The sequence below is a fragment of the Streptomyces sp. NBC_00691 genome, from assembly GCF_036226665.1.
Lineage (GTDB): Bacteria > Actinomycetota > Actinomycetes > Streptomycetales > Streptomycetaceae > Streptomyces.
In genome coordinates, this window is the sequence record NZ_CP109007.1 from 2016951 (window position 1) to 2073976 (window position 57026).

Sequence of the window (57026 nt, forward strand, 5' to 3'; positions counted from 1 at the left end):
GTCGCCGAGGTGGGCGAGGCCGTCCGGGGAGGCCGGTGCTCCCTCGTCGCCTCGGTATGCGGGGACGAGGACGGGGATCTTGCGGCGGTTGAAGAAGGGGACGACGTTCAGCGGGTGCTCGCGGGTGGTGCCGAGGCCGTGCAGGGCGATCACCCAGGTGGTGCGGGGCGCGGCCACCAGCCAGGCCGGCAGGGGGCCGAGCTCGCCGGGGATCTCGACGTCCTCGTGGGCGAGCCCGAGGGCGCTGATCGGCGTGCCGATGTGCAGCTGGGGGGTGAGGCGGACGCGGGAGCCTGGGCCGAGGACCCCGCGCTCGACGCGTTCGAGGCGGCGGACGACGGTGTCCGCGGTGTGCGGGACGCGGTCGAGGACCGGGCCGGCGACCGCGTGCTGGCCGTGCCCCTCCATTCCGTACGTGCCGGGGCGCAGTGAGGCGAGGCTGCGGGTGAGGGTGATCCGTTCGGGGCCCGTGGCGTGCACGGTGAGTTTGGGATCCCCGGGCAGGGGACGTCCGGACGGCACCTTGAGGGCGACGTCGCTGGCGTACCGGCCGGCCGCGAACGCGACCGCGCCGACACCGAGCAGAGTGGTGACGGCCGCTGCCGTCGCTGTAGCCGGGCGCACGCTCCCAGTCTCGGCAGGGTGCGGGCGGAGTGCCACCGGTGGGACCCGTACGGACCCGGGCGGGGGTCTCGCCGGGAAGGGGCGGCGGGGGTCGCGGCTCGCGGGGCCTCCGGGCCCCCGGGGAGTGACATGGGTCTCGCCCGCGGGGTCCCCCGGTCGGATGGTTCCGTCCAGGGAGCGGAACCGGGTGACGGTGGAGGAACCGGGGCAGGTCGCATGTGCCCGGTGATGGCCCGGATTACCCGGGGTTGCGGGGTGACCGCATCGTGGACAGCCGGCCCTGCGGGACCGTAAGCGGAATCTGTTGACACCGGTTTGGGACACCACACCGCCCGACCCAGTTCATCTTCCGTTCACCCAGGTTGCTTACGTTCGTCCAGCCACTGACGTCAAACGATTGCCTGGGTAAATGGAACACATCACGCTGCTGCTCGCCATTGTGGTCGTGACAGCTCTCGTGTTCGATTTCACGAACGGTTTCCACGACACCGCGAACGCGATGGCCACCACCATCTCGACCGGTGCTCTCAAGCCGAAGACGGCGGTGGCCATGTCCGCCGCGCTGAACCTCGTCGGCGCGTTCCTGTCCGTGGAGGTCGCCAAGACGATCTCCGGCGGGATCATCAACGAAGAGGGCATTCGTACAGAGGTGATCTTCGCCGCGCTGGTCGGCGCCATCCTCTGGAACCTCCTGACCTGGCTGCTCGGACTTCCGTCCAGCTCCTCCCACGCCCTCTTCGGCGGTCTCATCGGTGCCGCGGTCATGTCGGCCGGCTGGTCGGCCGTGAACGGCCCGACCATCGTCACCAAGGTCCTCATCCCGGCCGTCGCCGCGCCGCTCGTCGCCGGCCTCGCCGCGATGGCCGCCACCAAGCTGACGTACAGGATCAAGGCCAACCCCGAGGCGAAGGCCACGGCCAAGGGCTACCGGGCCGGCCAGATCGCCTCCGCCGGTCTCGTCTCCCTCGCCCACGGCACCAACGACGCCCAGAAGACGATGGGCATCATCACCCTCGCCCTGGTCACCCAGGGTGTCGTCGCCCCCGGCTCGAACCCTCCGCTGTGGGTCATCGTCTCCGCCGGTGTCGCCATCGCCCTCGGTACGTACCTCGGTGGCTGGCGCATCATCCGCACCATGGGCAAGGGCCTCACCGACCTCCAGCCGCAGCAGGGCTTCGCCGCCCAGACCAGCGCCGCGACGGTCATCCTCGCCTCCTCCCACCTGGGCTTCTCGCTCTCCACCACCCAGTCCTGCTCGGGTGCCGTGATGGGTGCCGGTCTCGGCCGCAAGGGCGGCGTCGTCCGCTGGTCGACCGCCACCCGGATGTTCGTCGCCTGGGGTCTGACCCTGCCCGCCGCGGCCGTGGTCGGTGCCGGTGCCGAGTTCCTCACCAAGCAGGGCCCCTGGGGCATCGCCGCCGTCGCGGTCCTGCTGATCGCCGGCTCGGGCGTCATCTGGTCGCTCTCCCGCCGCAAGCCGGTCGACCACCACAACGTCACCGCCGACGACCTCGACGCCGAGCCCGCGGGCGTCGTGACCACGGCCATGGCGGCCGTCACCCCGCCGCCGGCCGCCGGTTCCTTCGCCGCCGTCACGGACGAAGACCTCAAGGCCACCATCCCCGCGCCGGCCCCCACCGACCCGACCGCTCCCCCGGCCCCCGCCGCCACGGTCTAAGGAACCAACGACATGAAGATCGACTGGGCAGCTCTCGGCTCCGTCTTCGGAGTCAGCCTCGTGGCGACCGTCGCCCTCGTGGGCCTCTTCTCCCTCGGCATCGTCGGCCTCACCAAGCAGGAGGAGGCCGCCGCCCGCGGCGGCTCCGCGGTCCTGGCCCGTACCTCCGCCTACGCCTGCTTCGCCCTGTGCGCGGCGGCCGTCGCGTACGGCATCTACCTGATCGTCGCCTGACGGTCCGAGCCCGGCCGGCGGGGCGGTCCGCACCTTCGGGTGCGGGCCGCCCCGCCGTCGTGTTTGTGGTGCTTCGCACAGTGACCCGATGCAGGTCAAGGGTGAGTTGACGGCTGTTCTCGGGCCGTGGTGGACTGCCGAGGCCATTACGGCGGCAGCAGAGGAAGTCCGGTGCGAATCCGGCGCGGTCCCGCCACTGTGACCGGATCCGAGGGGTCCGGGAGTCAGGAACTCTCGCCGCCGGTCACGTCGATCCAGGGCGCGGACCCTGAGTGAGGACATGCGCCATGCCCGGCCGCAGCAGTGCCAGCCGTCTTTCCCCGAACGGATTCGCGTACGGAGCGGCCGCGGGTCTCGCCCTCGACCTGCTCGTCGGCGATCCCCGCCGCGGACATCCCGTCGCCGCGTTCGGCCGGGCGGCCGCCGCGGTCGAGAACCGCCTCCACCACGACCACCGCGGCTGGGGCGCCCTGCACACCGCCGTCTGCGCCGGCTCCGCCGTCGCCGTCGGAGCGCTCGCCGCCCGGGCCGTACGGAACCGGCCGGCCGCCGCCGTCGCCCTGACCGCCGCCTCCGTGTGGGCCGTCGTCGGCGGTACGACCCTGGGGCGGGAGGCCCGCGCGATCGGCGGCGCGCTCGCCGCCGGGGACCTGGACGTGGCCCGGGAGCGGCTGCCGCATCTCTGCGGGCGCGACCCGCAGTCCCTGGACGGGCCCGCGATGGCCCGCGCGGTCGTCGAATCGGTCGCCGAGAACACCTCCGACGCCGTGGTCGGCGCCCTCTTCTGGGGCGCGGTCGCGGGCGTGCCCGGCCTCCTCGGCTTCCGGGCCGTCAACACCCTCGACGCGATGGTCGGCCACAGGTCGCCGCGCCACCGCCGCTTCGGCTGGGCCTCGGCCCGGCTCGACGACGTGGCCGGCTGGCCCGGGGCCCGGCTGACGGCCGTCCTCGCGACCGTCGCCGGCGGAGACCCGCGCGGTGCGCTGCGGGCCTGGCGGTCCGACGCGGCGCAGCACCCCAGCCCCAACGCGGGCCCCGTCGAGGCCTCCTTCGCGGGCGCCCTCGGCGTCCGCCTCGGGGGCACCCTGTCGTACGGCGGCCGCGTCGAGTACCGGCCGGTGCTCAACGGTGAGGGGCGGGCCGTCGAGGTGACCGACATCGACCGGGCCGTACGCCTGTCGCGCCGGGTCACCGGACTCACTCTGGCCGCCTGTGCGGGCGGCCGGATCATCATCGGCGCCCTGGCCGCGTCGACCCGGAAGCGGAGGAACGCATGAGGGGTGGGGGACTGCTCGTCGCCGGGACCACGTCCGACGCCGGCAAGAGCGTCGTGACGGCCGGCATCTGCCGCTGGCTGGTCCGCAAGGGGCTGAAGGTGGCGCCGTTCAAGGGGCAGAACATGTCCCTCAACTCCTTCGTCACGCGGGAGGGCGCCGAGATCGGGCGCGCCCAGGCCATGCAGGCGCAGGCCGCGCGGGTGGAGCCCACCGCGCTGATGAACCCGGTCCTGCTCAAGCCCGGCAGCGACCGGTCCAGCCAGGTCGTCCTGATGGGCAAGCCGGTCGGTGAGCTGAGCGCCCGCGGGTTCTTCGGCGGGCCCGGGGGGTCGTCCCCCGGGAAAGCGCTGCACGGGGGCCGGCAGCAGGAGCTCTTCGAGCCGGTCCTCGCCTGCCTGGAGGAGCTGCGGAGCACGTACGACGCGGTGATCTGCGAGGGCGCGGGCAGCCCGGCCGAGATCAACCTGCGGCGCACCGACATCGTCAACATGGGCATCGCGCGGGCCGCGCGGCTGCCCGTCGTGGTCGTCGGCGACATCGACCGGGGCGGGGTCTTCGCCCAGTTCTTCGGTACGACGGCGCTGCTCGCGCCCGAGGACCAGGAACTGATCGCGGGCTACCTCGTGAACAAGTTCCGCGGTGACGTCGCCCTGCTCGAACCGGGCCTGGACATGCTGCAGGGACTCACCGGGCGGCGGACCTTCGGCGTCCTGCCGTACGCCCACGGGCTCGGCATCGACGAGGAGGACGGCCTGCGGGTCTCGCTGCGGGGTGCGGTGCGCGAGTCCGTCGTCGCGCCGCCGGTCGGCGAGGACGTGCTGCGGGTCGCGGTCTGCGCGGTGCCGCTGATGTCCAACTTCACCGACGTGGACGCGCTGGCCGCCGAGCCGGGTGTCGTCGTGCGGTTCGTCGACCGGGCCGAGGAGCTCGTCGACGCGGATCTGGTCGTGGTGCCCGGCACGCGCGGGACGGTCAAGGCGCTCGCCTGGCTGCGGGAGCGCGGCCTCGCCGACGCGCTGGCGCGGCGGGCCGCCGAGGGCCGTCCGGTGCTCGGCGTCTGCGGCGGCTTCCAGGTCCTCGGCGAGCACATCGAGGACGAGGTGGAGTCCCGGGCGGGAGCCGTCGACGGGCTCGGACTGCTGCCTGTACGGGTGCGGTTCGCGCGCGAGAAGACGCTCGCCCGGCCGGTGGGCTCGGCGCTCGGGGAACGGGTCGAGGGGTACGAGATCCACCACGGCGTCGCAGAGGTGCGCGGCGGGGAACCGTTCCTCGACGGGTGCCGGGTGGGGTCCGTGTGGGGTACGCACTGGCACGGCTCCCTGGAGAGCGACGGGTTCCGGCGGGCCTTCCTGCGGGAGGTCGCGTCGGCGGCCGGGCGCCGGTTCGTGCCGGCGCCGGACACGTCGTTCGGGACGCTGCGGGAGGAACAGCTGGACCGGCTGGGGGATCTGATCGAGGAGCACGCGGACACCGACGCGTTGCTCCGGTTGATCGAGGAGGGAGCTCCTTCGGGGCTGCCGTTCGTGCCGCCCGGTGCGCCGTGAGCGCGGGGCGGCTCGCCGAGAGGTCCGCGGACGCCCCCCGTGGGGCGTTCCACGCCGTCGACGGCCCCGGGCCGTCGTTCGAACATTCGCGATCTGAAGGAGTGACCGGCCGATGAGTACCCGCTATCCGTTCACCGCCGTCGTCGGCATGGACGACCTGCGTCTCGCGCTGCTGCTCAACGCCGTCAGCCCGGCCGTCGGCGGTGTGCTCGTACGGGGCGAGAAGGGCACCGCCAAGTCCACCGCCGTGCGCGCGCTCGCCGAACTGCTGCCCACCGTGCCCGTGGTCGCCGGCTGCCGGTTCAGCTGTGACCCGGCCTCGCCGGACCTCGGCTGCCCCGACGGCCCGCACGGGACGGCGCCGGGCACCGAGCGGCCCGCGCGGATGGTCGAACTGCCCGTCGGCGCCTCCGAGGACCGGCTCGTCGGCTCGCTCGACATCGAGAGGGCGCTCAGCGAGGGCGTCAAGGCCTTCGAGCCCGGGCTCCTCGCCTCCGCCCACCGCGGGATCCTCTACGTCGACGAGGTCAACCTGCTCAGCGACCACCTCATCGACCATCTGCTGGACGCCGCCGCCATGGGGTCCTCCTACGTCGAGCGCGAGGGCGTCTCCGTGCGGCACGCCGCCCGCTTCCTGCTCGTCGGAACCATGAACCCCGAGGAGGGCGAGCTGCGGCCCCAGCTCCTCGACCGGTTCGGACTGACCGTCGAGGTCGCCGCCTCGCGCGACCCGCAGCAGCGCGTCGAGGTCGTCCGGCGGCGGCTCGCCTTCGAGGACGACCCCGCCGCCTTCGCCGACCGCTGGGCGGCGGACGAGACCGCGCTGCGCGAACGGATCGTCGCGGCGCGGGCGTCGCTGCCCCAGGTGACGCTCGGCGACGACGTGCTGCTCCAGATCGCCGCCACCTGTGCCGCCTTCGAGGTCGACGGCATGCGCGCCGACATCGTCATGGCCCGCACCGCGACCGCGCTCGCCGCCTGGGCCGGCCGCACCGAGGTCACCTCCGAGGACGTGCGGCAGGCCGCCCTCCTCGCCCTCCCGCACCGGCGGCGCCGCTCCCCCTTCGACGCTCCCGGCCTCGACGAGGACAAGCTCGACGAGACCCTGGAGGAGTTCAAGGGCCAGGACCAGGAGCCGGACGAGGACCCCGAGCCCGACGGCCCCGGTGACGGCGGTCCGGGGGACGGCGGCCCCGGCGGGGGCGTTCCGCCGCAGGGCGACGGGCCCGCCGCCGAGAACTCCCCCGTTCCCGAGGAGACCTCCCCGCCCGCACCGTCGTCCTCCCCCGAACCGGCCCCCCAGGGCGCCGCCTCCGGTGAGCGCGCCGCCGTCGCCGCCTCCGAGCCCTTCCGTACGAAGGTGCTCAGCGTCCCCGGTCTGGGCGAGGGCGCGGCCGGGCGCCGCTCCCGGGCCCGTACCGAGCACGGCCGTACCACCGGATCCGTACGTCCCCGGGGCGCGCTGACCAAGCTGCACCTGGCCGCCACCGTGCAGGCCGCCGCCCCGTACCAGAAGGCCCGCGGGCGGACCGGCCCCGGACTCGTGGTCCGCCGGGACGACCTGCGGCAGGCGACCCGGGAGGGGCGCGAGGGGAACCTGGTGCTGTTCGCCGTCGACGCGTCCGGTTCGATGGCGGCCCGGCGGCGGATGAGCGCCGTCAAGGGCGCGGTCCTCTCCCTGCTGCTCGACGCCTACCAGCGGCGGGACAAGGTCGGCCTCATCACGTTCCGGGGCCGTGACGCCGAGGTGGCGCTGCCGCCCACCTCGTCCGTCGACGCGGCCGCCGCCCGGCTGGAGAAGCTGCCCACCGGTGGCCGCACCCCGCTGTCCGCCGGTCTGCTCAAGGCCCATGACGTGCTGCGCGTCGAGCGGCTGCGGGACCCCTCGCGCCGCCCGCTGCTCGTCGTCGTCACCGACGGACGGGCGACCGGCGGCGGCGCCGACCCGGTGGCGCTCGCCGCCCGCGCGGCGCGGCTGCACGCCGCCGACGGCACGGCTTCCGTCGTCGTCGACTGCGAGACCGGACCGGTGCGGCTCGGGCTCGCCCGGGAGCTCGCCCGTGAACTCGGCGGCACCGCCGTCACCCTGGACGAGCTGCGCGCCGACTCGATCGCCGGCCTCGTCCGGGACGTACAGGGACACCGGAAGACCACTGCCAGGAGGGCCGCTTAATGCCGCAGGGACAGCCGACCGTCGTTCCCGACGACGGTCTCACCACCCGTCAGCGCCGCAACCGCGCGCTGGTGATGGTGCACACGGGCGTCGGCAAGGGGAAGTCGACCGCCGCGTTCGGCATGGCGCTGCGCGCCTGGAACCAGGGCTGGCCCATCGGGGTGTTCCAGTTCGTGAAGTCCGCCAAGTGGAAGGTCGGCGAGGAGAACGCCCTCAAGGCGCTCGGCGAGACGGGCAAGGGCGGCACCGTCACCTGGAACAAGATGGGTGAGGGCTGGTCCTGGATCCAGCGCGAGGTCGCCGAGGGCGAGCAGTCCCACGAGGACAAGGCACGCGAGGGCTGGGAGCAGGTCAAGCGGGACCTGGCGGAGGAGCGGTACACGTTCTACGTCCTGGACGAGTTCGCGTACCTGCTGCACTGGGGCTGGATCGACGTCAAGGAGGTCGTCGAGGTGCTGCGCGACCGTCCCGGGCACCAGCACGTCGTGATCACCGGCCGCAACGCGCCGCAGGAGCTCGTCGACTTCGCGGATCTCGTCACCGACATGTCCAAGGTCAAGCACCCGATGGACGCCGGTCAGAAGGGCCAGCGGGGCATCGAGTGGTAGCACGTCTCGTCATCGCCGCGCCCTCGTCGGGCGCGGGCAAGACCACGGTCGCGACCGGCCTGATGGCCGCGTTCGCCGGCCGTGGCCTGGCGGTCTCGCCGCACAAGGTCGGACCGGACTACATCGACCCCGGCTACCACGCGCTCGCCACGGGGCGCCCGGGCCGCAACCTCGACGCGTACATGTGCGGTACGGGGCTGATCGCGCCGCTCTTCGAGCACGGCGCCCGCGGGTGCGACCTGGCGGTCGTCGAGGGTGTCATGGGCCTGTATGACGGGGCCGCCGACCAGGGCGAACTCGCCTCCACCGCACAGGTGTCGAAGCTGCTCAAGGCGCCCGTGGTGCTGGTCGTCGACGCCTCGTCGCAGTCGCGGTCGGTGGCGGCGCTCGTGCACGGCTTCGCGTCCTGGGACCCGGAGGTGCGGATCGGAGGCGTGATCCTCAACAAGGTCGCGACGGATCGGCACGAGCATCTGCTGCGGGAGGCGCTCGGGGAGTCCGGGGTGCCGGTGCTGGGTGTCCTGCGGCGGGCTCCGGCGGTGGCCACGCCCTCGCGGCACCTCGGGCTCGTGCCGGTGGCCGAGCGGCAGGCGGCGGCGGTGGAGGCGGTGGCCGCGCAGGCGGAGCAGGTGCGCGCCGGGTGCGATCTGGAGGCGCTGCTCGCGTTGGCGCGGAGTGCGCCCGAGCTGTCCGCGGAGGCCTGGTCGCCCGAGGTGGTGAGGAGGGTCCGGGACGACCGCCCCCCTCGTGTGGCGGTGGCCGGCGGTGCCGCGTTCACCTTCTCCTACGCCGAGCACGCCGAGCTGCTGACCGCGGCCGGTGCCGAGGTCGTCACCTTCGACCCGCTCCGGGACGAGGCCCTCCCCGAGGGGACGACCGGGCTCGTCATAGGCGGCGGCTTCCCCGAGATGTACGGCGAGCAGCTGTCCGCCAACGAGCCGTTGCGGAAGGCCGTCGCCGTGCTCGCCGCCTCCGGGGCGCCCATCGCGGCCGAGTGCGCCGGGCTGCTGTATCTCGCGCGGTCGCTCGACGGCACCCCCATGTGCGGGGTGCTCGACGCGGACGCGCGGATGTCCGAGCGGCTCACCCTCGGGTACCGGGACGCCGTCGCCGTGAGCGACAGCGTGCTCGCGCCCGCGGGGGCGCGGATGCGGGGGCACGAGTTCCACCGGACCGTCATCGAGCCGGGCGCCGGGGCGGCGGCCGCGTGGGGGCTGCGGCAGCCCGAGCGGAGGGTCGAGGGCTTCGTGCAGGGCGGGGTGCACGCGAGCTATGTGCACACCCACTGGGCGGGTTCCCCGGAGGCCGCCGCGCGTTTCGTGGAGCACTGCGGGTGAGGTCAGCCGCCGGAGACGCCCACCACGAGCCAGATGAAGCCGACGCCCCCCACCGTGCACAGCAGGGTGGAGCGGGCGGGGTGGTCGTGGTGGGCCTCAGGCAGGATCTCGGCGGCGGCCAGGTAGAGCAGGGCGCCGCCGAAGAACCCCAGATAGCTGCCGAGGAGTTCCACCGGAAGGGTGAACAGCAGGGTGGAGGCGGCGCCGACCAGCGGTGCGAGGGCGTCGGCGACGAGCATGCCGACGGCCTTGCGGCGGGCGTTCCCGTAGAGGCTCGTGATCGTGTACGTGTTGAAGCCGTCGGCGAAGTCATGGGTGATGACGGCGACGGCGACGGTGGCGCCCATGCCTCCGCCGACCTGGAAGGCCGCACCGAGCGCGATGCCGTCCATGAGGCTGTGACCGACCATCGCGGCCGCCGCCGTCATGCCGACCTGGGGGACCCTCTCGTCGGCCGCGGCGCCGTGCGCGGCCTGGCGTACCGCGAGGAGCCGCTCCACGACGTGGGCCAGCAGGAAGCCGCCGACGAAGAGCAGCAGCGCCTCCGGGACTCCGAAGACCTCGTCGCCCGCGGCCTCCATGGCCTCGGGCAGCAGGTCGAGTCCGACGACGCCGAGCATGAGCCCGCCGGCGAGGCCGAGGACGAGGTGGCGGCGGTCGGTGACACGTCCCGCGACCCAGCCGCCGAAGAGGGTCATGAGGAACGCGCCGAGCGCGACGACTACAGCCATGGGCCTTTGGTATCGGATGGGACGGTGTCCGCGCACCTCGGTGTCGGGGCCCGGGCCGGGGTCCCCGTGGACGAGGTCCTCGCCCTGGTCGGGGCGGTGCTGCGGGAGGCCCGGCTGACGCGTGCGGACGTCCGTTCGCTCGCCACGCTCGACGCGCGGGCGGCGGAGCCGGGGATCACGGGGGCGGCGGAGGAGCTCGGCGTGCCGGTGCGGGCGTTCACGGCGGAGGAGCTCGCGGCCGTGCCCGTACCGCATCCGTCGGCGCCGCCGCTGGCGGCGACGGGCACGCCGTCGGTGGCGGAGGCGGCCGCGCTGCTCGCGGCGGGCGGGGGCGGGTCCGCCGGGCTGCTCGTACCGAAGCGGAAAACCCGGCGCGTAACGTGCGCCCTTGCCGCTTCCGTCCCGTTTCGCCCGAACGAAGACGCCCCAGGCGTACGGTTGTTGCCCCGAACTCACGGGTACATCGCTGGCGAGCCTGGCTCACCCCCCACCATCCCCACCCCCCACACGACGGCGGCCATGGACATGCATCTGCATACCGACGCCCACGACCTGCGCCACCACGGTGACGCCGAGGTACGGGACGAGAAACTCATCGATCTGGCGGTCAACGTCCGGACGAACACCCCACCGGACTGGCTGCGGGAGCGGATCGCCGACTCCCTGACCGGACTCGCCGCCTACCCCGACGGCCGGGCCGCACGCGCGGCCGTGGCCGAGCGGCACGATCTGCCCTCGAACCGGGTCCTGCTCACGGCGGGCGCGGCCGAGGCCTTCGTGCTGATCGCGCGGGCGCTCCCGGTGCGGCGGCCCGTCGTGGTGCACCCGCAGTTCACCGAGCCGGAGGCGGCGCTGCGCGATGTCGGCCACGAGGTGGGCCGGGTGCTGCTGCGCGAGGAGGACGGCTTCCGGCTGGAGCCGGCGGCGGTCCCCGAGGACGCGGATCTGGTGGTGATCGGGAACCCCACGAACCCCACGTCCGTGCTGCATCCCGCCGCCTCGATCGCCGCGCTCGCGAGACCCTGGCGGACCCTGGTGGTCGACGAGGCGTTCCTGGACGCGGTGCCGGGCGAGCGCGAGTCGCTGGCCGGGCGGACCGATGTGCCGGGGCTCGTCGTGCTGCGGAGCCTCACCAAGACGTGGGGGCTCGCCGGACTGCGGATCGGTTACGTGCTGGCCGAGCCGGCGACGATCACCGCGCTGGAGCGGACGCAGCCGCTGTGGCCGGTGTCCACGCCGGCCCTGGTGGCGGCCGAGGCGTGCATGTCGCGGGTGGCGCTCGCGGAGGCCGAGCACGCGGCGCACCGGATCGGGGTCGAGCGGGCCCACCTGCTCGCCGGGCTCGCGGAGTTCGACGAGGTGCGGACGGTGCCGGGGTCGGAGGGCCCCTTCGTGCTGCTGCGGATCGACGGGGCGGACGCGATCAGGGAGCGGCTGCGGTCACTGGGCTTCGCGGCCCGCCGGGGCGACACCTTCCCGGGTCTCGACCGGAACTGGCTCCGGATCGCGGTCCGGGACCGGGTCACGACGAACCGCTTCCTCCAGGCCCTCGACCAGGCCCTGCTGATGGGCGGCTGAGCTTCCGCCCGCGCACAGGGGTCCGGGGAGGGCGACGTCGTCACCGTCGCCCTCCCCGGACCCGCGCTTCCCGCCGGAGGCTCCCCCCGGAGCCTCCGGCTCCGCACCCCCCGGCGCATGCCCCTGCGCGCCCCCCCCTCGGACCGTCAGCCTCGGGAGCGGGCGCGCGAGCGGGTCAGCGCGAGCGCGCCGCCGCCCGCCACGAGGAGCGCGAGCGCCCCGCCCGCGAGGTACGGGGTGGTGGAACTGCCGCCGGTCTCGGCGAGGTTCTGGGTGGGCGTGGTGCCGCCGTTGTCGGTCTTGATGCCGCCGGCGTCGCTCGGCTTCACCGAGGGCTCCGGCGTGGGCTGCTCGCTGGGCTCCTGGGTGGGCTGCCCGGTCGGCTCGCCGGTGGGCTCCTCGGTCGGCTTCTCCGTCGGGGCGGTGCCCTTGGGTGTCTCGCAGGTGGCCTCGGCGAGCGTCACGGTGCCGTTGACCTCGGCGACGCCGAGCTTCAACGGGTCGACCTCCACCTTGAGTTCGAGGGCGGTCGCCGCCGCCGTACGGGAGGTGGTGGAGGTGCGGGAGAGGTCGAGGGTGACCTGGCCGACGCCCGGCACGCTGACCTGGGTCCGGCCGCCGGCGGAGAGGGTGGTCTTCTTGCCGAAGACGGTGACGTGACCCAGGACGTTGGACTCGGCGACCGGCTTCCTCCCCACCTCGCACAGCGCCTTGGAGGTCACCTTCTCGACCTCGATGAGTGAGAGCAGCGGGAGTCCGGGGACGTGGACCCGGGCCTTGACGAGGTTCACGTATCCCTCGGCCTTCTCCTCGTCCACGGTCGCCTTCGAGGTGGCGACGTCGGCGGCGAGGACGTCGATCGGCTTGCCCCCCTCGGCGCCCTGCACCTTCACGGAGAGCGCGGTCTCGTTCTCGGTCTCCGGCGCCTTGACCTCGTTGAGGGAGACCCGCAGCGGCACGTCGACCGTCTTGCCGAGGAGGGATACGTCGAGACCGGTCCGCAGGACGACGGCGGTGGCGCGCCCTTCGCCGCCCGTGGCCTGTGCCGCCGGAGCCGCGAGGAGCACGGGGCCGACGGTCAGGGCGGCGACGGTCGCGGCGGCGGCACGGCGTCCGGGCGTGCGGAAGGTGTTGCTGTTCAAGATGGTGGAACCCCCACAAGAGACATGGCGTCGCCGGCCGCTCACCACGGGGACGGTGGGTCGGCGCGGCCTCGGCGACTTGAGACACCGGAATCTTTACGCACGGAGAGTGAACCGACAGTCGCCTGACGTGAGTTCACTCCAAAGGGGGGTTTCCGTGTTCATATTCGATTTTTTTCGACACAACCGTTCCCGGGAGTCCCGCGTCTTTCGCACGCGGGGGCATACAGCGGGTACCCCCGCGAAGGGTGTGAACGAGTCACCGCGCGCCGGGGTAACGGATCGTCAACCCGGCGCATCAGGCGGGGACGGTCAGCTCGCGCGCCAGTAGCCGAGCGCGTGGACACGCTCCTTGGGCAGCGCGAGCTCCTTGCGCGCGTACGTGGCGAGGGTCCGGGTGGTCGCGGTGTCGCAGGCGATCCAGACGTACGGGTCGGAGTCCGCGAGGGCGGGCAGCTCGGCCTTCACCCGGGCGACGAGGTCGACCCCGTCGCCCTGCCGGGGCACCCGCCGCAGTTCGTGGTGCTCGGGGTCGAGCCGGACGGGCAGCTCCTCGTCGGAGGCGTGCTGGGTCTCGAACCAGACGGTGGCGGGGACGCCGGGGAGGGCGTCGAGCAGCGAGTTGACGGCGGGCAGCGACGCCGGGTCGCCGACCACGAGGAGCCGGCCGGGGCGCGGCTCCGGGGCGTCGAAGCCGGTGCCCTGGAGGGTGGCCTCGACGGTGTCGCCCGGCGCGCAGGCGCGGGCCCAGCTGCTGGCGACGCCGTCGTGCAGGGCGAACTCCAGACTGAAGGTGCCCGCCTCCTGGTCGGGGTCGACCAGGGTGTACGCGCGCTGGTGCGGCTTGCCCGCGCTCTCGAACCAGATCCGGACCCACATCGTGGGGTGGATCCCGGCGGCGGCGAGCAGACCGCCGTCCGTGAGGTGCACCCTGCGGTAGTCCTCGGTGACCTGCTCGGCCCCCGTCACGGTGAACGTGAAGTCCTTGCCCCGCATCAGCCTGAGAACGGCACCCTGCCAGCCGTGACCCACCGCAATCCCCTCCCCTGAACTCCTGTAGATTAATTTAGGTCAGCCTAACCTAAGAAATCTGCAGGAGACATGGTCGACGACCATGTCGGACACATGGACGGGATCGGGGTCTCCGTGAGCATCGAGGTCTACCGGGACGCATGGGGCGTCCCCCATCTGCGCGCCGCGGACCAGGACGAACTCGCCTTCGCACAGGGCCGGGTCACCGCCCGCGACCGGGCCTGGCAGCTGGAGGTCGAACGGCACCGTGCCCAGGGCACCACGGCCGCCTTCCTCGGTGCCGCCGAGCTCGGCTGGGACACCTTCGCCCGGCGCTCCCGGCTCGCCGACACCGCGCGCCGCTGCTTCGAGCGGCTCGAGACGGAGGACCCGCGGACGGCGGCATGGGTCCGCGCCTACGTGGACGGGGTCAACGACGGCCTCGCGGAAGGCGCCGGGCGGGCGCCCGAGTTCGCCGCTACCGGCCTCGCGCCCGGCCGCTGGGAGCCGTGGACCCCGCTCGCCGTCTGGCTGACGACCCACATCCTGTTCGCCGGCTTCCCCACCAAGCTGTGGCGCGAGGAGGTCGCCCGGCGGCTCGGCGAGGAGTGGACGGAACTCTTCGCGACCGACGGGCCGGGGACCTCGGGCTCCAACGGCTGGCTGGTCGCGGGCGGCCGGACCGCGAGCGGGGCGGCCCTGGTGGCCGGCGACCCGCACCGCTTCATCGAGGCGCCCGGCGTCTACCAGCAGATCCGGCTCGCCTGCCCCGCGTACGACGTGGTGGGCATCGCCGTGCCCGGCATCCCCGGACTCGCCCACTTCGGCCACACCGGACCGGTGGCCTGGGCGATCACCAACGCCATGTCGGACTACCAGGACCTCTACCGGGAGCGGCTGCGGCGGCTCCCGGACGGCGGGGTGGAGGCGTACGGCCCCGAGGGCTGGCGTCCGGCGGCCAGGCACACCGAGACGATCGAGGTCGCGGGCGGGGAACCGGTCGTGGTCGAGGTGATCGAGACCGACCGGGGCCCGGTGATCATCGGTGTGGACGACGAGCCCGCGAGCGGGGCGCCGGAGGACGGGGGCCCGGAGGACCGGGACGCCCAGGACCGGGCCCCGGCCTGGGAGGCCGTCGCACTGCGGTACCCGCCGCGGGTCACCGGGGAGCTGGGTTTCGAGGTGCTGCCCGCGCTGCTGCGCGCCCGGACCGTCGCCGACGTGGACACGGCCCTCGACGGCTGGGTCGAACCGGTCAACGTCGTCATGGCCGCCGACACGGCCGGCGGTCTGCTGCACCGGGTGGCCGGCCGGGTGCCCGTACGGCACCGGGCGAACACGCTGCGGATCGTGCCCGCCTGGGACCCGGCACACGCCTGGGAGGACGCACCGGCGCCGCTGCCCCGCGCCGAGGTGGACGGGCACGCCGTGATGGCCAACGCCCGGGGCCTCGCCGCACCGCTGGGCATCGAGTTCGCCCCGCCGCACCGGGCGGACCGGATCGACGCGCTCCTCGGCGCCTCGGCGGACTGGACCCCGGAGAGCATCACCGCCGTCCACCGGGACACCGACAACCGCTCGGCGGCCCGCCTCCTGGCGGCCGTGGCGCGGGTGGGCGGCAGCGGAAGCGGGCAGGGCGGCTCCCCCGTCGGGCCCCTCTCCCCCGCCGGCCCCGACGGGCTCTCCCCCGCCGCCTCCGCCGTCCGCGACCGGCTGCTCGCCTGGGACCGGCGGATGGACGCGGAGAGCACCGACGCCGGCCTCTACGCCGCCGTGCGCGGGGCCGTCGTCCGCCGGTTCGCCGCCCACGAGGCCTTCGCGGCGCTGCGTGAACCCGCCCCGTACCCCGACGTGTTCCGCCCCTGGCTGGCCCTCGGGCCGCGCGTCGCCTACGCCCTGGAGACCCTGCTCGCGGCCGGGCCGGTGCCCGCCGCGGACGTCGACCGGATCGTGCGCGAGGCGCTCGACGAGATCGGCACCGGCGAGCCGCCGGCCGCCTGGGGCGTGACGCACCGGCTCGCGCCCTGGCAGGCGCTGCCCGACCCCGACGACGCCCAGTGGCCGGGGCTCGGCGGGGACCACGACTGCGTGCTCTCCACGTCCAGCGTGCCCGGGTGGACCGACCGCAGCGCCCGGGCGTCCGCCGCCCGCTACGTCTGGGACCTCGCCGACCGCGAACGGAGCGGCTGGATCGTGCCGTTCGGCGCGTCCGGCGTGCCCGGCGACCCCCACCACCGCGACCAGCTTCCGCTGTGGCTGAGGGGCGAACTCGCCCCCGTCACCACCGACTGGCAGAACCTCACCAAGGAGCAGGGATGACCACCGCCACCGCCGCCTACGTCCGGAGCGTCGACGGCTTCGGGACCGTCACGGTCCGGCCCGTCGAGCCCGAGCGCGACGCCGCGCTCCTGCACGCCTGGGTCAACGAGGAGCGGTCCCGCTTCTGGGGCATGGTCGGCACCACCGTCGAGCAGGTCCGGGACATCTACGCGCACCTCGACTCGCTCACCACCCACCACGGCTTCCTGGTGATCCTGGACGACGAGCCCGTCGCCCTGCTCCAGACGTACGACCCCGAGGCCGACCGCGTCAGCGAGTGCTACGAGGTGCGGCCCGGGGACATCGGCGCCCACTTCCTCATCGCGCCGAACGCGGCCCCGCGGCCGGGCTTCACCGGCAATCTCCTGTCGGTGCTCATCGCCTTCACGCTGCGGGACCACACCCGGGTGGTCGTGGAACCGGACGCCTCGAACGAGAAGGCCGTCGCACGCATGGTGCGAGCCGGGTTCGAGCTGGGCCCGGAAGTCGTGCTGCCCGAGGTGGACCTGCCGGAGGTCTTCATCCCCGCGAAGAAGGCCCGGCTGGCCTTCCTGAGCCGCCGCTGATCGGCCCACGCCGGGCAGGCGGGATCCAGGGGTCCGAAGCCGATCCCCGGGATCCAGGGGGTCCGGAGCCGATCCGCCGGGCAGGCCCTACCCCACCACCCGCCCGTTGACGACGACCCGGCGCGGCGCCGCGAGGACGCGGACGTCCGCGCGCGGGTCCTCGCCGTAGACGACGAGGTCGGCAGGGGCGCCCTCCTCCAGGGAGGGACGGCCCAGCCAGGCCCTGGCTCCCCAGGCGGTGGCCGCGAGCGCGTCGATCGGCGGGATGCCGGCCTTCGTCAGCTCCTCCACCTCCTCGGCGACCAGGCCGTGGGCGAGGGAGCCGCCCGCGTCGGTGCCGACGAAGACCGGGACGCCCGCGTCGAAGGCGGCGCGCACGGTGTCATAACGGCGCTCGTGCAGCCTCCGCATATGGGCCGACCAGCGGGGGAACTTCTCCTCGCCGCCGTCGGCGAGATGCGGGAAGGTCGCGATGTTGACCAGGGTCGGGACGATCGCGACGCCCCGCTCGGCGAAGAGCGGGATGGTGTCCTCGGTCAGGCCGGTGGCGTGCTCGACGCAGTCGATGCCGGCCTCGACGAGGTCGCGGAGCGAGTCCTCGGCGAAGCAGTGCGCGGTGACCCGGGCGCCGAGCCGGTGGGCCTCGGCGATGGCCGCCTCGACCTCGGCGCGCGGCCAGCAGGCCGTGAGGTCGCCGGCCTCGCGGTCGATCCAGTCGCCGACGAGCTTGACCCAGCCGTCGCCGCGCCGGGCCTCGCGGCCGACGTACGCGACGAGGTCGGCGGGCTCGATCTCGTGGGCGTAGTTGCGGATGTAGCGACGGGTGCGGGCGATGTGCCGTCCCGCGCGGATGATCTTCGGCAGATCCTCCCGCTCGTCGATCCAGCGGGTGTCGGAGGGCGAACCCGCGTCCCGGATCAGGAGGGTGCCCGCGTCCCGGTCGGTGAGGGCCTGCTTCTCGCTGGTCGCCTCGTCGACGGGGCCGTGCCGGTCGAGGCCGACGTGGCAGTGGGCGTCGACGAGTCCGGGCAGCACCCAGCCCTCGACGGTGACCGCCTCGGCGGCGGGCCGGTCGAAGGTGACCCTGCCGTCGACGCACCACAGCTCGTCCCGTACGTCCTCGGGGCCGACGAGCACCCGACCCTTCACGTGCAGCACCGCGTGATCACTCATGTCTGCACTGTACGAGGACGGGACCCCGGCCGGGGAGGGCCCCTCGGTACCCTGATCCGGAGTTCCGCCCGCACGAATCCGAGTCGAAGAAGGCACCGCCGTGACCGTGACACATCCGCTCCTGGACCTGGCCCCGCTGACCGCCGCGCATTTCGCGTCGATCGAGCGGCGGGTGGCCGCGCTGCTCTCCACGGAGCAGGACGTGGTGATCACCCAGGGCGAGGCGCTGCTCCCCCTGGAGGGGTGCATCCGCAGCGGTGCGCGGGCCGGTTCGACCGCCCTGAACGTGGTCACCGGGCCGTACGGGCAGACCTTCGGCAACTGGCTGCGGGACTGCGGCGCGACCGTGATCGACCTGGCGGTGCCCTTCCACACGGCGGTGACGGCCGCTCAGGTGGAGCAGGCGCTCGCCGCCCACCCGGAGATCGACTTCGTGTCCCTGGTGCACGCGGAGGCCGCGACCGGCAACACCAATCCGGTGGCGGAGATCGGTGAGGTCGTCCGGGCGCACGGCGCGCTGTTCTACCTGGACGCGGTGGCGTCGATCGGCGCCGAGCCGGTGCTGCCGGACGCCTGGGGCGTGGACATGTGCATCATCGGTGCGCAGAAGGCGATGGGCGGGCCCGCGGGCGTGTCGGCGGTGTCGGTGAGCGCGCGGGCGTGGGAGCGGTTCGCCGCCAACCCGGCCGCGCCGCGCCGCTCGTACCTCTCCCTCCTGGACTGGAAGGAGCGCTGGATCGACGGCGGCCGCAAGACGCTGCTGCACGCTCCGGCGCAGCTGGAGATGCTGGCCCTGGAGGCCTGCGTGGAGCGGATCGAGGCGGAGGGCCTGGACGCCCTGATGGCCCGGCACGCCTCCGCCGCGGCGGCGACCCGGGCGGGCGCGCTGGCCCTGGGCGGCGGCCTCGAGCCGTACGTGTACGAGGCGAAGGACGCGGCGCCGGTCGCGACGACGCTGCGCGTGCCGTCCGGGGTGGACGCCTCGGAGCTGGTGGCGAAGGCGCTGGCCGCCGATCCGTCGCTGCCGCTGATCGCGGGCGGCGGGGCGCTGGCCAAGGAGATGATCCGGGTCAACCACTACGGGGTGGACGCGACTCCGGGCGCCGTGCAGTCCTCGCTGGCGGCCCTGGGCGCGGCGCTCGGCGAGTCGGGCCGCCCGGTGGACCTGGAGGGCGCGCGCCGGGCGGTCACGGAGGCCTGGGCGGTCTGATCGGTCCGCGTGCGCCGGACCGCGTACGGGACGGGGAAGGGGCGGGGTCCGGTGCCGGACCCCGCCCCTTCCTCGCGTCCGTGTGCGCTCCGTACGCTCGTGGCGGCGGTGCGGCTCCGGACTACAGCGCCGGGTAGTCGGTGTAGCCGCGGTGGTCGCCGCCGAAGAAGGTCGCCGTGTCCGGGGTGTTGTACGGGCCGCCGGCCAGCAGGCGGGCGGGCAGGTCGGGGTTGGCGAGGAACAGGGCGCCGTACGCGACGAGGTCGGCGGTGCCGTCCTCGATCAGGGTCAGTGCCTCGGCGCCGGTCGGTCCCTCGGTGGAGGGGTTGAGGATGAACGTGCCGGTGAAGGCCTTGCGCAGGGCGAGGGTCAGCTCGCGGATCTCGGGCGCGGGCTCGGTGACGTGCAGGTACGCGATGCCGACGGGGTCGATCGCGGCGACGAGGGCGGGGTAGAGCTCCTCGGGGTCGGTCTCGGCGATGTCGTTGTACGTGTTGGCCGGGGAGATCCGCAGGCCGGTGCGCTCCGGGCCGATCTCGGCGGCGACGGCCTTGACGACCTCGACGGCGAGGCGGATGCGGTTCTCGACGGTGCCGCCCCACTCGTCGGTGCGGTGGTTGGAGCCGGAGGCGAGGAACTGCTGGATCAGATAGCCGTTGGCGCCGTGGATCTCGACGCCGTCGAAGCCGGCGTCGACGGCGTTGCGGGCGGCCTCGGCGAACCCGGCGATCGTCTCCCCGATCTCGTCGGCGGTGAGTTCGCGCGGGGCGACGAAGTCGATGAGCCCGGTGCCGGCGAAGAGCTGCCCCTTGGGGGCGACGGCGGACGGGCCGACGGGGTGGAGGCCGTCACCGAGGACGACGGGGTGGCTGATCCGGCCCGCGTGCATGAGCTGGACGAAGATCTTTCCGCCGCGTTCGTGGACGGCGTCGGTGACCTCGCGCCAGGCGGCGACCTGTTCGGCGCTGTGCAGGCCGGGGGTGTTGGGGTAGCCCTGCCCGACGGCGCTCGGCTGGGTGCCCTCGGTGATGATGAGGCCGGCCGAGGCGCGCTGGGCGTAGTACTCGGCGACGAGCGCGGTGGGGGTGCGGGTGTCCCCCTCGGCGCGGCTGCGGGTCATCGGGGCCATCGCGATGCGGTTGGCGAGGCGGGTTCCCGCGAGGTCCACGGGGTCGAAGGCGGTGGTCATGGCTGTCCCCTTCACACATTTATGTGGTCGGCCAAGTATCTGGTCCGGATGCCACTGTAACCCATTGATTGGCCGGCCAAGGTAATCTGTGGGGAGAGCCTTCACGAGGAGCCCGCGATGTCAGGAACCGACCCCGTCTGTACCGGGACGACACCCTCCGCCGCCCACGGCGGTCCCGTCAGCGTCGCCCTGGCGCGGGTGGCCCGGATGCACCGGATCGCCGCCGGACGGCGGCTGCGGGAGCTCGGCCTCTACCCGGGCCAGGAGATGATGCTGATGCGGCTCTGGGACTGCGGACCGGCCCGCCAGTCCGAGCTGATCCAGTCCCTGGGCCTCGACGCCTCGACGGTGACCAAGATGCTCCAGCGCATGGAGCACTGCGGCCTCGTCCTGCGCCGCCCGGACCCCGCCGACCGGCGTGCGGTCCTGGTCGAGGCGACGGACGAGGGGCGGTCGCTGCGTGCCGGCGTCGAGGGCGTCTGGTCCGACCTGGAGCAGGCCTCCCTGAGCGGGCTCGGCCCGGACGACCGGGCCGAGCTGTCACGGCTCCTCGGCCTCGTGGCCGACAACCTGCGCGAGGAGGCGGGCGAGGCGGGCGAGTGCCCGGCCCCGCCGGGCGGCTGCTGAGCGGGACACCCCGGAGGAACGGCGCGCCCTCGCGGGGACGTGCCCGCGAGGTACGGCACCCTCGTGGGGACAGCGCCCGCGAGGCACGGCACCCTCGTGAGGACGGCGCCCGCCCGGCCCGGCGTGCCCCCGGCGCCTCGCGCGCGCGTGGCCCCGGGGACACGCCGTACGGACGTCAGCCCGCCAGGGCCTCCAGCGCGCGGTCCACGTCCGCCGCCGTGTTGTACAGGTGGAAGGACGCGCGCAGATTGCCCGCGCGGACGGAGAGCAGGACGTCGGCCTCGCGCAGCGCGTCCTCGCGGTCCCCGAGGCCGGGGACGGCGACGACCGCCGACTCGTCCATGACCGGCGCGTGACCGAGGGCGACGAGCCCGGCACGGAAGCGGGCCGCGAGCCCCTTGACGTGGGCCTCGATCCGCTCGATGCCGATCTCCTCCAGGAGCGCGAGCGAGCGAGCCGCCCCGTAGTACGAGAGGAACGCCGCGGGCTCGTCGAAACGGCGTGCGCTGCGGGCCAGTTCGCGGACCGGGCCGTAGCTGTTCACCCACATCTCCTCGCCGGTCACCCAGTTGGCGTGGATCGCGAGGAGCGAGTCCTGCGCCTCCTCGGTGACGGTGAGGAAGGAGGCCCCACGCGGGCAGAGCAGGTACTTGTAGCCGCCGGCGACCGTGTAGTCCCACTCCCCGGCCCGCAGCGGCAGCCAGCCGGCCGACTGGGTGGCGTCCAGGAGGGTGCGGGCGCCGTGCGCGGCGGCCGCCGCCCGGACCGCCGCGAAGTCCGCGGTCCGGCCGTCCGCCGACTGCACGGCCGAGAAGGCGACGAGCGCGGTGTCGGGGCCGACGGACTCGGCGAGCCGGTCCAGGGGCACGAACCGGGTCTTGAGGTCGCCGCGGATCGTGAAGGGGGTGATGACGGAGGAGAAGTCGCCCTCGGGGAAGAGGATCTCGGACCCGGCGGGCATCGACTGGGCGATCATGCCGCAGTGCACGGCGACCGAGCTGCCGACCGCGACGCGCTCGGGCGCGACGTCCACGAGCCGGGCGTAGGTGGCGCGGGCCTCGTTCACGACCTCGAAGTCCCCGGCGCCGCCCGGGCGTCCGGCGGCGGTCTCCTCCGCGAGGGCCACGACGGCCTCGATCGCGCGTCGGGGCAGCAGCCCGCAGGCGGAGGTGTTGAGGTAGGTGTTCCTGGGCGCGAACTCGGCGCCCCCGAGGGGCTTTTCCAGAGGATCCATGCCCCCACCCTGGATTCCCCGCGATCACCCGTCAATCGGGTTCGATCGTGGGGAATCCCCAAGCCGCGCTTATCGCCGCAGGTGGGAGGGGATGTGGATGATCATGCCCCGTACCGGATCTGGGCGGTCACGCGCCCGGGACCTCGCAGCCGCCGTCGGTGTCGCAGACCGCCGCGTCGCCGCCGACGGTCTGGAGGACCCGGCCCTGCCAGGCCTGTTCGAGGGCCTGGGTGAAGACCTCGGCGGGCTGGCCGCCGGAGATGCCGTAGCGGCGGTCGAGCACGAAGAACGGCACGCCGTTCGCGCCGAGTTCGGCGGCCTCGCGCTCGTCCTCGCGTACGGCGTCGGCGTAGGCGGAGTCGTCGGCGAGGACGGCACGCACCTCGGCTTCGTCCAGGCCGGCCTCGACACCCAGCGTCACCAGGGTCTCGGCGTCGAAGACGGAGCGCTCCTCGGCGAAGTTGGCGCGGTAGGCCAGGTCCAGGAGCTCGTTCTGCAGCCCGCGGTCCTTGGCGAGGTGGAGCAGCCGGTGGATGTCGAAGGTGTTGCCGTGGTCGCGGCCGTCGGTGCGGTAGCCGAGGCCCTCGGAGTGCGCGTTGGACGCGACGTGCGCCTCCATGGCGCGGGCCTCGTCGAGGGTGCGGCCGTACTTCTCGGCGAGCATCGCCAGGACGGGGCCGGTGTCGCCCTTGGCGCGGTTCGGGTCGAGCTCGAAGGAGCGGTGCACGACCTCGATGTCCTCGCGGTGGGCGAAGGCCTCCAGGCCCTTCTCGAAGCGGGCCTTGCCTATGTAGCACCAGGGGCAGGCGATGTCGCTCCAGATCTCGACGCGCATGTGACTTCTCTCCGGGGTTGGGCGGCGGGGTGTTCGCGGTGTTCTGCGGCGACAACGACCCCACCGGCGGATTTCATTCCGTTTCCGGTTCCAGTGTGAGCCGGAGCACGAGGTGGTCGCCGTCGCGCGGGTTCTCCGGGTCGGGGGTCCAGCCGCGGGCGGCGTAGAAGGCCCGGGCGCGTCCGTTCTTCTCGAAGACCTCCAGGCGCACCTCGGTCACCCCGGCGGCCCGCCATCCGTCGACGCAGGCCGTGTGGAGTTCGGTGCCGACGCCGCCGCGCCAGCGGGCGGGGAGGACGTGGAGCTGGGTGAGGTGCATGAGGCCGTCGCGCTCCCCGTAGGCGGCGATGCCCGCCAGCTCCCCGTCCCGTACGGCGCACAGGACCGCCCCGCGCCCGACGGCGGCGGCCCAGCCGGCCCGGGAGCGGGCGATCTCCTCGGGCCCGAGGAAGTCGGCGTCGGGGATGTGACCGCGGTAGTAGGTGGCGCGGGCCTCGGTGTGGAGGGCGACGACGGCGTCGAGATCGGCGGAGGTGGCGAGTCGGATCATGGTTCTTCAGGACGCGCGGGACGGCGGGACGGTTGCGGCGGGTGCTCGCGCGGTGACCGACGGGGTGGTCGCGGACGGCGTGGTCCCGGTCGTGGCGGCTGCCGCCGGGACCGTGCCGTCCGCGGCCGGTCCGGCCGCGGACGGCAGGCGGCTGAAGGAGGACCGGTAGGCGCTGGGGGTGAGGCCCGTGCGGCCCAGGAGGTGCCGGCGCAGGGAGTCCCCCGTACCCAGGCCGCTCGCGCGGGCCACCCCGTCCATGGCGAGCGAGGTGGTCTCCAGGAGCTCCTTCGCCCGCTCCACGCGCTGGTGCAGCAGCCACTGGAGCGGGCTGACGCCGGTCTCGGCGTGGAAGCGGCGGGAGAGGGTCCGGACGGAGACGCCGGCGTGCCGGGCGAGGTCGGTGAGCCCGAGCGGTTCGTCGAGGTGTTCCATCGCCCACGCGCGCGTGGCGGCGAAGGAGACCCCGCGCTCGGGCGGCAGCGGGGTCTGGGTGAACTGGGTCTGGCCGCCGGGCCGCACGGGCGCCACGAGGGCGAGCCGGGCGACCGTGTTGGCGACGGCGGCGCCGTAGTCGGCGCGGATGACGTGCAGGCAGAGGTCGATGCCCGCCGCGTATCCGGAGGAGGTCAGCACGCGCCCGTCCTGGACGAACAGCACGTCGTCCTGGAGGTCGCGCACACCTCGCGGGTGGCCCAGGCCGTCCTCCTGGTCCCCCTCGCCCTGGGCGCGGGCTTCTCGCTGCCGCCACTGATCGCCTCGATGATGGAGGCCGTGCCGCCGGACCGCGCGGGTACGGCGGCGGGCCTCCTGAACGCGGTCCGGCAGACGGCGGGCGCGCTCGCGATCGCGGTCTTCGGCTCCCTGGCGGCCACGTCGACGGAATCGGCGCTCCGGACGAGTCTCCTGATCAGCGCGTCCTTCCTCACGCTGACGACCCTGGCCTCCCTCCGCCTGCCGGGCAGCCGGGGCCGGGCGGAGGACCGGGCCGGCGGGTGACCGGGGCCGGCTCCCGGGCTCAGGCCCCCTTTCGGTACTGCCCCGGTGCCAGGCCGTACGCGCGCTTGAAGGCCTTGGCGAAGGCGAACTCCGATGAGTAGCCGGAACGTTGGGCGATGGCGCGGAGAGGCAGGTCTGCGGTGCGGAGGAGGCGCCCCGCCGTGGTCATGCGCCACCAGGTGAGGTACGCGAGGGGGGCGCGGCCGACCAGCGCGGTGAAGCGGCGGGCGAACGCGGCGCGGGAGAGGCCGGTCAGGGCGCCGAGTTCCTCGACCGTCCACGCGCGCGCGGGGTCGCAGTGGAGGGCGCGGAGGGCGCCGGCGACCACCGGGTCGCCGAGGGCGGCCGACCAGCCGGTGGAGCGGTCGGCGCGTTCGGTGAGCCACCAGGTGCGCAGCAGGTAGAGCAGGAGGGTGTCGAGCAGGGCGGGGACGATCGCGTCGGATCCCGGCTGGGGTTCGGCGAGTTCGGCGCCGAGCAGGTCGACGGCGGCGCGCAGCCGGGGATGGGCGCCGACCCGGGCGGGGATGTGCACGTACGGCGGCAGCTCGGTGAGGAGCGGGTGGGCGCGGGCGCGGCTGAGCTGGTAGGCGCCGCACAGGAGCAGGGTCTCCTCCGCGTCGACCGGGCCGCGGACGGGCGGGGTGGGCCAGGAGCCGTCGGGGGCGGGCACGGCGTCGACGAGCGGGGTGCCGGGCCGGTCGGCGAGGCCGTGGCCGGTGCCGTGGGCGAGGAGGACGACGTCTCCGGGGCCGAGCCGGACGGGGGCGGCGCCCTCCGGGGGCAGCAGCCAGGCCGTGCCCTGGAGGACGACGTGGAATCCGGCGCCCTCGCTCGCCGGGAAGCGGATGCCCCAGGGGGCGAAGTTGACCGTGCGGGAGGAGTGGGGCCGCCCGGTGCGCATGGCGGCGATGGCATCGCTCAGTACGTCCATCCCGGCACCGTACTCCTCGTCGGCGGGGGCGAGACGATCGGACATCAGGAGGAGCGATGAGGACATGGATCGTCTCGCCTCGCGCGCCTAGCGTCTTGTTCATGACGACAACAGGAATGACCACGAGGGCAGTTCTCTTCCACGAGACGGGAGGGCCCGAGGTCCTCACCGTGGAGGAGGTCGCACTGCCGGCCCCCGGGCCCGGCGAGGTGCTCGTCCGGGTCGAGGCGATCGGGCTGAATCGCGCCGAGGCGCTGTTCCGCGCGGGCACCTACCACTACCCGGCGACCCTGCCGGGTTCGCGGCTGGGCTATGAGGCGGCGGGGGTCGTCGAGGCGGTCGGGGCCGGAGTCACGGCGTACGCCCCGGGTGATCCGGTCATGGCGGCGGCCAACTTCGACTTCGGCGTCCACGGGGTGTACGCGGAGCGGGTGGCGCTTCCGGAGGAGTACCTGGTGGCCCGGCCCGCGGGGGTGGACGCGGTGACGGCCGCGGCGGTCTGGCTGACGTACTTCACCGCGTACGGCGGCATGGTGCTGACCGGCGGTCTCGGCGCCGGCGACCACGTGCTGATCACGGGGGCGTCCAGCGGGGTGGGAACGGCCGCGATCCAGACGGCGCTGCGCGTCGGGGCGGTTCCGGTCGCGGCCACGCGGGGTGAGGGGAAGCGGAAGCGGCTCCTGGAGCTCGGCGCCGCGGAGGTGATCGCGACGGACACCGAGGACGTGGTCGAGGAGGTGCGGCGGATCACCGGCGGGGCGGGCGCGGACCTCGTCTTCGACGCGGTGGGCGGGCCCGGGTTCGCCCGGCTCGGCGACGCGCTGCGGCCCGGCGGCACGGCCGTGCTGTACGGCTGGCAGGACCCGCGGCCGGTGGCCCTGTCGGCCAACTGGCCGCAGACGGTCCACACGTACGCCAACGGGGCGCTCGCCCGGACCGAGGAGGGGCGTCGCCGCGCGGCCGGGTTCATCGGTGCGGGGCTGCGCGAGGGCACCCTGGCGCCGGTGATCGCCGAGACCTTCGACGGTCTGGAGCGGATCACCGACGCCCATCGGCTCATGGAGTCCAACACGCACTTCGGGAAGATCGTGGTGCGCGTCGGAGGCTGAACACCGGCGTCCGGGCTCAGTGGCGGGGCAGACCCAGGGGGTTGTCGTCGCGGAGCTCCGGCGGGAGCAGGTGGTCGGGGGTCGACTGGTAGGTGACCGGGCGCAGCCAGCGCTCGATCGCGGTCGCGCCGACCGAGGTGGCGGTGGAGGTGGTGGCCGGGTAGGGGCCGCCGTGGTGCTGGGCGGCGGCGACGGCGACGCCGGTGGGCCAGCCGTTGACGAGGACGCGGCCGGCGAGCGGGGTGAGTTCGGCGAGGAGCGGGGCCGCGTCCTCGTCCTGGCCCCGCTCGGCGATGTGCAGGGTGGCGGTGAGGTTCCCGGGCACCCGCGCGAGGGCCTCGGTGATCTCCGTACGGGAGTCGTAGCGGGCGACGACGGTGACCGGGCCGAAGCACTCCTCCGTGAGGTCCCGGTGGTCGCCGTCGACCAGGGTCCGGACCGCGACCGTCACGAAGCCGGCCTTGACCGTGTGCGGGCCGCCGGCGGCGGGGTGGACCGGTGCGGTGACGCCGTCGTTCATCACCATCTCGTAGGTGTGGGTGAGGAACCTGCCCCGCATCCGGCGGTCGAGCATCACGGCCGGCTCGGTGTCGCGCAGGGCGTCCGTCAGCGCCTCCACGAACCGGTCGCCCGCCTCACCCGAGGGGGCCAGGACGAAGCCGGGCTTGGTGCAGAACTGGCCCGCGCCCATGGTCATGGAGCCGGCGAGCCCGGCGCCGATCTCCTCGGCCCGCTCCTCGACGGCGGCGGGGGTGAGCACCACCGGGTTGACGGAGCCGAGTTCGCCGTGGAAGGGGATGGGGACGGGCCGGGCGGCGGCCGCGTCGAAGAGGGCCCGTCCGCCGCGCACCGAGCCGGTGAAGCCGGCGGCCGCGACGAGCGGGTGGCGGACGAGCGCGACGCCCGCGTCGAAGCCGTGGACGAGGACGACGACGTCCTCGGGGAGGCCCGCCTTGGCGGCGGCCCTGCGCAGCAGCGCGGCGCAGAGTTCGGAGGTGGCCGGGTGGTCGGGGTGGGCCTTGATCACCACCGGGCAGCCGGCCGCGAGGGCGCTCGCGGTGTCGCCGCCGGGGACGGAGAAGGCGAGCGGGAAGTTGCTGGCGGCGTAGACGGCGACGACGCCGAGCGGGATCTTCCAGCGGCGCAGGTCTGGCCGGGGCGGGATGGCTCCGGGGTCGGGGAGGTCGATCCGGACGTCGAGGAAGGAACCGTCGTCGACGACCCCGGCGAAGGCCCTCAACTGGGCTGCGGTCCGCGCGAGTTCGCCGTTGAGCCGGACCGGCCCGAGGGCGGTCTCGGCGTCCGCGGTCGCGACGACCTGCTCGCCGGCCTCCTGGAGGAGGTCGGCGGCGGTACGGAGGAAGGCGGCCCGTACGGCCCGGTCGGCGAGGGCCTCACGGACCTCGTGCGCGGCCCGTACGGCCCGGTCGACGTCCTCCGTCGTGGCCTCCACCGCCACCTGCTCGCGCGGCTTCCCCGTCCGGGGGTCCACACTCCACACTGGTTCTGCCGCCACTGCCACGCCCCTGTTCGCTATTCTGAACACAGTTCCCGTGGATGAACACATCCGTACGGGACTCTAGGGACGGCCCGGCCGTCTCCACAAGGGGCCCTGTCCGGCCGGCCAGGGGACGACCGCACGACGGAAAAGGGGCGAGGGTCATGGCGATTGCCGACGCGGGCGGAGCGCAGGTGAAGTCCGCGGTGCGGACCGTGGAGCTGCTCGAATACTTCGCCGGACGCCCGGGGATGCACTCGCTCGCCGCCGTCCAGGAGGCCGTCGGCTACCCCAAGTCCAGCCTCTACATGCTGCTGCGCACCCTGGTCGAGCTGGGCTGGGTGGAGACGGACGCGACCGGCACGCGGTACGGCATCGGGGTGCGGGCACTGCTCGTCGGCACCTCGTACATCGACGGCGACGAGGTGGTGGCCGCCTCCCGGCCCACCCTGGACCGGCTCTCGGACGACACCACCGAGACCATCCACCTGGCACGGCTCGACGGCACCAACGTGGTGTACCTGGCGACCCGTCAGTCCCAGCACTACCTGCGGCCGTTCACCCGGGTCGGGCGCCGGCTGCCCGCCCACTCGACCTCGCTGGGCAAGGCGCTGCTCGCCACCCACACCGACGACCAGGTGCGCAAGCTGCTCCCGGAGACGCTCCCGGCGCTCACCGAGCACACCATCACCGACCGCGAGCAGCTCATCGAGGAACTGCGCGCCATCCGCGAGCAGGGCATCTCGGTGGACCGCGAGGAGAACACGCTGGGGCTGCGCTGCTTCGGCGTCGCCATCCCGTACCGGACCCCGGCGCGGGACGCGATCAGCTGCTCGGTGCCGGTGGCGCGACTGACCCCGGCGCACGAGCAGATGATCAAGGACGCGCTCTTCGACGCGCGGGACCGGCTGACGCTGGCGACCCGCCGCCTCTGAACGCGCGGCGGTGCGACCGCGTGATCACGCGGTCGCGCGGCCCGGCGACCGCGCGGCCCGGCGGGCATCCGCTCAGCCGCGCTCGGCGAGCGCCTTCTGCCAGACCGGGCTGTCCACGTAGTGGTTGTCGTACTGCTCCGAGGACGCCTTGATCTCCTCGAAGCTCGCCTCGCCCCGCATGACCCGGCCGAGCAGACGCAGGTAGTCGAAGCGGGCCATGCCGGGCGTGAAGACGAACAGCACGTCGGCCTCGGCGCCGGGCGCGGCCGCGAAGGCGTGCGCGGTGTGGGGCGGGACGAGCAGGAAGTCGCCCTTCTCCAGGACGGACAGCTCCTCGCCGACGAGGACCTGGAGCTGTCCGTCGATGACGTAGAACATCTCCGACGCCTTGGTGTGGAAGTGCGCCGGGGCGCCGACCGCCCCCTCGGCGAAGGTGGAGCGGTAGCTGGTGAGCTGTCCGCCGGTGGTGTCGGAGTCGGCGAGCAGGGTCATGACACTGCTGGGGTCCGCGGTGGTCTCGGCGGTCGCGGCACGGGTCAGGAGCGGGGCGAAGGGCGCGTTCTCGTTCATGATCACTACTCTAGAGGGCCATTGACCCCTGGGCAGGGTGCAATTGATCTAGAAGAACATGGGTCAATTCTCCCCCTCCGTGCCCCACGCCCCAGGGCTCTTCGCCACACTCCCGTCTTCGCCGGCAGGCGGAGGTCTGACGACAGGGGCTCCGCCTCCCCCGTGCGGCGGAGGCGGATCACCGGTGGGCAGGACGTGCCGCCCCGGTTCCGGCACGAGCCTGGAGCCATGACCGAGACCGCGCTCCACCGCTCCCCCGCACCCTCCCCCGCGCCCCGTGCGGAAGGCCGCGCCGGCCCCGCCCGCAGGGCCCTGCGCCTGCTCGCGATCCTCGCCTGCGTCCCGTACGTCTCGCTCAAGGCCGCCTGGATGGCGGGCAGTGAGATCGGCATCCCCGCCGGGAGCGTGCTCCTGGAACACCGCGACCTGCTGATCGTCGCCAACGCGGTCACCGTGCTGGCCGACGCCCTCGTGGTCGTCCTCGCCCTGCTCCTCACCCGGCCCTGGGGGCAGCGGGTGCCCGCCTGGCTCCTGGCGCTCCCGATGTGGGCGGCGACCGGGCTGCTCGCCCCGATCATGACCGGCTACCCGGCCCAGCTGGCGGTCGCGGCGCTGAGCGGCGACGAGGCGGCCGCCACGCCCGCCGAACCCTTCCTGGACTCCTGGGTCTTCGCCGTCGTCTACGGCGGCTTCATCCTCCAGGGCCTCTCCCTGGGCACCCTCTTCGCGCTGTACACGCGCGACCGCTGGGGCCACCTCCTGCGCGGCCGGCTCGGCGGGATCCCCGCGCGGGTCTCCGGGCCCGGGGTGCGGGCCACCGCCCTGGCCGGTGCCCTCCTCGCGCTCTTCCCCGCCGTGCTCCACGTGATGTGGCTGTCCGGCTCGACGCACGGCATGGCCGCCCGGCAGATCGCCGAGCGGGACGCCGACGCCGTCGTCCTGGAGGTCCAGTGGCTGGCCTTCCTCGTCGTCGCCGTGACCGCGACCCTCCTCCTGGTCCTGCGCCGGCCCGCCGCCCCGCGCGTGCGGACCGTCCTCTCCCTTGCCTGGGTCGGCACGGGCATGGTGGGCTGCTGGGGCGCCTACATGTCGCTGGTCGCGCTGATGCCGGAGACCGATCCCGCCAAGCACGTCACGGCCCTGATGCGGCTGGCCTACGCTGGCGAAATGATCACCGGACTCCTCCTCGCCGCCTGTCTGGCCGTCGTCCTGCGGCGACGGAGCGCCGCGGCGTGAGACGGAGCGCGGTCGCCCTCCTCGGGCAGCGGGCCCGGCGGCGCTGGCTCCATCTGATCGTGGGCGGCGCGCTGTTCATGCCGTTCTGGATGGTCGGCTCCGTGGTCGTGGGGGCGTTCCTCGGCGCGGGCGGCCTGTTCGCCGGGAGCCTCGCGGTGCAGTTCGGGGCGTACGCGGTGGGGCTGCCGCTGGTGGCGGTCGCCGCGCTGTTCCCGCTGGCCCGGCCGATGTCGGTGGCGGCGGCGCGGGCGCTGTGCGGGGTGCCGGCCGACCGGTTCGCGGACGGTCCGGCCCAGGGGCCGGAGGCGAAGGGCCGGACGGCGGGCTGGTTCACGCTGCACCTGGGCGCCGGGGCGCTGATCAGCGGGGCGACCCTCGCCCTGCCTCCGTTCGCGGTGTCGGTGATGGCGCTGCCGTTCTCGGCCGCGCTGCGGGAGTCGGAGCTGGGCCGGTTCTGGGGCCTCGACCGGCCCTGGTGGGTCTGGGCGGCGTTCCCGGCCGGTCTCCTGATGCTGCTCGGGCTCGCCGCCACGGCCGCCGCGACCGGGGCGCTGCTCGCCCGGGGCGCGCCCCGGCTGCTCGGGCCGAGCCCGGCGGACCGGCTCGCGGCGGCCGAACGGCGCGCGGCCGAGGCGGAGTCCCGCAACCGGCTGGCCCGGGAGCTGCACGACTCGGTCGGTCACGCGCTGAGCGCGGTCACCCTGCAGGCGGGGGCCGCCCGGCGGGTCCTGGACGGCGGTGACGGGGCGGACCTGGCGTTCGTCCGGGAGGCGCTCACCGCGATCGAGGAGACCACCCGGCGCACGGTCGGCGAACTGGACTGGGTCCTCGGGCTGCTGCGGCACGACGAGGACGCCGGGGAAGGACCGGGGCCCGGGCCGGGGCTCGACGCCCTGGAGGCCCTGGTGCGGGGAGCGGGGCCGGAGGTGGCGCTGACGGTGTCCGGCGACCTCGCCCCCGTACCGGAGACGCTGTCCCGTGAGGCGTACCGGATCGTTCAGGAAGGGCTGACGAACGCGGCCCGGCACGCGGGCGGGGAGCCCGTGTCCGTGCGGCTCGACGCCCGTACCGAGGAGTGGGAGATCGCCATGGAGAACCCCCTGCCCGCACGGCCGCCGGCCGCCCGGCCGAACGGCGGCCGCGGTCTGCGCGGGATCGCCGAACGGGCCCGGCTGCTCGGCGGCACTGCCGAGGCCGGTCCGGCGGACGGCGTCTGGCGCCTCGTGGTCAGGATCCCCCGATGAGCGCCCCCCTGCGGATCGTGCTCGCCGACGACGAGCGGATGGTGCGGACGGCCCTGCGGGTCATCCTCGACGCGGAGCCCGACCTGGAGGTCGTCGGCGAGGCGGCCACCGGCGCCGAGGCGGTGTCGGTGGTGCGGGCCGAGCGGCCGGACGTCGTCCTCATGGACGTGCGGATGCCGGAGATCGACGGGATCCGGGCGACCGAGCAGATCCTCGCGGGGATGGCGGAGCCGCCCCGGATCGTGGTGGTGACCACCTTCGAGAACGACGCGTACGTGTACGACGCGCTGCGCGTCGGCGCGGCCGGCTTCCTCCTCAAGCGCTCGGCGCCGGAGGACCTGGTGAGCGCGGTGCGGCTGGTCGCCCGGAGCGACTCGCTGCTCTACCCGGCGGCGGTACGGGGCCTGGCCGCCGAGCACGCCCGCAACCGGCCGCCCGTGGCACCGCCCTGGGTGGCGCGGCTCACCGAGCGGGAGGCGGAGGTGCTGCGCCTGGTGGCGACGGGCCTCACGAACGCGGAGATCGCGGCCCGGATGGGCGTCGGCGCGGCCACGGTCAAGACGCACGTGGCGTCGGTCCTGGCGAAGTCGGGCGCCCGCGACCGCACACAGGCCGTGATCCTGGCGTACGAGTCGGGGTTCGTCCGGACGGGGTGACGGCGGCCGGAGCGTCCCGCGCGCCGGGGTGGTGGCGGCGCGGGGGCGGCCGGAGCGTCCCGCGCGCCGGGTGACGGCGGCCACACGGCGGCCCGTCCCGCATGAAGGTTCGCTGAGAAACCGGCCACATCCGGAACGTCCCCCACCGGGCCGTTCGTCCCCCCAAGTGCGATGAACAAGACGATCAGGCGCACCTCGGTCTTCGTGCTGCTCCTGGTGCTCGCCCTGCTGGGCCGGGCCACCTGGGTGCAGGCGTACGAGGGGAAGGCGCTCGCGGACGACCAGAAGAACCGGCGGAAGACGATCGCGCAGTACGCGCAGCCGCTCGGGAACATCGTCGTGGCCGGTTCGCCGGTCACCGGCTCGAAGAAGACGGAGGGAACGGACCTCGAGTACCGCCGGACGTACACGGACGGCGCGCTGTACGCGGCGGTGACCGGCTACAGCTCGCAGGCGTACGGCGCCACCCAGCTGGAGGGCATCTACTCCGATGTCCTGGACGGCACCGACGACCGGCTGAAGAACCCGCTCGACGCCGTGACCCGGAAGCAGCAGCAGCCGGGCACGGTGATCACCACGATCGACCCGGACGTGCAGAAGGCCGCCTACCGGGCGCTCGGGGACACCAAGGGCGCGGCCGTCGCGGTGGATCCGGCGACCGGCCGTGTCCTCGCGATGGTCTCCACACCGTCCTACGACCCGTCGAAGATCTCCGGGACCTCGGACGGCGACACCTGGCAGGCGCTCACCACCGACGACGACAAGCCGCTGGTGAACCGCGCCCTCCGGCAGCCGCTGCCGCCCGGCTCGACCTTCAAACTGGTGGTCGCCGCGGCGGCCCTCGAGGACGGACTGTACGGCTCGGTGGACACGGCGACGAAGAGCCCCGACCCGTACACCCTGCCGAACACCCGGACCGTCCTGAAGAACGAGAACGCGTCCGCGCCCTGCGAGAACGCCACGATCCGCACGGCGCTCCGCTACTCCTGCAACAACGTCTTCGGCAAGATGGCGGCCGACCTGGGGCAGGACAAGGTGAAGGCGATGGCGGAGAAGTTCGGCTTCAACGACGCCGAACTCGACGTCCCGGTCCGCGCCTACGCGAGCGTGTACCCGTCCGGCATGGACGCGGCGCAGACGGCGCTGACCGGCATCGGCCAGTTCGACGTGACCGCCACCCCGCTGCAGATGGCGATGGTGTCGGCGGCGATCGCCAACGACGGTCTGCTGGCCGCGCCGCACATGGTGTCGGAGGTCGTCGACTCCGACGGCGACCCGCTGACGAGCTTCGAGGACGGCGACACCGAGCGGATCGTCTCCTCCTCGACAGCCGAGCAGCTGCGCAGCGCGATGCGGACCGTGGTCGAGGAGGGCACCGGCACCAACGCGGCCGTGCGCGGGGCCGAGGTGGGCGGAAAGACGGGTACCGCGCAGCACGGCGAGAACAACAGCAAGACGCCGTACGCCTGGTTCACCTCGTACGCGAAGTCCCCCTCCAACGGGAAGCAGGTCGCCGTCGCGGTGCTGATCGAGGACTCGGGCGCGGCCCGCTCCGAGGTCAGCGGCAACGGTCTGGCGGCTCCCGTGGCCCAGAAGATGATGGCGGCGGCGCTGAAGTAGGGCGACCGGAGCCGTGAAGTGAGGTGAGCGGGGCCCCGATTGGCCGTCGGGGCCCCGCACGCGATATGCAGGGTCACGCTCGCCACCGAGCACGCATTCGAACCCGTTCACCGAACCACTGATCCTGTACTCACCTCGCGGAGGACCGCCGTGCGCCTGCCCCGTTCCCTGTCCGGCTGGACGATCGCGGTCTTCGGCGTGCTCGCCGCCGCACTGGGTGTGGTGGGACTGGTCGTACCGGACGCGCTGCTCACGGTGATGGGCTTCGAGCCGGTCCCCGACGGCGCTCGCGCGGACGGCGACCACACCCTGGTCTTCCTCACCGCCTCCTCGATGGCCGCGCTCAACATGGGCGTCTACTACGTCCTCGCCGCGCTCGCCGACTGGAAGCCGTTCTTCCGCTGGACCGTCCCCTTCCGGCTGCTCACCTGCGCGGTCTTCACCCTCGCGGTCGTCAGTGGCCGCGCCCCCGCGGGCTTCCTGGGCGTCGGCCTGTGGGAAGGCCTCGGCGCGGTGGTGACGGGGCTCGCCCTGCGCTCCGAGAAGGCGCACGCGGAGCCTCCGTACGAGGGGCAGGGCGCCGGCGCGTGAGGCGCGAGGTGACGAGCGGCCGGTCGAACACGGGAGCCGGCGGTCGGTGCCGGACGACGACGCGCTGTGCGAGGCGGGCCGTGCAGCGCTGCGCGCGATCGAAGGCGGTGCCTCCCCGGATCCTTAGGGTCGGGGGCGCCGCGTCCCCTGCTCCTTAGGGAAGATGCCCGATCCCCCGGGGCCACCTCAGAGACCAGCCTGTGGCCATGCGCTGGTATCTGACAGGAATCGTCGTGTCCGGATTCGGTACGACGGCGATGTGGCTGGTCTCCGGGATCTGGGTCAAGTCTCTGACGGGCTCCGACAGTCTCGCGGCCCTGGCCGCCTTCGCCCTCTGGGCACCCGTTCTGCTCGGGCCGCTGCTCGGTACGCTCGCGGACCGGGTGCGGCGGCGGCCGCTCCTGATCGTCCTCGACCTCGCGGCGGCCGCGCTCCTCCCGGTCCTCCTGTGGGTGGACTCGGCGGACCGGGTGTGGCTGCTCTTCGCCGTCCTCGTCCTGTACGGGGCACAGGGCGCCGTCCACGAGGCGGCGGAGCAGGCCCTGGTGGCCACCGTGATGGACGAGAAGCGGCTCGGCACCTTCAACGGGCTGCGGATGACCGCGAACGAGTCGACGAAGCTGATCGCCCCGCTCGTGGCGGCGGGCCTCTTCGCCGCGTACGGCGGGGGGACCGTCGCGCTGCTCGACGCGGCGAGCTTCGCGCTCGCGGCGGGTCTCTTCGCGCTGATGCCCGTACGGGAGGAGCGTCCGGCACGGCCGGAGTCCCGGCACTGGTGGCGGGAGACCACGGAGGGCGCCCGGCTGCTCCGCGCCTCGCCGGTCCTGCGGCCGCTGGTGGCGACGGGCGCGTTCACGATGCTGCTCGCCGGGGTGAACGGGGCCGCGGTCTACGCGGTCGTCGACCGGGGGCTCGGGCACGCCCCCGCGTACGCCGGGCTGCTCTACGCGGTGCAGGGCGTCGGCTCGGTCCTCGCGGGCCTGGTCACCGGCCCGCTGCTGCGCCGGACACCCGAGCGGACGCTGGCCGCCGCCGGTCTCGCGCTGTTCGCGGTGGCGGTGGGCGTCCGGGCGCTGCCGTACGAGGCGACGGCCCTGGCGGCGAGCGCGGCCATCGGCCTGGGGCTGCCGTGGGTCCTCGTGGCGGTGGTGACGGCGGTGCAGCGGGAGGCGCCCCCGGAGGCGGTGGGCCGCGTGGCGGCGACCGCGCACACCCTGGTCATGGCCCCGAACGCGCTGGCCCTCGCCCTCGGCGCGGGCCTGGTCGCCCTGGTCGACGTCCGTGTCCTGCTGCCGCTGCTCGCGCTGGCGGGGGCGGGGTGGGCGGCGGCGGTCGCGGTACGGGGGCGGGGCGGGCGCGACCAGGGGACGCCCGCCCCGGACGCCACGGCGGCGGTCGGCTGACGGCCCTGCCCCCAGGGTCCCCCGGCCGGGCCGGGCGGCCCCGCCGCGCGCTCGCGGTGCGGGGCGACCGGTGGGCGGCGAGCATGGAAGAAAGCGCGGCGCGGCGGGAGGAGGGCAGTGTGACGGCCGGTTCCTTCCCGGGGACGGCGGGGCGGGTCGGTGTGCCCCTCGACGGCAAGGGCCTTCTCGACGTGCTGGGGGTCGCCGCCGTCGTCATCGACGCCCACGGCCGGATCGTGCTCTGGAGCCCGCAGGCCGAGGATCTCTTCGGCTTCGGCGCCGACGAGGCCCTGGGCCAGTACATGGCCCGGCTGGTCGTCGGGGCCGACCACCGGGAGGAGGCGCTGCGCCTCTTCGGAGAGGTGCTGCGCGAGGGCTCGACCTGGGCGGGGGTCTTCCCCGTACGGCACAAGGACGGCACCGTACGGAACGTGGAGTTCCGCAACATGCGGCTCACCGACGACCTGGGGGGTCTGTACGCGCTCGGCATCGCCGCCGACCGCTCGGCCGTCGAACGGGTCGAGGCCGAGCTCGCGCTCTCCGACCGGCTCGTGTCCCAGTCCCCGATCGGCCTCGCCGTCCTGGACACCGACCTGCGCTACGTCCTGGTGAACCCCGCCCTGGAGAGGATCAACGGGATCCCGGCCGCGATGCACCTCGGACGGCGGATCGGCGAGATGGTGCCCGAGATCGACGCCCCGGCCCTCGAAGCCGCGCTGCGCGCCGTCCTGACCACGGGCACACCGCTGCTCGACCACCCCACCGTCGGACGGACCCCGGCCGACCCTGACCACGACCACGCCTGGTCGGTGTCCTTCTACCGCCTGGAAGGACCGGAGGACCGGATCCTGGGGGTCGCCGCCTCCGTGATCGACGTGACCGAGCGGATGCGGGCGGACGCGGACGCCGACCGCTCCCGGCGGCGGCTGGCCCTCATCGCGGACGCCTCGGCCCGGGTCGGCACCACCCTGGAGGTGGAGAAGACCGCCGACGAGCTGGCCTCGGTGGTGGTGCCGGAACTCGCCGACATCGCCGCGGTCGACGTCCTCGACTCCGTCCTCGCCCTGCGCAGGCCCGGCGCTCCTGAGGAGGGGCCCGAACTGTTCCGGGCCCTCGCGGTGAAGGCCGCGGGCCGGACGGAGGCGCTGCCGGCCGCGGACCCGCCCGGGGCGATCACCATGTACGGGGCCGACCGGCTCGTCACCCGGTGCGTGCACACCGGGCTGCCCGTCCTGGTGGAACGCGTCGGCCCCGGCGATCTGTCCCGGATCGCGCGGAGCCCCGAGGCGGCCGAGCTGCTCGCCCGGGCGGGGGTGCACTCGTATCTGGCGGTGCCGCTGATCGCGCGCGGCGAGGTACTCGGCGCGCTCGACCTCAAGCGGGACCGCAACCGACTGCCCTTCGACGGTGACGACGTGCTGCTCGCGACGGAGCTCGCGGCCCGCGCGGCGGTCAGCATCGACAACGCGCGCTGGTACCAGAGCGTGCGGAACTCGGCGGTGACGCTCCAGCGCAGTCTGCTGCCGGGCGTGCCGCCGGATCAGACGGGTCTGGAGGTCGCGGCCCGCTACCAGCCCGCGCAGGCGTCGAGCGAGGTCGGGGGCGACTGGTACGACGTGATCCCGCTGCCCGACGACAAGACGGCGCTGGTCGTCGGGGACGTGATGGGCAGCGGGATCGACGCGGCGGCGGCGATGGGCCGGCTGCGGACCGCCACCTGCGCGTTCGCCGACCTCGATCTCCCGCCCTCCGAGGTCCTGCGGCATCTGGACCGGATCACGGCGGGCCTGGAGCACTACATCGCGACCTGCCTGTTCGCCGTGCACGACCCGGAACTCGACCGGGTCCGGATCTCGAACGCGGGGCATCTGCCGCCGGTACGGATCCCGGCGGACGGCCCGGCCGAGCTGGTGTCCGTACCGCCGGGAACGCCGCTCGGAGTGGGCGGCGGCACGTTCCGCACGACCTGGGTGCCCTTCCGGCCGGGCGACCGGCTCGTGCTCTACACGGACGGTCTGATCGAGACCCGCCACGAGGCGATCGACGAGCGGCTCGCCCTGCTCGTGGGCCTCCTCGACGACATGCGCGGTCCCCTCGAGGAGACCTGCGACCAGCTCCTCCGGGCCCTGCGCCGGCCCGGTGCTCCGGACGACGTCGCGCTGCTCATCGCCCGGAGCACGGGATGACGGCCCGGGACGGGGCGCGCGGGAAGGACGCCGGGGCGCGGCGGAACCCTTCCGGCAGGCGCGGGACGGGGCTGCGGAGCGTGGCCGGGCAGGTCTTCGCCCTGGAGGCGCTGATCGCGCTCCTGGTGATCGCGGCGGCCGTGTTCGTGACGTTCTACCAGGCGCGCAGCGACACCCAGCGGGACGCCGAGGTCCGCTCGCTCGCGGTCGCGGAGGCCTTCGCGAAGGCACCGGGCATCGACGCGGCCCTCGCCTCGCCCGACCCGACGGCCGTGCTCCAGGAACGGGCGGAACAGACCCGGCGGGCGACGGGGGTGGACTTCATCGCCGTCCTGAACCGGGACGGGGTGCGCTACACCGACTCGGAACCGGAGCTGATCGGCCGCAAGGCGACCGGTGACCTCAACCGGGCGGTGGTGGACGGCGAGTCCTACACGGAGCTGTTCCGGGGCGCGCCCAACGACGCCGTACGGGCCGTGGTCCCCGTCGTGAACGACCAGGGCCGGATCGTCGGACTGGTCACGAGCGGCGTCGAGGTGCAGAACATCACGGACGCCGTACGCAACCGGCTGCCGCTGCTCATCGGCGTGGCGGGCGGCGCGCTCGCGGTCGCCGTGGGCGGGGCCGCCCTGGTGAGCCGTCGGCTGCGGCGGCAGACGCACGGCCTCGGACCGGCCGAGATGACACGGATGAAGGAGCACCACGAGGCGGTCCTGCACGCGGTGCGCGAAGGCGTCCTGATCGTGGGCCCGGACCGCCGGCTGCTCCTCGCCAACGACGAGGCGCGCCGTCTGCTCGGCCTGACGCCGGACATGGAGCGGCTGCACGTGTCGGAGCTCGGGCTCGACGCCCGGACGGTCGAGCTCCTGGAGTCGGGCCGGTCCGCGACGGACGAGGTGCACCGGGCGGGCGACCGGCTCCTCGCGGTGAGCGTGCGGCCCACGCTCCCGGCCGGGCGGGAGTCCGGCTGTGTGATGACGATGCGGGACACCACCGAGCTGGCCGCCCTGACAGGCCGGGCGGCGGTGGCCCGCGGCCGGCTCCAGCTGCTCTACGAGGCGGGCGTACGGATCGGGACGACCCTGGAGGTCGTCCGGACGGCGGAGGAGCTGGCGGAGGTCGCGGTGCCGCGGTTCGCGGACTTCGCGACGGTGGAGCTGCTCGAACCGGTACTGCGTGGCGAGGAACCGCCGCCGTCCTCGCCGGCGACCACGGAGATGCGGCGGACGGCGCTGAGCGGGCTGCGGCCCGACCAGCCGCTCCAGCCGGTCGGGGACACCATTCGGTTCGACGTCCCCAGCACCCCGATGGCGACGGCCCTGAGCGCGGGACACGCGATGGCGCAGGCGGAGCTGGCCTCGGCGGAGGGCTGGCGGGAGCAGGACCCGGAGGGGGCGGCGCAGGCCCTCGCCTACGGGATGCACTCGCTGCTCACGGTGCCGCTGCTGGCCCGTGGGGTGGTTCTGGGGATGGCGAACTTCTGGCGGGCGGACACGCCCGAGCCGTTCGGCGAGGAGGACCTGTCGTTCGCGGAGGAGCTGGCGGCGCGGGCGGCGGTCGCCATCGACAACGCGCGCCGGTTCACCCGGGAGCACGCGATGGCGGTGACGCTCCAGCGGAGCCTGCTGCCGCGGGTGCTGCCGGACCAGAGCGCGGTGGACGTGGCGTACCGCTATCTCCCGGCGAAGGCGGGGGTGGGCGGCGACTGGTTCGACGTGATCCCGCTGCCGGGTGCGCGGGTGGCGCTCGTCGTCGGGGACGTCGTCGGGCACGGGCTGCACGCGGCGGCCACCATGGGGCGGCTGCGGACGGCGGTGCACAACTTCTCGACGCTCGACGTGCCGCCGGACGAGCTCCTCGGGCATCTCGACGAGCTGACGGGCCGGATCGACGACCGGGAGTCGGAGGGCCCGGACGTCGAGGGGAGGCGGCGCGACGAGGGCATCAGGGGCGCGACCTGCCTGTACGCGATCTACGACCCGGCGTCCGGGGCGTGCACGGTGGCGAGCGCGGGTCATCCCGGTCCGGCCCTGGTGGGCGCGGACGGGCGGGTCGAGTTCCCCGAGCTGGCGCCGGGGCTGCCGCTGGGGCTGGGGCTGGGCGACGTACCGTTCGAGGCGACGGAGCTGCTCCTTCCGGAGGGCACCAAGCTGGTGCTGTTCACGGACGGGCTCCTGGAGGACCGGGGCCGGGACCTCGACACGGGTCTGGGGCTGCTGAGGTCCACGCTGGCCCGGCCGGACCGGAGCCCGGAGCAGACCTGCGCGGACGTCCTGGCGACCCTTCTGTCGCCCACGCCGCGCGACGACATCGCCCTGCTCGTGGCCCGCACCCGGCTGCTCGACCGGGAGCGGATCGCCGAGTGGGAGGTGGCGCGCGACCCGTCGGCGGTCTCGCCGGTGCGGAACGCTGCGGCGGCGCAGCTGTCGGAGTGGGGGCTCGACGGGCTCGCGTTCACGGCGGAGCTGGTCCTCAGCGAGCTGATCACGAACGCGGTGCGGTACGGCGCCGACCCGGTGCGGGTGCGGCTGCTCCACGACCGGACGCTGATCTGCGAGGTGTCGGACGGCAGCAGTACCTCGCCGCATCTGCGGCACGCGGCGGCGACGGACGAGGGCGGGCGCGGGCTGTATCTGGTGGCGCAGTACGCGGATCGCTGGGGCACCCGCTACGGCCGGCGCGGCAAGACGATCTGGGCGGAGCTGCGGGTGGGCGCGGACGACGCGGAACCGGTCGTGACGGCGGTGCCGGATCTGGACGCGCTGGAGGATCTGGCCTGGTGAAGCGGGGTGGCAGTGGTACGGCGGGGCCTTGAGGGGGCGATTGCGGAGGGCCGTGGTATACCAGATCACGGCATGCGCCCACCGTACCGCCGACCGCTCCGAGGAGACTCCCGTGACCCCGCCGCCGCCCCGCACCGCGACCCTCTTCCACGACGTACGGCCCTTCGGCGAGCGGTCCGGCGACCTGATCGCCGTGGACGGCGTGCTGGTTCCCGAGGTACCGGCGGGCGCCGTCGTCGAGCGGGTCGACGGCGGCGGGCGGCTGGCGCTGCCGACCCTGGTCGACGCGCACATCCACCCGGACAAGACGTCCTGGGGCGAGCCCTGGCACAGCAGGCGCCCCGCGGACGGCATCGCCGCGTATGCCGCCGGGGACGTGGAACTCTCCCGCGCGCTGCCGACACCGGTGGGCGAACGGGCGCTGCGGCTGATGTCGCACGCGGCGGCCCGGGGCACGCGCGCGATGCGCGCCCACGCGGACGTGGCCCCGGCCTACGGCCTCTCCGGGATCGAGGGGGTGGCCGAGGCTGCGGCGAAGCTGGCCGGGATCGTGGACGTGGAGCTGGTCGCCTTCCCGCAGCACGGCGTGGTGCGGGAGCCGGGGGTGGCCGAGCTGCTCGCGGAGGCGGCGGCGAGCGGTCTGGTGACGCACATCGGCGGCATCGACCCGGCCGGCTTCGACACGGCGGACGGGGCGGCCGGGGGCGACCAGCTCGGCATCGTGTTCACGCTGGCGGAGCGGTACGGCCTGGGCCTCGACATCCATCTGCACGACCGGGGCGAGCAGGGCCTGGCCCCGCTGCGGGACATCGCGGCCCGCACGCGCGCGCTGGGTCTCCAGGGCCGGGTGAGCGTGGCGCACGCCTTCGCGGTGGCCGGCCTGTCGGGCCGCGACCTCGACGAGACGGCGGACCTGCTCGCGGAGGCGGACATCGCCCTCACGACGGTCGCCCTGTCGGTGACGACGATCCTTCCGTTCCGGCGGCTCGCCGAGCGCGGGGTACGGGTCGGGCTGGGCTCGGACGGAGTCAGGGACAACTGGAGCCCGTTCGGCGACGCGGACATGCTGCATCGGGCGTGGCTCGCGGCCTGGGCCCTGGACCTGCGGCTCGACGAGGAGCTGGAGGCCTGCTTCCGGCTGGCGGCGGACGGCGGCGCGGCTCTCCTGGGCCTCCCGAGGGCGGACCTCCGCCCCGGCTCTCCGGCCGACTTCATGCTGCTCGACGGGGAGTGCGTCCCCCAGGCGGTGGTGGACCTCCCGCGCCGCGACGTGGTGGTCCGCGCGGGCCGGGTGGTGGCCAGGGACGGCCACCTGGTCTGACGGCCCCTCCTCCCCCCGTACCGGATCAGTCGCGTTCCACGTCCGCCGTCGTCAGGGAACGGGTCTGCGAAGATCGAAGGAGCACGACATCCACCCGACTGGAGCCGCCCCCATGACCGTCCACCGCCCCGCCGCCCGCGGCACCGCCGTCGGGGACACCCACCAGTCCCTGCGGGAGCGGGTCTACGTGGAGCTGCGCGAGCGGATCATCGAGGCGGAGTACCCGGCGGGCCTGCGGCTCGTGGAGCGGGAGATCGCCGACGAGCTGAGGGTCTCCCGGGTGCCGGTGCGCGAGGCGATGCAGCGCCTGGAGTCGGAGGGCTTCCTCTCGGTGCAGCCGCGCCGGGGTTCGGTGGTGGCGGACTTCGGCCCGGCGGACGCCGAGTACCTCTTCGACGTACGGGAGAACCTGGAGGGGCTGGCCGCGCGGCTCGCCGCCCGGCACGCGAGCCCCATGCGCCTGCGGGACCTGGAAAGGCTGTTGGCGCGGGCCAGGAAGGCCGCTGAGTCCGGGCGGCTCCGCGAGGCCGTCTCCCTCAACGCCGACTTCCACCGGCAGATCGTCGAACTCTCCGGCAACCCGCTCCTGGTGGACCTGATGGCCCCGCTCGACTCCCGGCTGCGGCGGCTCTTCCGGCTCACCTCGGCGCAGTCGGACGGCGAGCCGATGTGCGGGGCCCACGAGCGGCTCTACGAGGCCGTCCGCGACCACGACGAGGACGGCGCGGAGGCGCTGGCCCGCGCCCATGTCGCGGACACCCGCGCCTCCGCCGCCCGTCTGCTGGCCACGTCCCCGGGGGAGCCCGGGAGGGCGTCCTGACTTAATCGGGTGCGTCGGCATCCGGCGGGGTGGTACAAGATCCCGCGTGACTGAGAACCTCGACTTCCCCGCCCTGCTGCAGATGATCGACGAGCGGTCCGCCGCGTTCCGCGCCGCGATCACCGCCGCCCCGAGCCTCGACGCCGACGTCCCGTCCTGCCCGGGGTGGACGCTGTACGACCTGGCGCACCACCTCAGCGAGGGGGACCGCTTCTGGGCCCACATCGTGCGGAACACCGCGCCGGGCGACGAGCGGCCGAGCAAGGACGGGCTGGCGGCGCCCAAGGAGCGCGAGGCCCTGGTGGCCTGGTGTGCGGACTCGACGGAGCAGCTGCTGGCCGCCCTGCGCGAGGCCGGCCCGGACCGGGCCTGCTGGGCCTGGTGGGAGCCGCTGGCCTCGCCGCACACGGTGGCCGCCGTGGCCCGCCGCCGCGTCCCGGAGTCGATGATTCACACCTACGACGCCCAGCTGGCCTCCGGCGCCCCACAGGAGTTGCCGACGACCGAGGCGCTCGACGCCGCCGAGGAGTTCCTCGCCACCGTCTGCACCGCCACGACTCCGTGGCCGGGCGAGCCCGCCACCATGGACTACCACGCGGCCGAGGGCCGCTCATGGCGCCAGACGGTGGACTCCGCCGGCACCCGGTTCACCCGCCTCACCCCGGCGGAGGCCGCCGACAGCAAGCCCACCGCCGCCCTCCACGGCACGGCGAGCGAGCTGGCCCTGCTGATGTACATGCGCGTCCCGGCCGACGCGGTGCGGATGGAGGGGGACGCCGGGCTGCTCCGGCGGCTGCAGAACTGGGGCTGATGTCCTGAGCCCCTGATCGTCGGCAGTACGCGGCGAGGGACTCGGGAAGAGGTGTCAGCCCAGTTTCCGCAGGGCCGTCCGGACGGCGGCCAGGTCCTCGTCCGAGGCCAGCCCGGCGTGGTAGAGCCGCAGTTCACCGGCGCCCGCCTCGCGGGCCCGCTCGGCGTCCTCGGCCAGCCGGCCGGGCGCGCCGCCCATGCCGGTGACGACGGACAGGTTCGCCGCGAGGACGGTGTCCACGCGCGCGTGGGCGGCGAACTCCGCGACCCGGTGCGGCCGGGCGACCACCCCGTCAGCGAGGCCCAGGACGTGCGCCGGGTCGGTGCCGGTGTCGGCACCGCACGTGTACGGGTCGGGGTCGGCGTGCAGCATGACCCGGAAGCCGGGTGGCGCGGCGGCCCGTACGGCGGCCACGGCTGCCTCCTGGAAGGCGCGGGCGGTCCCGGCGCGCCAGGCACCGGCCGGGGCCTCCAGGGCACCGAGACCGCCCGCCGGACCCGATCCGGCCCATACGGGTCCCAGGGCGCCCCGCACGGCGGCGGCCAGCTCCTCGGGGTCGACGCCCTCGCCCCCGTACCCCTCGCGGCAGGAGGGGCAGAAGCAGAGCGACATCAGGTACTGCGCGCGCCCGTCGAGGGCGATGCCGCCGGTCTTGTCGTGGGCGTGGAGATGGGCGAGGCCGTACCAGCCGCAGGACTCCAGCTCGGTGCCGGCGGCGCCCGGCCGTACGGCCGCCTCGGCGGCCAGGTCCACGAGCAGCTCACGGACCTCCGGGCGGGCGACGCAGGGCGCCCAGGGGTAGCGGTCGCCGTAGGCGTTGACGACGGAGGTCTCCGGATGTTCGGCGCCGAGACGGGAATTGTGCGCGAGCACGACCCAGCTGTGCACGTCGAGGCCGGTGGGCGCGAGGGCCTCGGCGGCCCGCCCGAAGGCGTCGCCGGGGGCCCACTCCCCCGCCGGGTACGGGCGGAGCGGGCGGCCGGCCCAGCGGTCCGGGTCCGGCGGGTAGAGCACGGCGGCGTGCTCGGCGGTGACGATCCGGCGGGCGGGGTGACGGGGGGTCAGCGCCCGGGTGGAGTGGTAGGCGGCGGCGAGGGTGACCTGCGCGAGGCCCAGCTCGGCGAGCAGCCCGGGAGCGGCGGGGTCGCCGTCGACGTCCCAGGGGTAGACGAAGGCGCCGGCACGCATCCCACCACCACCGCTCCCGCTTCCGCCTGCGGTGCCGCCGGTTCCGGCGTTCGCCGTGTCCCCGCTCACGCGCCGAGCTCCTTCAGGGCGGCCCGTCCCCGCTCGACAAGGCGCATGAGGGCGTCGACGTGCTCGGGCGCGGGCTCGCTCAGCGGCGGCCGTACGGGTCCCACGTCCAGGCCTCCCCGCCGTACCGCCGCCTTGACGAGCGAGACGGCGTATCCCCGTCCCTCGGCGCGGAGTTCGACGAGCGGCCGGTAGAAGTCGTCGACGAGCCGGTTCACGCTGGTGTCGTCGCCGGTGGCGAGCGCACGGTGGAAGGCGAGGGCGATGTCCGGAGCGAAGCAGAAGACGGCGGAGGAGTAGAGGGCGACGCCGATGCCCCGGTAGGCGAGGCCGGTGAGTTCGGCTGTCGGCAGTCCGTTGAAGTAGAGCAGGTCGAGACCCTCGGCGCGGACGGCGCTGACGATCCGCTGCATCAGGTCGAGGTCGCCGAGGCCGTCCTTGAGGCCGATGATGCCGTCCGTACGGGCGAGGGCGACGGCCGTGGCCGGGGTGAGGATCGCGTTGTCGCGCTGGTAGACGATGACGTCGAGCGAGGTCGCGGCGGCGAGTTCGGTGTAGTGGCGGAGCAGTCCGGCCTGGTCGGCGACGACGAGGTACGGCGGCATGGCGAGGAGTCCGTCGGCGCCGGCCTCCTCGGCGAGCCGGGCGTACCGGACGGCGAGCGCGGTGCCGTAGCCGGCGCCCGCGACGACGGGGACGCGGCCGGCGGTCTCCTCGACGGCGGCGGCGACGCAGTCCCGGAACTCCTCGGGGGTCAGGGCGTGGAATTCGCCGGTGCCGCAGCAGGCGAACACGGCGGCGGCGCCCGCGTCGACACCCGCGCGCACATGGGCGCGGAAGGTGTCGAGGTCGACGGAGCCGTCCGGCGCGAAGGCGGTGACGGGAAAGAACAGCAGGCCGTCGAGCCGGCCGGCGAGCGGGGCAGTGGTCACGGTCGCTCCCAGGGAAGTCCGTCGTACAGGGCCATCTCGTGCACAGTTATGACTGTCATCCATATTCTTGAACACTGACGCTTCGCACGCTAGAACAGCACGGAAGGGCCGGTCAAGGAGGGAACGCGCCCTGTCGCACACTCTTGACGCTCCGTCGGGCCGCTCCCTAGCGTGTCCACGGTTGTGAATTCCACTCACGTGAATGCCGCGGCGCGCGGTTGAATGCCACCGCATGCCGCTCGACGGAGGAGATCCGCTCCATGCCCGCACCCCGCACCGTCCTGCTCACCGGCGCCGCCGGAGGCGTCGGCACGCTGATGCGGGAGCTGCTGCCCCCGCTCGGCTACGAGCTCCGCCTCCTGGACGTCGCCCCCGTGCCGGGGGCACCGGACGCGATCGTCGCCGACCTCGCCGACCGCGCGGCGCTGCGCGAGGCGGTCCGGGGCGTCGACGCGATCGTGCACCTGGCGGGCATCTCCCTGGAGTCGACCTTCGACAAGATCATGGCGGCCAACATCGCCGGGACCCACCACCTCTACGAGGCCGCCCGCGAGGAGGGCGTCCCGCGCGTGGTGTTCGCCTCCAGCAACCACGCCGTCGGCTTCACCAGGCAGCCCCGCGAGGGCGACCCGCTCGTGCCGGTCGGCACCCCGCACCGCCCGGACACCTTCTACGGCCTGTCCAAGTGCTTCGGCGAGGACCTGGCACAGCTCTACTGGGACCTGCACGGCGTCGAGACCGTCTCGGTCCGCATCGGCTCCTGCTTCCCCGAGCCCACCTCCGTCCGGATGCTGTCGATGTGGCTCAGCCCCGCCGACTGCGCCCGTCTCCTGCACGCCGCGCTCACCGCCGAGGACGTGGCCCACACGATCGTGTACGGCTCGTCCGCCAACACGCGCGCGTGGTGGGACCTCTCCTCGGCCCGGGCGCTCGGCTTCACGCCGCGGGACGACTCGGAGGTCTACGCGGAGAAGCTCATCGCCGACAGGGGCTTCCCGCCGGAGGACAGCGCCGACGCCCTCTACCTGGGCGGCCACTTCTGCGTGTCCCCGCCGCAGTGGCCGCACTGACACGACGACAGGAGCACCCCATGGATCCACGCCCCCTCGCCCTCGTGACCGGCGTCGGCCGTACGGTCGGCATCGGCGTGGGCATCGCCGACCGCCTCGCGGAGTCCGGCTGGGACGTCGCGTTCACGTACTGGACCCCCTACGACCGGCGCATGGAATGGGGCGAGGAGCGCGGCGCCGCCGCGGCCGTCACCGGCCGGCTGGCCGCACGGGGCGCCGCCTGTACGGCCGTCGAGGCCGACCTCGCCGATCCCGAGGCGCCCGCGCGCGTCTTCGACACGGCCGAGGAGCGGCTCGGGCGCCCGGTCACCGCTCTCGTCATGTGCCACTGCGAGTCGGTCGACTCCGGGCTCCTCGACACCACCGTCGAGAGCTTCGACCGTCATTTCGCGGTCAACGCGCGCGCGTCCTGGCTGCTGATCCGGGAGTACGGCCGACGGTTCACCGGCACCCCGGGAACCGGTCGCATCGTCGCCCTGACCAGCGACCACACCGTGGGGAACCTGCCGTACGGAGCGAGCAAGGGCGCCCTCGACCGCATCACACTGGCCGCCGCGCGCGAGCTCGCGCACCTCGGGGTCACCGCCAACGTCGTCAATCCGGGCCCGGTGGACACCGGCTGGATGACGGAACCGCTCCGGGAGGAGATGACGCGCCAGACCCCGCTCGGCCGCCTCGGCACCCCCCGGGACACCGCGCACCTGGTCGACTTCCTCTGCTCGCCCGAAGGACAGTGGATCAACGGGCAGCTGCTGATGAGCAACGGAGGGCTCGCGTGAGACGCACGGTGTGAGCGGCGGGGGCGCCCGAGCCCGTCGGGCAGAGGGACGGGCAGGAGTACGCAGGACCCGGCCGGACTGATACGGGGGAGCCGGCCGGGGCCCGGGTCACGGCGCGCGCTGGCAGCCGGACCTGCTCACCGTAGGCCCGGACGAAGATCATCGCGAGCCACGGAACGCGACCTCTGTCCGGAATGCGCGGTGGGTTGATGCAGGGAAGCCCGCCGGTCAGCGAAAGACGCGCCCCCTTATGCGCCCCGGCGCACGCCGGGCCTACGGCGACCGGCGCACGGCCTGCCCGAGGGGGACCGGAAGCCGCGTCAACGGCACCCGCGCAAGGTCTCCGAAGGCGACTCGCCGTACTTCTCCCGGTAGCGCGCCGCGAAGCGGCCCTGGTGGGCGAAGCCCCAGCGCCAGGCCACCTCGCTCACGCCCACCTCGTCCGGCGCGGCCGCCCGCAGCTCCTCACGGACCCGGTCGAGCCGGACCTCCCGTACGTACGCCATCGGCGACATCCCCACGTACTCGCGGAACGACTCCTGGAGACGGCGCACGCTCACCCGGGCCAGGAGGGCCAGTTCGGTGGTCGTGAACGGATACTCGGGGCGCTCCCGCACCGCGTCCATCACCCGCTTGACGGGGGCCGGCCGCCGCGGCTCCCCCGGGTGCGCGAGCGCCTCGCGCCAGGGGTGCTCGGCGGCGAGCAGCAGCCCGTTGAGCAGCGCCTCCTGCAAGGGGCGCGCCACCAGCTCGTGCCGGGCGAGGCCCTCGCCGGCGAGCGCCTCCGCGGCGACCTGTCGGGCGAAGCGCACCCAGCTCAGACCGGGACCGCGGCTGATGTCCAGGCCGGGCGCGAAGACGAGCGGACCCCGGGGCGGGCGACCGATCAGCGCCTCCAGACGGTCGCGCAGCTCGGCCGCCCCGACCTTCACCGACAGCGTCCGGCAGTCACCGGTCCAGCGGTCGAGGAAGGTGTCGCCCGCCGGGTCGAGCAGCAGGGCCCCGGTATCCGTCGCGACGATCGGGGCGCCGCCCTGGCGCATCTCCATCCGCCCGCTGAGCGGCGCGTTCAGGTGGTACGCGCCCAGCTCCCCGAAGCTCATCCGCACATCGGCCCCGCAGCTCAGGTCGCCGATGACCAGCGGGCCGAGCACGACCGTGTCGAAGCGGGCCGCGAAGGGGCGCCGCTCGCGGTCGACGAGGTCCATCCGGTTCGCGTAGTAGCGGGCGTCGAGCTCCACGCGTGCCTCGTCCACGTCCTGTGTCCGAAAACAGTTGCCGTCGACCGCGCCCACAGCGCCCCCCGCCCCCGCCGGTTCCACCGGCCCCTCCGCCCCCACTGCACCCATGGGTCGAAAGAATATTCATATGACGGATCTGACCGGGAACGGCAGGATGCCCGGCATGCCACGACCTCATGGATTCACGTACGAACAGCGCCGGGACGGCTCGGTGGTCCTCACCCACCAGGGACGCGCCGCCGGTGTGCTGCGCGGCGCCCGCGCCGAGAAGTTCCTCGCCGAGGTCGGGTCGGGCGACGCCCAGCTCGTCATGGCCCGGTGGACGGGCGCGTACCGCTTCGGCAACGAGCGCCAGGCCAGGAACCATCCGCGTAATCAAGGTGGCCGAACCGGCCGAGGGTAAGGGAACGGCAAAGGTGCCCGGTTCGTTAGCCCAGGCATGACCGCTATGACCCCCGGCTCGAACATCCCTCTCACCGCCGCGCGCGTGGCGGTGGACGTCGCCGCCCCGGTGCGGCTCGACGTCTCGGGCCTGCTGCTCGGCGCCAACGGCAAGGTGCGCTCGGACGACGACTTCATCTTCTACAACCAGCCCTCAGGGCCCGGTGTCACCTACCGCTCCGGCGGCGGTGCCGCCCCCGACGCGATCCTGGTGGACACCGGCGCCGTCCCGGCCGGCATCGAGAGGATCGTCGTCACCGCGAGCCCCGACGCCGCGGGCCAGACCTTCCAGGGCATCGAGCCCACCGCCACCCTCCGCAACGCGGACGACGGCACCGTCCTGGCCACCTTCACCCCGCCGCAGCTGGCCTCCGAGACGGCGCTCGTCGTCGTGGAGATCTATCTGCGCAACGGGGCGTGGAAGGCCCGCGCCGTCGGCCAGGGCTATGCGAACGGCCTGGCGGGCATCGCGACCGACTTCGGCGTCTCGGTGGACGACGAGCCCGCCGCCGCCCCGGCCGCGGCCGCGCCCGCCCCCGTCGCCCCGCCCGCCCCGGTCGCGCCGCCGGTGGCACCCCCCGCGCCGCCGGCGCCACCCGTCGCCCCGGTGGACCCCCGGATCGCGGCCGCCACGCCGTCCGCTCCCCCGGCCCCCGCCTCCTCGGGCAAGATCAACCTCGACAAGGGCCGGGTCAGTCTCCAGAAGAACCAGACGGTGTCCCTGGTCAAGGGCGGCCGTCCGCTGCTCTCCCAGGTCAAGATGGGCCTCGGATGGGAGCCGGCGTACCGGGGCAAGGACATCGACCTGGACGCCTCCGTCATCGCGTACGGCCCGCAGCGCAACCACCTGGACAGCTGCTACTTCGGCAAGCTGTCCATCCTCAACGGCTCGGTGAAGCACTCCGGCGACAACCTCACCGGCGAGGGCGCGGGCGACGACGAGGTGATCGTGGTCGACCTCGGCCGGCTGCCCGCCGACGCGACGGGTCTGGTCTTCACGGTGAACTCGTTCTCCGGCCAGAAGTTCACCGAGGTCGCCAAGGCCTACTGCCGGCTGATCGACGCGGCGACGGGCGAGGAGCTGGTCCGCTTCGACCTGACCACCGCCGAGCCGCAGACCGGCGTGATGATGGCCAAGCTGATCAAGCAGTTCACCGGCGAGTGGGAGATGACGGCGATGGGCGAGTTCGTGAAGTCGCGGACCGTCCGGGGCATGGTGAAGCCGGCCGCCCAGGCACTCTGAGCGGCCGGGTCCGCGCCCCGACTACGAGAACAGGGCGCTGTACGCGTTGAGGGCGGGCTGGCCGCCGAGGTGGGCGTAGAGCACGGTCGAGTCCCGGCCGATCTCTCCCCGGTCCACCAGATCGATCAGTCCCGCCATCGACTTCCCCTCGTACACGGGGTCGGTGACCATGCCCTCGGTGCGGGCCGCGAGCCTCATCGCGTCGAGGGTCGTCTCGTCCGGGACCCCGTACACCCCGGCGTGGTAGCGCTCGTCCAGCTCGACGTCGGCCGCCGTCACCGGGCGCTCGACACCGATGAGGGCGGCGGTGTCCCGGGCGATCCGGGTGATCTGCTCATGGGTCGGGACCGGCTTCGCGGAGGCGTCGACGCCGATGATCCGGCGGGCCGGACCACCCTCCTCCTCGGCGAGCGCGGCGAAGCCCGCGACCATGCCGGCCTGGGTGGAGCCGGTCACCGAGCAGACGACCACCGTGTCGAAGAGGACGCCGAGTTCGCGCTCCTGCTCCGCCACCTCGTACGCCCAGTTCGCGAAGCCGAGCCCGCCGAGCCGGTGGTCGGAGGCGCCCGCCGGGATCGCGTACGGCTTCCCGCCGCTCTCCTCGACCTCCCGCAGGGCCAGCTCCCAGCTCTCCTTGAAGCCGATCCCGAAGCCCGCCTTCACCAGGCGCACGTCGGCGCCCGCGAGGCGGCTGATCAGGATGTTGCCGACCTTGTCGTAGACGGAGTCGGGCCAGTCGACCCAGCTCTCCTGGACGAGGACGCAGCGCAGCCCGGCGCGGGCAGCGACGGCGGCGACCTGACGGGTGTGGTTGGACTGGACGCCGCCGATGGAGACGAGGGTGTCGCAGCCCTGGGCGAGGGCGTCGGCGACCAGGTACTCCAGCTTGCGGGTCTTGTTCCCGCCGTACGCCACACCGGAGTTGCAGTCCTCGCGCTTGGCCCAGAGGGTGGCGCCGCCGAGGTGGTGGGTGAGCCGTTCGAGGGGATGGACCGGCGAGGGCCCGAAGAGGAGCGGGTAGCGGTCGAAGTCGGTGATCGGCAAAGCGGCTCCCGGTGAGTGACGGCTGCGGGTCGACGTTCCTGGACACGGGGACGGGTACGGGGCGCGGGCGGACGCGAGGAAGGGCTCACGGGCCGGACGCGGGCGGGCCCGGCCCGACGTGGGACCGGCCCGGGAACGGACGGCCTACCCCGCCGCAGACCCGGGGGACGTGGGGGCCGCGGGGGCCGCGGGCTCGGCGGGCACGGGGGCCGCCGAGGCCACGGCAGAAGCCGTCGGCGCCGGGATTCCCGTCACCTCCGCCACCTCGATGGCGTCGTCCGCGAGCTGCTCCAGGGCCGCCCAGATCTCCGTGGTGACCCGCACCGCCTCCGCCGCGTCCCCCGCCGCGCAGGCGTCGATGAGCCGCGCGTGCAGCTCGGCCGAGCCACAGCTCCCGGCGTCGCCGAAGAGGCGCCGCTCGACCCGGCGGATGAGGGGGGTGTAGCGCGCGATCGTGGCGGCGGCGGCGTGGTTGCCGCTGGCGACGACGAGGACCTGGTGCAGCTCGTCGTCGGCCTGGAGGGCGGCCTCGACGTCGGAGGCGCGGACGGCCGCGGCGAAGCGCTCGTTGGCCTCGCGCATGGCCCGGATGCCCTCGGGCCCGAGCAGGGGGACGCCCGTCCTCGCGGCGAGTTCGTGCATCACCCGGACCACCGAGGCGGCGTCCCGGACGACCCGGCTGACCGGCCGGGTGACCCGGGTGTAGCTCTGCGGCTTGGACTCGACGAGCCCCTCGTCGCCGAGCCGGGCCAGGGCCTCCCGCACAGGTGCGCGCGAGAGCCCCAGCCGGCCGGCGAGGTCGGCGTCCTTGAGCGGGGCGCCGGGGGCGAGGTCACCGCGCACGATGGCCTCGCGCAGCGCCTCGTAGGCCCGGTCACGCAGCAGGGTCCGGCCCACGGGCCGTAATGCGTCCATGGACTGACATGTTAGATGTCAGTCCATGGAGCTGACCAGAGGTCAGAAGTGAAGGTCGGGTGCGGGTCAGCGACGCGGCTGCCGGCGCCACGGACCGGTGATCGCCACCATGATGCCCGGATCCTGGATGTTGGCGAACAGTGTCTCGCCGTCGGGCGAGAAGGTCACACCGGTGAACTCGCTGCCGTTGAGGTCGTTGCGGGCGATCGGGTAGGTGCGGCCCGAGTCGGTGGCGCCGAAGAGGTGCTGGACCCCCTCCCCGTCCTCGGCGATGACGAGCCCGCCGTAGGGGGAGACGGTGATGTTGTCGGGGCCGTCGTAGGCGCCGTCCACGTCCGGGTTCGCGTTCACGCCGAGCAGCACCTTGAGGGTGAGGGTGCGGCGCTTGGGGTCGTAGAACCAGACCTGGCCGTCGTGCGCGGCGCCGGGGCTCTCCTCCCGCGCGTAGGAGGAGACGACGTACGTGCCGCCGTCGGCCCACCACATCCCCTCCAGCTTGCGGGCGCGGGTGATCTGGCCGTCCGTGAACTGCTTGCGGACGGAGACCGTACGGCCGTCGCGGTCGGGGACGTCGACCCAGTCCACGCCGTAGACGGTGCCGATCCGGGTCGCCCGGGAGAGGTCGTCCACGAAGCGGCCCCCGGAGTCGACGCACTTGGCGGCCTGGAGGACACCGGCGTCGTCGGCGAGGGTACGGAGCTTGCCGCGGCCGTGCTCGAAGCCCTTCGGCGGGACCCAGCGGAAGAGCAGTCCGTTGGGGTTGGAGGCGTCCTCGGTGAGGTAGGCGTGGCCGCGCCGGGGGTCGATGACGACGGCCTCGTGGTCGTACCGGCCGAAGGCCTTGACCGGCTTCGGGGCGCGGTTGGCGCGGCGGTCGCGCGGGTCGACCTCGAAGATGTACCCGTGGTCCTTGGTCATGCCGTTGACGCCGGCGCGGTCCGAGTTCTCCTCGCCCGTCAGCCACGTGCCCCAGGCGGTGCTGCCGCCCGCGCAGTTGGTGGAGGTGCCGGCGATGCCGACCCACTCGGCGACGGTGCCGTCGCGGTGCACCTCGACGACCGTGCAGCCGCCGGCCGCGGCCGGGTCGTAGACGAGCCCTTCGGTGAGCGGGACCGGGTGGGCCCACTTGTCGCGGGTGCCCTTGAGCTCGTGGTTGTTGACGAGGTACGTGGTGCCGCGCGGACCGGCGAAGGCGGCGGTGCCGTCGTGGTTGGAGGGCGTGAACTCGCCGGACTCCAGGCGGGTCACACCGCTGTGGGTGATGACGCGGTACGAGAAGCCCGCGGGCAGGGCGAGCATTCCCTCGGGGTCGGCGGTGAGCTCTCCGTACCCGAGCCGGTGGCCGTGACCGTGGTCGTGCCCATGGCCGTGGTCGTGGCCGGCTCCGTACGTCTCCGGGTCGTCGGAGGCGAGGGCCTCGGGCGCGGTGGCGAGAGCCCCGACGACACCGGTGAGGGCGAGGCCCGCACCGGCGACGGCGGACTGCTTCGTGAACTCTCTGCGGTTGAGGGGCATGTGTGGTGTTCTCCCTGTGCTGGCCCGGATGTCGCGGGCCACCCTCCCGCGCCGCCGCGAACACCGCCTGAACGCCATGGGAACACCACCGGACGCACGGCCGGGCGGGCCCCGGCCGGTGACCCGCCGGACGCAAGCCGGGCGGGCCCGGCCGGTGACCGCCGAGGCCACACCCGGCCGGCCCGACCGCGGACCGCCCGGCACCCCGCCCGGCGGTCCCCCGCGGCCGGCTGCCCGCCGGCCCTGCCGCGCCGGCGCCACGACCACCGCTCCGGCGCTACGCCCCCGACCGCGACCTGGCCTTGAAGGCCGCCTTGCGGGCCTCCTTCGCCGCGCCCTTGTCGCGGTGCAGCCGTCCCATCGCCTCCAGGACGTCCGCGGTCGCCGGGTGCTCCACCCGCCAGGCCGCCTCGAAGAAGCCGTTGTGGCGCCCCGTGAGCCCCTCGATCAGCTCCTGGAGCTCCTCCAGGTCGCCCTCCGCGTCGAGCTGGGCCGCGATCGTGTCGATCGCCAGCCAGAAGATCATCGACTCCGGGGGCGCGGGCACGTCCGTCGCGCCCCGCTCGGCGAGCCAGACCCGTGCGAGGCCGCCGAGTTCCGCGTCGTCCAGGACCTCCCGTACCGCGGGCTCCGCCTCCGCGCCCACCAGGGACAGCGTCTGCTGGCAGTGGAGGCGGCGCAGCGGAGATCCGGCGTCCGAGCCGCGCGCGGCGTGCAGCAGCTCGCGGGCGGCGGAGAGCGCGTCGCGGCCGGCCAGCCAGGCGGCGGTCTCCTCGCGGGCGGCGGGCTCCGGGTAGCCGGAGATCCCGTCGAGCAGCGCGTCGGCGCCCTTGTCGGCGAGGTCGCCGACCGCGGGGGCGTCCACACCGGCCTCCAGCATCCGCGCCCGGACGCCGTAGAGACCCAGCTCGGTGAGCCGGACCATGCCGTAGCGGGTGACGTCCTCGTCGTCGATGGGCGGTGCGGGCTCCTCGCCCTCCTCGGCCATCAGCGCCTCGTCGACGGGCTGGTACTCGACGAGCCCGATCGGTTCGAGCAGCCGGAACTGCTCGTCGAGCCGCATCATCGCGTCCGAGACCTGCTCCAGGACGTCGTCGGTCGGTTCGCCCATGTCGTCGGGGACGACCATCGACGCGGCGAGCGCGGGCAGCGGCACCGGGCCCTCGCCGGGTCCGCCCTCGCTGACCGTGAGGAGGTAGAGATTGCCGAGGACGCCTTCGAGGAACTCGGCCTCGATCTCGGGGTCCCAGTCGAGGGACTCGATGTCGATCTCGCCGTCCTCGCCGACGATCGCGTCCAGGTCGTCGAGGACCGGGGCGACGGCGTCGGCGAACACCGCGTCGAAGCCGTCCAGCCAGAGCGCGAGGACGTCCTGGGGCGAACCTGCGGTGACGACCGCGAGGTTGTCACCGGCCGAGGCCCGTCCGGGGGTGTCGCCCGCCTCGTCCGCCTCGCCGTCCTCCACGTTCACCAGGCCGGTGTCGACGGCGAGGCGCCAGGCGTCGCCCGCCGAGATCTCGGCGTCCTCGTCGTCGGTGAGGCCCAGGACCTCGACGGCCTCGGGCAGTTGCTCGTCGACAAGCTCGCCGCCCGCGTCGACCCGGGTGTCGGCGCCGGCCCAGCGGGCGAGCCGTACCGCGTTCGCGAGGAGGGGGGCAGCCAGCGCGTCCCGCGCCAGCTCCGCGTCCGCACGCAGCCGAACGGGGGGAAGGGTGGGGTGCTCCGCTGACATCTGGGGGGTCTCCTCGGCGCGTCCGTGGGTGAAGGGGTGAGAGGGGCTCGGAGCCGGGCTCGGAGCGCGGCTCTCAGCGTAGACGCATCCGGGACGGCGCCCGTCGGTTCACGAGTCCGTCAGCCTTCGTACACCCGTCGACTCTTGACAAGTTGGGCGCTGTGCAAAGAGATTGACGCGCGTAGATTCATCTGCCGTTCCTCCAAGCACCCTCGGAGTCCCCTGATGCCTTCCTCCATACCGAGATCTGCCGGCCGCACCGTCGCGCGCTCCGCCGCGGTCTCCGCCGTCGTCGCCGCCGCCCTCGCCGCGGGTCTGCTGGCCGGTTCGACGAACGCCGCCGCCGAGGACGCCGCCGGTGTCCGCATCCACGACATCCAGGGCACCACGCGCGTCTCGCCGCTCGTCGGCCAGCAGGTCACCGGCGTGACGGGCATCGTCACCGGCGTCCGCACCTACGGCTCGCGCGGCTTCTGGATCCAGGACCCCGAGGGCGACGCCGACCCG

General features: G+C 74.1%; 50 protein-coding genes, 1 pseudogene and 1 riboswitch (2 of these 52 cut by a window edge). Of the genes and pseudogenes, 31 read left to right on the forward strand and 20 right to left on the reverse strand.

Features of this window, described 5'->3' with window-relative positions; all coding sequences use genetic code 11:
* Window positions 1-624, reverse strand: partial view of an alpha/beta hydrolase gene (locus tag OG392_RS09070; RefSeq protein WP_329277405.1) — the 5' portion only. 504 nt of this gene lie to the left of the window's left edge; 624 of the gene's 1128 nt are visible here — the first part of the coding sequence; the start codon lies at window positions 622-624; the stop codon falls past the left edge of the window.
* Between the two features lie 409 nt (window positions 625-1033).
* On the opposite strand from OG392_RS09070, the gene OG392_RS09075 reads away from it, so the two are divergent.
* The 7 genes from OG392_RS09075 (at window position 1034) to OG392_RS09105 (ending at window position 9475) form a co-directional block, all read left to right on the forward strand.
* The gene (locus OG392_RS09075) at window positions 1034-2302 is read left to right on the forward strand and encodes an inorganic phosphate transporter (protein ID WP_329277407.1); all 1269 of its coding nucleotides are present in this window, start codon (window positions 1034-1036) and stop codon (window positions 2300-2302) included.
* 12 nt (window positions 2303-2314) lie between these two features.
* Window positions 2315-2536 (forward strand): hypothetical protein, encoded by a 222-nt coding sequence (locus OG392_RS09080; RefSeq protein ID WP_329277409.1) that lies wholly within the window; start codon window positions 2315-2317, stop codon window positions 2534-2536.
* A gap of 113 nt (window positions 2537-2649) precedes the next feature.
* Window positions 2650-2789, forward strand: a riboswitch (cobalamin riboswitch).
* A gap of 34 nt (window positions 2790-2823) precedes the next feature.
* On the forward strand, window positions 2824-3813 hold the full coding sequence (locus OG392_RS09085; protein WP_329277411.1) for a cobalamin biosynthesis protein: 990 nt from the start codon (window positions 2824-2826) through the stop codon (window positions 3811-3813).
* Window positions 3810-5357, forward strand: a complete 1548-nt coding sequence (locus OG392_RS09090; RefSeq protein ID WP_329277413.1) for a cobyric acid synthase — start codon at window positions 3810-3812, stop codon at window positions 5355-5357. Before OG392_RS09085 ends, OG392_RS09090 begins: the two co-directional genes overlap by 4 nt.
* A gap of 112 nt (window positions 5358-5469) precedes the next feature.
* Window positions 5470-7530, forward strand: coding sequence for a putative cobaltochelatase (locus OG392_RS09095; RefSeq protein ID WP_329277415.1), 2061 nt, complete (start codon window positions 5470-5472; stop codon window positions 7528-7530).
* A complete protein-coding gene (gene cobO, locus OG392_RS09100; protein ID WP_329277418.1) occupies window positions 7530-8138 on the forward strand; it encodes a cob(I)yrinic acid a,c-diamide adenosyltransferase in 609 nt (202 codons plus the stop codon). Before OG392_RS09095 ends, cobO begins: the two co-directional genes overlap by 1 nt.
* Window positions 8132-9475 (forward strand): cobyrinate a,c-diamide synthase, encoded by a 1344-nt coding sequence (locus tag OG392_RS09105; protein WP_329277420.1) that lies wholly within the window; start codon window positions 8132-8134, stop codon window positions 9473-9475. Before cobO ends, OG392_RS09105 begins: the two co-directional genes overlap by 7 nt.
* 2 nt (window positions 9476-9477) lie before the next feature.
* On the opposite strand, the gene OG392_RS09110 is transcribed toward OG392_RS09105, so the two are convergent.
* On the reverse strand, window positions 9478-10206 hold the full coding sequence (locus OG392_RS09110; RefSeq protein ID WP_329277422.1) for a ZIP family metal transporter: 729 nt from the start codon (window positions 10204-10206) through the stop codon (window positions 9478-9480).
* Window positions 10207-10230: 24 nt separating this feature from the next.
* Between OG392_RS09110 and cobC the strand changes: the two genes are divergently transcribed.
* Window positions 10231-11784, forward strand: a complete 1554-nt coding sequence (gene cobC / locus OG392_RS09115) for an Rv2231c family pyridoxal phosphate-dependent protein CobC (protein WP_329277424.1) — start codon at window positions 10231-10233, stop codon at window positions 11782-11784.
* Between the two features lie 146 nt (window positions 11785-11930).
* On the opposite strand, the gene OG392_RS09120 is transcribed toward cobC, so the two are convergent.
* Together OG392_RS09120 and OG392_RS09125 are read right to left on the reverse strand one after the other, a co-directional pair.
* Complete coding sequence (locus tag OG392_RS09120; protein WP_329277426.1) at window positions 11931-12926, reverse strand: SCO1860 family LAETG-anchored protein; 996 nt, start codon at window positions 12924-12926, stop codon at window positions 11931-11933.
* Window positions 12927-13238: 312 nt separating this feature from the next.
* Window positions 13239-13958: a siderophore-interacting protein gene (locus OG392_RS09125; RefSeq protein ID WP_329277428.1), complete on the reverse strand. Its 720-nt coding sequence runs from the start codon at window positions 13956-13958 to the stop codon at window positions 13239-13241.
* A gap of 93 nt (window positions 13959-14051) precedes the next feature.
* Between OG392_RS09125 and OG392_RS09130 the strand changes: the two genes are divergently transcribed.
* Window positions 14052-16256 carry a penicillin acylase family protein gene (locus OG392_RS09130; RefSeq protein WP_443055063.1) on the forward strand — a complete coding sequence of 735 codons (2205 nt, stop codon included), beginning with the start codon at window positions 14052-14054 and terminating at the stop codon, window positions 16254-16256.
* The gene (locus OG392_RS09135; protein ID WP_329277432.1) at window positions 16253-16822 is read left to right on the forward strand and encodes a GNAT family N-acetyltransferase; all 570 of its coding nucleotides are present in this window, start codon (window positions 16253-16255) and stop codon (window positions 16820-16822) included. The genes OG392_RS09130 and OG392_RS09135 overlap by 4 nt, the downstream gene beginning before the upstream one ends.
* 87 nt (window positions 16823-16909) lie before the next feature.
* On the opposite strand, the gene OG392_RS09140 is transcribed toward OG392_RS09135, so the two are convergent.
* Window positions 16910-17995 carry an amidohydrolase family protein gene (locus OG392_RS09140; RefSeq protein WP_319308283.1) on the reverse strand — a complete coding sequence of 362 codons (1086 nt, stop codon included), beginning with the start codon at window positions 17993-17995 and terminating at the stop codon, window positions 16910-16912.
* A gap of 106 nt (window positions 17996-18101) precedes the next feature.
* On the opposite strand from OG392_RS09140, the gene OG392_RS09145 reads away from it, so the two are divergent.
* The gene (locus tag OG392_RS09145) at window positions 18102-19205 is read left to right on the forward strand and encodes a pyridoxal-phosphate-dependent aminotransferase family protein (RefSeq protein ID WP_329287153.1); all 1104 of its coding nucleotides are present in this window, start codon (window positions 18102-18104) and stop codon (window positions 19203-19205) included.
* 121 nt (window positions 19206-19326) lie between these two features.
* On the opposite strand, the gene OG392_RS09150 is transcribed toward OG392_RS09145, so the two are convergent.
* On the reverse strand, window positions 19327-20394 hold the full coding sequence (locus tag OG392_RS09150; protein WP_329277436.1) for an alkene reductase: 1068 nt from the start codon (window positions 20392-20394) through the stop codon (window positions 19327-19329).
* A 117-nt stretch (window positions 20395-20511) separates the two neighbouring features.
* Here OG392_RS09150 and OG392_RS09155 point away from each other — a divergent pair, with 117 nt between their 5' ends.
* Complete coding sequence (locus tag OG392_RS09155) at window positions 20512-21021, forward strand: MarR family winged helix-turn-helix transcriptional regulator (protein ID WP_329277438.1); 510 nt, start codon at window positions 20512-20514, stop codon at window positions 21019-21021.
* Between the two features lie 175 nt (window positions 21022-21196).
* On the opposite strand, the gene OG392_RS09160 is transcribed toward OG392_RS09155, so the two are convergent.
* The 4 genes and pseudogenes from OG392_RS09160 to OG392_RS09175 all read right to left on the reverse strand — a co-directional run.
* A complete protein-coding gene (locus OG392_RS09160; protein ID WP_329277441.1) occupies window positions 21197-22255 on the reverse strand; it encodes an aminotransferase class V-fold PLP-dependent enzyme in 1059 nt (352 codons plus the stop codon).
* Window positions 22256-22382: 127 nt separating this feature from the next.
* Complete coding sequence (locus tag OG392_RS09165) at window positions 22383-23090, reverse strand: DsbA family oxidoreductase (RefSeq protein ID WP_329277443.1); 708 nt, start codon at window positions 23088-23090, stop codon at window positions 22383-22385.
* A 73-nt stretch (window positions 23091-23163) separates the two neighbouring features.
* A complete protein-coding gene (locus OG392_RS09170) occupies window positions 23164-23640 on the reverse strand; it encodes a GNAT family N-acetyltransferase (RefSeq protein WP_329277445.1) in 477 nt (158 codons plus the stop codon).
* A gap of 6 nt (window positions 23641-23646) precedes the next feature.
* A pseudogene (locus tag OG392_RS09175) lies at window positions 23647-24312 on the reverse strand (GlxA family transcriptional regulator); the annotation flags it as partial.
* Between the two features lie 15 nt (window positions 24313-24327).
* Here OG392_RS09175 and OG392_RS09180 point away from each other — a divergent pair.
* On the forward strand, window positions 24328-24636 hold the full coding sequence (locus OG392_RS09180) for a hypothetical protein (protein WP_329277447.1): 309 nt from the start codon (window positions 24328-24330) through the stop codon (window positions 24634-24636).
* Between the two features lie 19 nt (window positions 24637-24655).
* Here OG392_RS09180 and OG392_RS09185 read toward each other — a convergent pair whose 3' ends face one another.
* Window positions 24656-25570 carry an AraC family transcriptional regulator gene (locus OG392_RS09185; RefSeq protein ID WP_329287157.1) on the reverse strand — a complete coding sequence of 305 codons (915 nt, stop codon included), beginning with the start codon at window positions 25568-25570 and terminating at the stop codon, window positions 24656-24658.
* Between the two features lie 101 nt (window positions 25571-25671).
* Here OG392_RS09185 and OG392_RS09190 point away from each other — a divergent pair, with 101 nt between their 5' ends.
* Window positions 25672-26679 (forward strand): zinc-dependent alcohol dehydrogenase family protein, encoded by a 1008-nt coding sequence (locus OG392_RS09190; protein ID WP_329277449.1) that lies wholly within the window; start codon window positions 25672-25674, stop codon window positions 26677-26679.
* Window positions 26680-26695: 16 nt separating this feature from the next.
* Here the strand turns inward: OG392_RS09190 and OG392_RS09195 are convergent, their stop codons facing one another.
* Entirely contained in the window at window positions 26696-28195 is a 1500-nt protein-coding gene (locus tag OG392_RS09195; protein ID WP_329277451.1) for an aldehyde dehydrogenase (NADP(+)), read from the reverse strand.
* Between the two features lie 146 nt (window positions 28196-28341).
* On the opposite strand from OG392_RS09195, the gene OG392_RS09200 reads away from it, so the two are divergent.
* A complete protein-coding gene (locus OG392_RS09200; protein WP_329277453.1) occupies window positions 28342-29112 on the forward strand; it encodes an IclR family transcriptional regulator in 771 nt (256 codons plus the stop codon).
* 72 nt (window positions 29113-29184) lie between these two features.
* On the opposite strand, the gene OG392_RS09205 is transcribed toward OG392_RS09200, so the two are convergent.
* Entirely contained in the window at window positions 29185-29682 is a 498-nt protein-coding gene (locus tag OG392_RS09205) for a cupin domain-containing protein (protein ID WP_329277455.1), read from the reverse strand.
* Between the two features lie 228 nt (window positions 29683-29910).
* Here OG392_RS09205 and OG392_RS09210 point away from each other — a divergent pair, with 228 nt between their 5' ends.
* The 11 genes from OG392_RS09210 (at window position 29911) to OG392_RS09260 (ending at window position 44353) form a co-directional block, all read left to right on the forward strand.
* Window positions 29911-30918: a hypothetical protein gene (locus OG392_RS09210; protein WP_329277457.1), complete on the forward strand. Its 1008-nt coding sequence runs from the start codon at window positions 29911-29913 to the stop codon at window positions 30916-30918.
* Window positions 30915-32162, forward strand: coding sequence for a sensor histidine kinase (locus OG392_RS09215; RefSeq protein ID WP_329277459.1), 1248 nt, complete (start codon window positions 30915-30917; stop codon window positions 32160-32162). The genes OG392_RS09210 and OG392_RS09215 overlap by 4 nt, the downstream gene beginning before the upstream one ends.
* Window positions 32159-32818 (forward strand): response regulator transcription factor, encoded by a 660-nt coding sequence (locus tag OG392_RS09220; protein ID WP_329277461.1) that lies wholly within the window; start codon window positions 32159-32161, stop codon window positions 32816-32818. Before OG392_RS09215 ends, OG392_RS09220 begins: the two co-directional genes overlap by 4 nt.
* Window positions 32819-32989: 171 nt before the next feature.
* On the forward strand, window positions 32990-34438 hold the full coding sequence (locus tag OG392_RS09225) for a peptidoglycan D,D-transpeptidase FtsI family protein (RefSeq protein WP_329277463.1): 1449 nt from the start codon (window positions 32990-32992) through the stop codon (window positions 34436-34438).
* A gap of 150 nt (window positions 34439-34588) precedes the next feature.
* The gene (locus tag OG392_RS09230) at window positions 34589-35029 is read left to right on the forward strand and encodes a hypothetical protein (RefSeq protein ID WP_329277465.1); all 441 of its coding nucleotides are present in this window, start codon (window positions 34589-34591) and stop codon (window positions 35027-35029) included.
* A gap of 206 nt (window positions 35030-35235) precedes the next feature.
* The gene (locus tag OG392_RS09235) at window positions 35236-36432 is read left to right on the forward strand and encodes an MFS transporter (RefSeq protein WP_329277468.1); all 1197 of its coding nucleotides are present in this window, start codon (window positions 35236-35238) and stop codon (window positions 36430-36432) included.
* Window positions 36433-36551: 119 nt separating this feature from the next.
* The gene (locus OG392_RS09240; RefSeq protein ID WP_329277469.1) at window positions 36552-38618 is read left to right on the forward strand and encodes a SpoIIE family protein phosphatase; all 2067 of its coding nucleotides are present in this window, start codon (window positions 36552-36554) and stop codon (window positions 38616-38618) included.
* Window positions 38615-41401 carry a SpoIIE family protein phosphatase gene (locus OG392_RS09245; protein WP_329277470.1) on the forward strand — a complete coding sequence of 929 codons (2787 nt, stop codon included), beginning with the start codon at window positions 38615-38617 and terminating at the stop codon, window positions 41399-41401. The genes OG392_RS09240 and OG392_RS09245 overlap by 4 nt, the downstream gene beginning before the upstream one ends.
* Window positions 41402-41429: 28 nt before the next feature.
* Window positions 41430-42722, forward strand: a complete 1293-nt coding sequence (locus OG392_RS09250; RefSeq protein ID WP_443054727.1) for an amidohydrolase — start codon at window positions 41430-41432, stop codon at window positions 42720-42722.
* A gap of 112 nt (window positions 42723-42834) precedes the next feature.
* Window positions 42835-43542, forward strand: a complete 708-nt coding sequence (locus OG392_RS09255; protein ID WP_329277473.1) for a GntR family transcriptional regulator — start codon at window positions 42835-42837, stop codon at window positions 43540-43542.
* Between the two features lie 46 nt (window positions 43543-43588).
* Entirely contained in the window at window positions 43589-44353 is a 765-nt protein-coding gene (locus OG392_RS09260) for a maleylpyruvate isomerase family mycothiol-dependent enzyme (RefSeq protein WP_329277474.1), read from the forward strand.
* Window positions 44354-44407: 54 nt separating this feature from the next.
* Here the strand turns inward: OG392_RS09260 and OG392_RS09265 are convergent, their stop codons facing one another.
* Together OG392_RS09265 and OG392_RS09270 are read right to left on the reverse strand one after the other, a co-directional pair.
* Complete coding sequence (locus OG392_RS09265; protein WP_329287160.1) at window positions 44408-45541, reverse strand: hypothetical protein; 1134 nt, start codon at window positions 45539-45541, stop codon at window positions 44408-44410.
* A 65-nt stretch (window positions 45542-45606) separates the two neighbouring features.
* Window positions 45607-46539, reverse strand: coding sequence for a 5-dehydro-4-deoxyglucarate dehydratase (locus tag OG392_RS09270; protein ID WP_329277475.1), 933 nt, complete (start codon window positions 46537-46539; stop codon window positions 45607-45609).
* Between the two features lie 260 nt (window positions 46540-46799).
* Here OG392_RS09270 and OG392_RS09275 point away from each other — a divergent pair, with 260 nt between their 5' ends.
* Both OG392_RS09275 and OG392_RS09280 read left to right on the forward strand, forming a co-directional pair.
* Window positions 46800-47609 (forward strand): NAD-dependent epimerase/dehydratase family protein, encoded by an 810-nt coding sequence (locus OG392_RS09275; protein ID WP_329277476.1) that lies wholly within the window; start codon window positions 46800-46802, stop codon window positions 47607-47609.
* Window positions 47610-47629: 20 nt separating this feature from the next.
* Entirely contained in the window at window positions 47630-48388 is a 759-nt protein-coding gene (locus OG392_RS09280; protein WP_329277478.1) for an SDR family oxidoreductase, read from the forward strand.
* Window positions 48389-48708: 320 nt separating this feature from the next.
* On the opposite strand, the gene OG392_RS09285 is transcribed toward OG392_RS09280, so the two are convergent.
* On the reverse strand, window positions 48709-49644 hold the full coding sequence (locus OG392_RS09285) for an AraC family transcriptional regulator (RefSeq protein WP_329277481.1): 936 nt from the start codon (window positions 49642-49644) through the stop codon (window positions 48709-48711).
* Window positions 49645-49792: 148 nt separating this feature from the next.
* On the opposite strand from OG392_RS09285, the gene OG392_RS09290 reads away from it, so the two are divergent.
* Entirely contained in the window at window positions 49793-50032 is a 240-nt protein-coding gene (locus tag OG392_RS09290) for a hypothetical protein (RefSeq protein ID WP_329277483.1), read from the forward strand.
* 36 nt (window positions 50033-50068) lie between these two features.
* Window positions 50069-51313, forward strand: coding sequence for a TerD family protein (locus OG392_RS09295; protein WP_329277485.1), 1245 nt, complete (start codon window positions 50069-50071; stop codon window positions 51311-51313).
* 21 nt (window positions 51314-51334) lie between these two features.
* Here the strand turns inward: OG392_RS09295 and OG392_RS09300 are convergent, their stop codons facing one another.
* From OG392_RS09300 to OG392_RS09315, 4 genes are all read right to left on the reverse strand, one after another.
* Window positions 51335-52357, reverse strand: coding sequence for a 1-aminocyclopropane-1-carboxylate deaminase (locus OG392_RS09300; protein ID WP_329277487.1), 1023 nt, complete (start codon window positions 52355-52357; stop codon window positions 51335-51337).
* Window positions 52358-52501: 144 nt separating this feature from the next.
* Window positions 52502-53272 (reverse strand): GntR family transcriptional regulator, encoded by a 771-nt coding sequence (locus tag OG392_RS09305; protein WP_329277489.1) that lies wholly within the window; start codon window positions 53270-53272, stop codon window positions 52502-52504.
* A 66-nt stretch (window positions 53273-53338) separates the two neighbouring features.
* Complete coding sequence (locus OG392_RS09310; RefSeq protein WP_329277491.1) at window positions 53339-54787, reverse strand: alkaline phosphatase PhoX; 1449 nt, start codon at window positions 54785-54787, stop codon at window positions 53339-53341.
* Between the two features lie 277 nt (window positions 54788-55064).
* A complete protein-coding gene (locus tag OG392_RS09315) occupies window positions 55065-56519 on the reverse strand; it encodes a hypothetical protein (protein WP_329277492.1) in 1455 nt (484 codons plus the stop codon).
* A gap of 225 nt (window positions 56520-56744) precedes the next feature.
* On the opposite strand from OG392_RS09315, the gene OG392_RS09320 reads away from it, so the two are divergent.
* On the forward strand, window positions 56745-57026 hold the 5' portion of the coding sequence (locus OG392_RS09320) for an endonuclease/exonuclease/phosphatase family protein (RefSeq protein WP_329277494.1). Its footprint extends 1578 nt past the window's final position; the window shows 282 of its 1860 coding nt (coding positions 1-282); the start codon lies at window positions 56745-56747; its stop codon lies beyond the right edge, outside the window.

Bases quoted from the DNA above. Each gene is read 5' to 3' on its own strand.
- OG392_RS09220 (WP_329277461.1), top strand. From the start codon at position 32,159: ATGAGCGCCCCCCTGCGGATCGTGCTCGCCGACGACGAGCGGATGGTG.
- OG392_RS09185 (WP_329287157.1), bottom strand. From the start codon at position 25,570: ATGGACGTACTGAGCGATGCCATCGCCGCCATGCGCACCGGGCGGCCC.
- OG392_RS09315 (WP_329277492.1), bottom strand. From the start codon at position 56,519: ATGTCAGCGGAGCACCCCACCCTTCCCCCCGTTCGGCTGCGTGCGGAC.
- OG392_RS09085 (WP_329277411.1), top strand. From the start codon at position 2,824: ATGCCCGGCCGCAGCAGTGCCAGCCGTCTTTCCCCGAACGGATTCGCG.
- OG392_RS09160 (WP_329277441.1), bottom strand. From the start codon at position 22,255: ATGGATCCTCTGGAAAAGCCCCTCGGGGGCGCCGAGTTCGCGCCCAGG.
- cobO (WP_329277418.1), top strand. From the start codon at position 7,530: ATGCCGCAGGGACAGCCGACCGTCGTTCCCGACGACGGTCTCACCACC.
- OG392_RS09165 (WP_329277443.1), bottom strand. From the start codon at position 23,090: ATGCGCGTCGAGATCTGGAGCGACATCGCCTGCCCCTGGTGCTACATA.
- OG392_RS09225 (WP_329277463.1), top strand. From the start codon at position 32,990: ATGAACAAGACGATCAGGCGCACCTCGGTCTTCGTGCTGCTCCTGGTG.
- OG392_RS09170 (WP_329277445.1), bottom strand. From the start codon at position 23,640: ATGATCCGACTCGCCACCTCCGCCGATCTCGACGCCGTCGTCGCCCTC.
- OG392_RS09205 (WP_329277455.1), bottom strand. From the start codon at position 29,682: ATGAACGAGAACGCGCCCTTCGCCCCGCTCCTGACCCGTGCCGCGACC.
- OG392_RS09265 (WP_329287160.1), bottom strand. From the start codon at position 45,541: ATGCGTGCCGGCGCCTTCGTCTACCCCTGGGACGTCGACGGCGACCCC.
- OG392_RS09075 (WP_329277407.1), top strand. From the start codon at position 1,034: ATGGAACACATCACGCTGCTGCTCGCCATTGTGGTCGTGACAGCTCTC.
- OG392_RS09095 (WP_329277415.1), top strand. From the start codon at position 5,470: ATGAGTACCCGCTATCCGTTCACCGCCGTCGTCGGCATGGACGACCTG.
- OG392_RS09190 (WP_329277449.1), top strand. From the start codon at position 25,672: ATGACGACAACAGGAATGACCACGAGGGCAGTTCTCTTCCACGAGACG.
- OG392_RS09200 (WP_329277453.1), top strand. From the start codon at position 28,342: ATGGCGATTGCCGACGCGGGCGGAGCGCAGGTGAAGTCCGCGGTGCGG.
- OG392_RS09305 (WP_329277489.1), bottom strand. From the start codon at position 53,272: ATGGACGCATTACGGCCCGTGGGCCGGACCCTGCTGCGTGACCGGGCC.
- OG392_RS09290 (WP_329277483.1), top strand. From the start codon at position 49,793: ATGCCACGACCTCATGGATTCACGTACGAACAGCGCCGGGACGGCTCG.
- OG392_RS09245 (WP_329277470.1), top strand. From the start codon at position 38,615: ATGACGGCCCGGGACGGGGCGCGCGGGAAGGACGCCGGGGCGCGGCGG.
- OG392_RS09130 (WP_443055063.1), top strand. From the start codon at position 14,052: ATGGACGGGATCGGGGTCTCCGTGAGCATCGAGGTCTACCGGGACGCA.
- OG392_RS09140 (WP_319308283.1), bottom strand. From the start codon at position 17,995: ATGAGTGATCACGCGGTGCTGCACGTGAAGGGTCGGGTGCTCGTCGGC.
- OG392_RS09295 (WP_329277485.1), top strand. From the start codon at position 50,069: ATGACCGCTATGACCCCCGGCTCGAACATCCCTCTCACCGCCGCGCGC.
- OG392_RS09155 (WP_329277438.1), top strand. From the start codon at position 20,512: ATGTCAGGAACCGACCCCGTCTGTACCGGGACGACACCCTCCGCCGCC.
- OG392_RS09150 (WP_329277436.1), bottom strand. From the start codon at position 20,394: ATGACCACCGCCTTCGACCCCGTGGACCTCGCGGGAACCCGCCTCGCC.
- OG392_RS09080 (WP_329277409.1), top strand. From the start codon at position 2,315: ATGAAGATCGACTGGGCAGCTCTCGGCTCCGTCTTCGGAGTCAGCCTC.
- OG392_RS09275 (WP_329277476.1), top strand. From the start codon at position 46,800: ATGCCCGCACCCCGCACCGTCCTGCTCACCGGCGCCGCCGGAGGCGTC.
- OG392_RS09090 (WP_329277413.1), top strand. From the start codon at position 3,810: ATGAGGGGTGGGGGACTGCTCGTCGCCGGGACCACGTCCGACGCCGGC.
- OG392_RS09255 (WP_329277473.1), top strand. From the start codon at position 42,835: ATGACCGTCCACCGCCCCGCCGCCCGCGGCACCGCCGTCGGGGACACC.
- OG392_RS09280 (WP_329277478.1), top strand. From the start codon at position 47,630: ATGGATCCACGCCCCCTCGCCCTCGTGACCGGCGTCGGCCGTACGGTC.
- OG392_RS09110 (WP_329277422.1), bottom strand. From the start codon at position 10,206: ATGGCTGTAGTCGTCGCGCTCGGCGCGTTCCTCATGACCCTCTTCGGC.
- OG392_RS09310 (WP_329277491.1), bottom strand. From the start codon at position 54,787: ATGCCCCTCAACCGCAGAGAGTTCACGAAGCAGTCCGCCGTCGCCGGT.
- OG392_RS09210 (WP_329277457.1), top strand. From the start codon at position 29,911: ATGACCGAGACCGCGCTCCACCGCTCCCCCGCACCCTCCCCCGCGCCC.
- OG392_RS09235 (WP_329277468.1), top strand. From the start codon at position 35,236: ATGCGCTGGTATCTGACAGGAATCGTCGTGTCCGGATTCGGTACGACG.
- OG392_RS09135 (WP_329277432.1), top strand. From the start codon at position 16,253: ATGACCACCGCCACCGCCGCCTACGTCCGGAGCGTCGACGGCTTCGGG.